This window comes from Anabaena sp. FACHB-83 (assembly GCF_014697485.1).
Taxonomy (GTDB): Bacteria; Cyanobacteriota; Cyanobacteriia; order Cyanobacteriales; family Nostocaceae; genus Nostoc_B.
The window spans coordinates 173,015-219,814 of sequence record NZ_JACJRY010000011.1 but is presented as its reverse complement, the minus strand read 5'-3'; the positions used below and the strand labels follow the sequence as shown (position 1 = coordinate 219,814).

The window sequence follows — 46,800 nt, the reverse complement described above, 5'->3', positions numbered from 1 at the left end:
ATCTTTTTTACGCAATTTTGCTCCAACTACAACAGAAATGGTTGATAAACTAATCTCAGTTGCACTCGACTTAATAAATCCTCAACATTTAAGAAACTGGTTTGCTAGTTGCTGCTACTGTACCTCATAACAGCCGTAGGTGCTGTAAGGAAATTCAACATCTAGATAGTCAAATGCCTACAGATAATTGTGATGCGGTGAAACGGATTTGTATTCCCCTCAAGGATGTTAAATCCTATGCAGAATTGTATAAATACTTTCCTTCTTTTGTGGAAATGCTCATGTAGGTACGACAGAATGTTTCTTTTGATCCTGACTACTCAATCGCTCACGGTAAAGAACAATCAGTTCGGTTAGGGCTTTTTTATAGCTTGCTTATCCTTCTGGGTCAGAGAACTCACATTGACTGAAATCAGCTTTCTGCCTATTCTCTTCATAAATTCAGACAGACTTAAATTTATACTGTCGGCGATAGCATCTAATCTATCAATCCCAGTAGGAGTTAGGGCTAGGTTAACTCGTTTCTTCACTTCATCGTACAGTTCTGGTACGTCTTTTTGAGCGATACTAGCAAGATCAGTATAACTGCGATCGCAGTTATTGTTTAATTTAATTCGCAGTTATGAATTACGATCGCTTTTACCAAAAACTCCCAAAGCGATCGCCTAAATCCCAATTCTCAATTAGGTGCAATTACCTTTGATATAAATACATTGTAAGCAAATGTAAAACTAACCCTTCCTACTATTAGCTTTTCCAGAAATTTTGGCGATTATTCTTTCCAACTCCTCCATCTGGTGCTGTAGGTGTAATTGGCGATCGCTCAAATCTTGACTATCATCAACTGTCTCTGCTGGGATGGCTGTTTCTCAAGCTTTGAGTACCGTACCTAATTAAATTACTGGTGAAATTAGTGAGAATTCTTTGAGTTGCATTCAACATCGGTACACTTGGGTGACAAACCTTAGTCTACCTGTATTGGGCCATAACTGACGACAAGCTGCAAGCGTCTACGCTCCAGAGTGAACACAAAGTTTTAAATCTTGATGATGTTGGGTTACGCTTTGCTGCACCCAACCTACGCGGGTAAATGCGATCGCTTGCTGTGATGATTATGATACATGAAGTGTGTAGGGCGATCGCACCCGAAATCAACACAAAATTCCGAGTTTTGGCTTTAGGGTAAATACTTTTGTACAACAGTCCAGCCAGTCCAGGATACCCAAGCAAAGGCGGCGCAAAGAATAATATTGACAGTGATGTGTAAAGTTCTTACCCAAGGTCTGCTGGGGTTAATTTGCGTGGCGCTGACGGCAGATATTAAAACTAAAAATACTACTATTAGCCCCGCAATTAGGTGTGATGAATGTCCTAGTGAACCAAAGTGACCTAATGTGCCGATAATGCCGATCGCCAATAACAATAACACTAAGCTCACCATACTAATGCCCATTGTATAGTGCAGCGATCGCACTCCTCCACGACTCGCAGGAAACCCAGGAAAACTAGGCATAGACTGGGAATTTCTCGCTTGCCACATCAGTATCCCGGTGACAGCTAACATGATATATGCTAACAGCGATAAGCCCATCGACCAAGCGGCGATTTTCCATAGCCAGAGAAAAGAAGGTAGGTGCATAAATTTGGGGGAGTGGGGAATTGGGAACAAATGACAAATAACAAAGGATTGATGACGACCCACCATCACAATAGAAAAGGTTGCTGATATCAGCAACCTTAAATTTTTTTTGATCAAATTTTTTATCTTAATCAAGCTAATGATTAACCAGCGATTGTTAAAGGTTTTGTTGTATCTCCGCTTTTGGTATTAATTGACTGAACTATGGGTTTTTTACTTATAGGGTCGAGGGTAGATGATTCGGTATTAAAATCACTACTGCTTGGTTCTTGAAGTGCAAGGCGATCGCACGGAATGGTATCCGATAAAATGGCACTTGCCATCATCCCCGTATGAATCTCCATGTGAGCTTCTATCGGGGCTTCAAACACGAGGCGCTGCCCAGGAAACACAACCCTTTCAAAGTACCAGTTAGCGATATTAGAGATGCGAGCCACCTGGATTTTGCTCGTAGCATTAATGTAGCAGCAGAGAATTTTTCCCGATTGCTCAGGTGGTAGAGAATCTAGTATTTGAGCCATAACTGCCGAGGAGCTTTACGCCAAACATTGTATATTACACCAGCCCAGACTAACACTGCTGATCCCCAGTTGCTGTAACTCCGACTACCAACTGAAAATTTCTACGTTATTTATATCTAAAGATATGTTCAAGTTATGAAAATTTTATAAAAAAAATCTCTTTTCAAAAAATTATACATTATTAAGGAAAATTTTTAATTGTTGGCTTTGGTAACAATTTTGTCTAAGTTATTAATTAACTTTCCCTAGAGGATACAACCTGGAGATTAAGCTTGTATCTTTCTTTTCATGAGTTTGACTGAACTTTTATCCCTAAAGAGATAGTGAGGGATCATCGCTTAATGATTAAACTCAATGTTATGGTAAAGATATATGAACAATTTATTCATAAACCAATCTCCCTTGTTTGATGCCAAGCTAATTTAGGCCTTTTCACCATTCCGCACCGGAAAAATGTAAAAGCATAAATTAACTCCCAAGTCAAACTAGATTGTCATAAATAGAACTAAGCAAGCTTCGTTTCCCTCGCTTTCCCAAAAGAATGGCAAGATAAAGGTTAAAACTCTGATGATCGAAAATCGTATTCTCTACGTTCGCCTTCCTTGTAACCCCATTTTTCCCATTGGGGTGGTTTATCTTTGTGATCATGTCCACAAGCTATTCTCGAACATCGAACAGCGCATTTTCGATTTGGGGACAGTTCCCCCTTTAGACTATGCTGCGGCGTTAGATCGCTGTATCGATGAGTTTAAACCGACACTGTTAGTATTTTCTTGGCGGGATATTCAAATTTATGCCCCCGTGGGTGGACGTGGTGGCAACCCGTTGCAAAACGCTTTTGAATTTTATTACGCGAAAAATCCCCTGATTAAATTACGTGGGGCTTTGGGTGGTTTACGCATCTTCATTGCCTACTATGTAGAGTTGTGGCGTAATTTGGGATTAATCAAACGCGGTTTAAAACGCGCCCAAAAATACCATACTGATGCGCGTGCAGTGGTTGGCGGCGGTGCAGTCAGCGTATTTTATGAACAGTTGGGTAAAAGCTTACCTTCCGGCACAATTATTTCTGTGGGCGAAGGAGAAACCTTACTGGAGAAATTCTTGAGTGGGCGAGAAATTAGTGATGAACGTTGTTATGTAGTGGGGGAAGGTCAACCACGCCAGCGCCTAATTCACGAACAACCCACCCCATTACAAAAAACCGCTTGTAACTACGACTACATTGAAAGCGTCTGGCCAGAGTTTAACTATTATCTGCAAGACCAAGACTTTTATATTGGTGTGCAAACCAAGCGCGGTTGCCCGCATAACTGCTGCTATTGTGTTTATACCGTGGTGGAAGGTAAACAAGTACGTATCAATCCTGCTGATGAAGTTGTGGCAGAAATCCGACAACTATATAATCGCGGTGTGCGGAACTTTTGGTTTACCGATGCCCAATTTATCCCAGCGCGGAAATATATCAATGATGCCATTGAATTATTACAGGCGATCGTGGATTCTGGGATGACAGATATTCATTGGGCAGCATACATTAGAGCCGATAATTTAACGCCGGAATTGTGCGACTTAATGGCCAAAACCGGGATGAACTATTTTGAAATTGGCATTACCAGTGGTTCTCAAGAACTGGTACGCAAAATGCGGATGGGTTACAACCTGCGGACTGTCTTACAAAACTGTCGTGATTTAAAAGCAGCCGGGTTTAACGATTTAGTTTCTGTCAATTATTCCTTTAATGTGATTGACGAACGTCCTGAAACTATTCGCCAAACCATCGCCTACCACCGCGAACTAGAACGCATCTTTGGTGCAGATAAAGTCGAACCCGCAATTTTCTTTATCGGACTACAACCCCACACCCATTTAGAAGAATACGCCTTTAAAGAAGGCATCCTCAAACCAGGGTACAATCCTATGAGCTTGATGCCGTGGACAGCGAAAAAACTGCTGTGGAACCCAGAACCCCTCGGTTCGTTCTTTGGTGAAGTCTGCTTACAAGCTTGGCGACAAAATCCCAATGACTTCGGAAGGGAAGTGATGAAGATTTTAGAAGCAAGGCTGGGTTGTGCGGAATTAGAAACAGCACTTTCCGCACCAATTGAGCCAAAAGAAAAACAATTAGCAGGCATATCATAGAAGACACGTCATATCATGTCCGGCTAATCAGTGGTGATTCGACAAATTTGTGCAGAAACGACAAAACCCTCTCCCTTGCATCCCTACCTCCTGCGGCCTTCATGATAAGTCTTTAACAGGAGACGATATTAATCAAGGGATGGGGTATAAAACAACCTTCCCTATTCCCTACTCCCCACTCCCTACTCCCCACCGCCTATGTTAGAAGGTTCGATTTTACAAAAGCTGGAAAACGCCCATCGCCATAGCACTAGACCAATTAGATTTGGGGTGTATTATAAAAACACTTTAGTTGCTTTGTGTCATGCTCTCGAAGACCACGTTTTAGCTGATCAGGGTCAACCCTTGGTAATTACCGCTTTCCAACGTGGTAAATGGTATTTGCAAGAAGCCGAAAGATATGCAGACATAGCTAAATGTAGTCGGGAAATAGTGATTATGGCATCCCCCGATGCTGGCTTTGCGGAACATCCTACCAGCAAATTACCGAATGTAGACTTGGTAGCATTAGATTCATCTGATCCGGTGGCGCAGGAATGGCATTTAATTATTCTGTCGCCTGAATACACGGCAATGGTACTTTGTCAAGAGTTATCTGAGGCTGATTATGGTGCAGGTGGGCTACCAGATTCTGATTTAGAACGGAAATTCTACGGGTTGTGGACTTTTGAACCGGAGTTAGTGAAGGAAACCGCAGAATTAGCGATCGCGCATATTCAACAATACAACCCAGAACTAGCCGCCAAACTTATTACCCATAAAGAAACAATCCAGCCTCGTTTAGCTGCACCAGAAGACTTAAGTACAGTTGTCTCTCGCGTAGTTGATTACCTGCAAACTGGGCAAGAAAGCTTATCTATTCCGACAGCACCGCGTCAACAAGCGTTAGATCGCAACTTAGTTTCTAACGAAATTCAAGCATTTTTGCGGATGGCGCAGTTAATAGATATTGCCGATATCAACAACCCAATGGCAGCAGCAGAAGTTGTCGCCCTGTCCGAAGCAATGGGACAATTGTTAGAACTACCAGCTTGGCAAATCAAAAGATTGCGCTTGGCAGGTTTGTTACATCGCATAGATCCGCTACAAAAAGCTGAAAGCGTACTGACTCCCGGAACATCCAACCGTTACCCAGAAGAACAAGCCCCCAGTTGTCCTTTAACCTGTCCTTTAGTACCAGGCGTACAGGTATTGCGAACCATGTCTAGACTGAGGGCTGTGGCTCAAATTATCACCCACCAAACCGAGTGGTGGAATGGTACAGGCGAACCCGCAGGTTTAGCTGGCGATGAAATTCCCCTAGAATCGAGAATTTTGGCATTAGTCGCCGAGTTTCAATGGCGAGTCAATCAAATTAAATCCTCTCATCAAAGTCGGGAAGAAATATTTGCTCAAGCTTTAGACCAATGCCGACAGCAACAATCAACCCGCTTTGACCCTAAACTAATAGATGCCCTAACTTTGTTAGTCATGGGTTTGCAACAAGGACTTGACTTACCCGTGATGACAACCAAAGCCAGCAACGGTATGTGGTTACTAGATACTCGCTGGGATAGTCATAGCAAGAGTAATGAGGAGATTGGTAGTTACCCCAAATGAACATTGAAGCTATTAAGTCAGGAACCCTCAAACAACTGTCAGGGGTAAATTTAGAAGATGAAGAGCTTGATCAACTTGATTTAAGCCGGATTAATTTTGCAGGCGCTACCCTGGTTGGTACTAATTTTCGGGGTTCCAAGCTGGAAGGTGGACATTTAGAAGGAGCCAATTTAATGGGGGCGAACCTGCAAGAAACTGACTTGCGGGCGAACTTGATGGGCGCAAACTTGATGCAAGCCGACTTAACCAGTGCTGACTTGCGTGGTAGCAATTTACGCGGCGCGAACTTGATGGGCGCAACCTTGAGTGATGTATCATTAGCGGGTGCTTTTTTGAGTGGCGCGAATCTAATGAACGTCAACCTACAAGGCGTTGACTTACGCAGTGCTGACTTGCGTGGTGCTAACTTGAGTGGCGCAAATCTCAAAGGCGCAGACTTAAGCCGTGCTGACTTGCAAGGAACATTGTTAAGTGAGGCAAATCTGGAAGAAGCTGATTTGCGGGGGGCAAATTTAGCGGGGGCAAATCTTACAGGTGCTAACTTGTTATGTGCAGAGCTAGAGGGGGCAAATTTAAGCGGAATTAAGTTAGATAAAGCTTGTTTGGTGGGGACAATTGCTGAATATGGGTTGTAAGGATTTATAGAAGAATTTCAGTCTCACGCATAGACGCAAACTGTTGTTTCTAGCTAATGGATTGCGTCATTGCTTCCATCCAAATCATCAAGAGCGATCGCTATATCATCAAATACAATTCCACAGAGATTTGACATACTTTTATCACAACATCGGCGAGGAAAGAGACTTTTTTACTCATAACTTGAGCTATTGATTGGGGGATATTTGCTGTACTACTTGTTGGACTTGTGTAATATCTAAGTCTAACGCCTGTGCTATTTGTTCCACAGTCAAACCCAATGCCAAAAACTTAGGTACAGCTTCTAGTTTACCTTCTAGTCTGCCTTCTAGTTTGCCTTCTTCTCTAGCTTCCTGATAAACCCGCGTTTGTTTCAACTCACTTAAACCAAACATTGCTTCTATCTCCTTTTGACTCATTGTCGGAAATTTATAAACTAAAATTGTCTCTATTAATTCTAGTAATTGTTTTTGTGGTAGTTGTAAATTAACGGCTTGCTGGGTGCGGTTAATTAATTCCCTGGCGCTACTAATGGCTATATCTTCCGTTTCAACGATTAATTTTATCGTAGCAATGCCTATGGGTAATGATGTCGTTTCCCCTAGTTCATCTAGGTAAATTATCCTGAGACGTTGACTCTGGAAGAATTCTAAGGAATTTTCTCTGTCTGCTGTATCTATATCTCTACTCGGATAAATCACTACTCCCCGCCAAGGATTTGGACATTTGTTTTGGCGTAAGTATAAGTAGATTTCTGACACTAGGCGGGAGTAAATCTCTACATCTGATTGAAATTGGACTTCTACAAAATAAATTGGACTTTTTTTATCTTCGGTGGGAAGAAATACGCCGTCAATTCTAAATGCTGTTTGTTTGATTTCTACGGAAGCAAATTGATATGAATTGGCAATTTCGGGAGGGTTGCCTATTAGTTCAAAGAAGATACTAGGAAATTCTTGAAAGAGGCGATAAAATATACTGTCTGTTTTCACACCAAGGTTTGAGCAGATTTTTGACTACTGTGATTTTACTATTATGATGTTTGGTTCATAACGGCAAATTTCATTTCTGGGTGATGTTTTGCATCTCAGCTATTGATTAAGAGATGTTTGCTGTGCGACTTGTTGGACTTGTGTTACATCTAAGTCTAACGCCTGTGCTATTTGTTCCACAGTTAAACCCAGTGCTAAAAACTTAGGTACAACTTCTATTTTGCCTTCTTCTCTCGCTTCCTGATAAACCCGCGTTTGCTTCAATTTTAAATACAAATATTATTTCTGAATTACTGATTATCTGCGCGATCGCTCTAGTACCTATCCATTGCTAAGTAATAATCAGATTTAACCGCTATAATTTTAGTGAGTTTTAGGGAAACCAGCCATGTTAGAGTACAGTCTGCCGAGGTACTTGCCAAGCGCCGAAGAACTACCCGACTCTGATGAAACGCCTGTGGATAATGAACTGCAAGAATTAATACCAGGCTTGCTGAAAGCAATATTGCTGATACTTTGGGCGGAACGCATGGACTGGTTCTTTGGTATAGATATGGGTATTTATTATCACCCCGATGAACCACCGATTGTACCAGATGGATTTTTAAGCTTAGGGGTAGAACGTTTCTATGATGAGGAATTGCGTCCTAGTTATGCGTTGTGGGAAGAAAAAGTTGTACCGAGTTTAGTGCTAGAAGTGGTATCTCAAACTTACCGGAAAGAATATACAACTAAATTAGATGAATATGCAAATTTAGGCGTACTTTATTACGTAATTTATTCTTCTCGCCGTCGCCGCAAACCGCGTTTAGAAGTGCATAAATTAGTGAAGGGCAAGTATGAATTGCAAGCAGGAAATCCGGTTTGGCTACCAGAAATTGGCTTAGGAATAGGATGCGATCGCGGGAATTATTCTGGTGTCACTAGAGAATGGCTTTATTGGTATGATCAGTCAGGAAAACGCTATCCTACACCGTACGAGAAGATTCAACAAACTGAACAACGCGCTCAACAGATGGCAGACAGGTTGCGATTGCTTGGCATAGACCCAGATAATCTTGATTAATCGCTTGCTAGTGCATTTCCATCGCTCAAAGAGTCCAGTAAGAAAAGAATCATCAGGATTCATAGTGCTGTGTTGTTGGTAGATATTACTTATTTTTTGGGTTTTCAGCTAAATACTCAAAACAAGGTTTATCTTATCAAAGGTGCGATCGCTTCCCTCTCCTGCTCATCCATACCGCCAAAACACTCATCAAAAATAACCCCATCAACCCCATCAAAGGATTTTGATATACTCCCGTAACCCAATCAGGTACTACACCCGTATATTTAATTAATCCACCAACATTAATAATGTAGTAACCGCCAACTAAACCACCATGCAAACCAATTGGTAAACCTAAACGCCCTCTACGCCAACGCTTTGCCCATACCTGCGTTAATCCCAAAACTACTAAAGCTGGGAACTGTGGCAGAGTTTGAATAATTGCCTCTAATGGTTTAATAAAATGCAAGGTAGCAAAGACAACAGCATCCGTCCATAATGCTACACGCTGGTTGTAGTCGCGTTCTAATTCATCCAGTAACCAGCCGCGAAATAATAACTCCTCGGCAAAACCCACAGCCAAGCCGACAATTACACCTTCTATAACTATTTTTAATAAGAAAACTTTCGGTTGTTGCCATACCAGCCAACCTAAAAGACTTTCTATGCCAAAAAGTAGCCAAATATTAGTAAAACCTATAGCCAAACCACGCAGCAAATCTATTCTGTTGGGTGGCGTGGTGTCCAAGCCATAATGCTGCAATATCTGAGGTTGCTGGTAAACGTATTTACCCCATAGTTTCAACAGCACAATAAATTCTACATACAGTAAAACCATTGTTAAAATACTTACTAAGTTAGCATCACGCACTAGTAAGTAAATTGGGGCAGCAAAAGGCAACCATAGCAGCAACAGCATTAAAATAAAACAACCCAGCCGAATAGGGGCAGGGCGTTGAGCTAAACGGGTAAGGTTGTTTTTCATACCAAGTAGTTAAAGTACCAAGCGATTACAAATCGCAGCTATACAAACAAAGTCCGCCTGCGCGGACTAATAAAAAAATTTAGAGTTTTTAACCCACGCAGGCAGTCACTGAGCGACTGGTGAGCGAAGTCGAACCATGTCGAAGTGTGGGTTTTGTCTGTGTAGCCGCGACTTCCAGTCGCCAAGGCTACTCAAACTACTCATCCGGTTCAATACTGCTGGATAAACCGTGATTTTTCAATGTTTCACAGTAAAATTCAGCATGTTCTAGGGCGCAGGTAATGACTAAAGCTAACCCATTTGTATGTGCTTCCATCATGATGCTCACAGCTTGGGGCTGAGTGAGACCCGGTATTGTTGTTAATAATACCTGCACCACGTACTCCATCGAGTTGTAGTCGTCGTTATGGAGCAGAACGCGATACCGAGGGGCGAGCTTGCGGGATGTGGAACTCTTCTCAATGGTTTCGACTGACACGGTTCTTTGCTCTTGTTTCGATGATTTACTACAACGGAATGCCTATTGGCGATCGCTTAACAGCTTAACAGTTATTCACTTATTTTATAACATTAAATTCCAAACTCTCGCTGATCCAAGGGTTTGTTTTTGAGATAGTCTCCACACCGTTAGCCTCTGTGTCGCTGAGATGATGTTACCTTTGGGGCGACTAGGTGAGTAGTATTTGGTAATTTAGACATCGCGCTCACTAAATCCTCATGAAAAGTGCGATCGCTCATAGCAGGGTGCGCTACTATCGATTTAGTCAGTTGTTGGATCAGAAGTAATTGTGGCTACACTGCTCAACATCAACGAAGCCTTACTACAAGAGGCGTTGGCACTTGACGACCAAGTGAGCATTGATTCTCTGGTGGAAACAGCACTGCGCGAATATATTCAACGTCGCAAGCGGCTCAAAGTGTTAGAACTCTTTGGTACTATTGATTATGATGCAGGCTACGGCTATAAACACCAACGTCAGCAAACATGAGTGTAATTGTTGATACCTCTGTTTGGTCACTGGCTCTGCATCGAAGAACGCCACCTGATTCTTCAAGAGCGATGGCGCAGAGCGCCCGCCTTCGGCGATCGCAATATTGCAGAATTTAATCACTGATGACCAAGTTGCAATGCTGGGCGCAATTCGGCAAGAAATTCTTTCTGGAATCCGCAATTTTGAACAGTTTACCTGTCTGCAAGATTACCTGCAAGCTTTAAGAGATTTAGAACTCATAGCTGAAGACTACGAACTCGCCGCAGAGTTTTTCAATACTTGTCGCAGCAATGGTATCCAGGGTTCAAATACTGATTTTTTGATTTGTGCAGTTGCTCACCGTCGAAGCTACAGCATCCTGACTTTGGTGCAAATCGCAAGTAGCCAATATGCTCTACAGTAAGAAAAATTGCTACTATAGAGCAAAAAGAACGTATTATTATGCCTAACGTCGAAAAAATCAGTGTAGCTCTGACCCCAGAAATGGCAGCTTTGGTTCGTAATGCTGTAGAGTCAGGCGAATATGCTAGTAGCAGTGAGGTAATTCGTGAAGCACTGCGCGAGTGGAAGCAAAAACGTTTACATCAATTGCAAAATGTTGAAAAGCCGATAGCTCAACCACAATTAGATTTAACAGCAGAAGAGAAATTAGCTAAATTAAATAAACTATTTGGGGCTTGGAAAAATCAACCAGACTTAACAGAAATATTTGCAGAAATTGACCAGCAACGTCATGCCTATCAAGGTAGAAGCCTAGACTCAATTGATCATCAGGATAACGGCTAATGTATCTGTTAGACACTAACATTTGCATTGCATTGCTCAAAGCAGATACCCAAGCCGTGAGTAAATTTAATCTCTACTTTAGTCAATGTTATCTATCCACAATTATAGTTGCAGAACTTTATAAAGGTGTTTATTATTCTCAAAAATTAACCAAAAATCAAGAAACTTTGCAGCAGTTTCTGGAATTATTAATAATAGAACCGTTCGACATAGACGCAGCTTGTGAATTTGGTAAAATTCAAAGCGAACTCAAAACAATGGGGAAGCCTACAGGCGAATTAGATGCTTTGATTGCGGCTGTTGCTCGTTCTCGTGATGATATTCTTGTAACTAATAACATCAAAGATTTTATTAATATTCCTAATTTACAGTTAGAAAACTGGTTAGAAAATTAGAAATAAATTAATAATAACTTTATTTATATTGATGTTGTTTAGGATTTATTTTCTTGCTCTTTTACCCTTTGTAGCAAAAAATAATTATAACAACATACAAATATAAACTATGAGTCATCAAATATATACAACAGATATCTTAGTTGTAGGCGGGGGAACTGGTGGAACGGCGGCGGCGATTCAAGCGGCGAGAAGGGGTATTAGAACTATTTTGGTTAGTGAGTTTGCTTGGTTGGGGGGAATGCTGACTTCAGCCGGAGTTTCGGCACCAGATGGGAATGAATTAGTTGCTTGGCAAACTGGGTTGTGGGGGGCGTTTTTACAAGAGTTAGGCGATCGCCAACCAGGAGGATTAGATAATAGTTGGGTGAGTTTTTTTAGTTATGATCCTGCTGTGGGGGCGGCGATTTTTGCTGATTGGGTAAAGGATTTGGCGAATCTGCAATGGATGGCTGGACAAGTCCCACTAGAGGTTTTACAAGAGGGAAATTGTGTTACTGGGGTGCGGTTTGCGGATTTTACGGTTCACGCCAAGGTAATTCTTGATGGTACAGAATTGGGTGATTTATTGGCGTTGGCGGAAATTCCTTACCGTTGGGGTTGGGAGTTGCAAGGTGAATGGGGAGAACCCAGCGCCCCAGCTAGTTATCATGCCCTAACAGAGAAATATCCAGTGCAATCACCAACTTGGGTAGTAGTGATGCAAGATTTTGGTGATGCTGTTGCACCAGAAATTCCGGCTGCGCCTCATTATAATCCGGGGTTGTTTGCGGGAGCTTGGGAAAACTATGGTGCGGAGAAGTTTTTGAATTATGGACGCTTGCCGGGCGATCGCTTTATGATTAACTGGCCCATCAAAGGTAATGATTACGCTGAAGGTGTCGGGCGTTTGGTAGAGTCAGAAGCATCTAAAGCTGAGTTTCTCCAGGAATGTCGCTGGTATAGTCAAAATTTTGCTCATTTTATCCAAAATCAGTTAGGTCGCCGCTACGGTTTGGCTGAAAAAATTTTCCCTGGGAATGGCACAGCTTTTGCGCTACATCCCTATTACCGTGAAAGTCGCCGTTTAGTAGGACTCACAACCATTCGAGAACAAGATATTTTACCTGTGGCTGGAGGTCAAGTTGCATCTTTATTTACAGATGCAGTTGCGGTTGGTAACTACGCCAACGACCATCATTATCCAGGGTTTGATTTACCACTACAACCAAAATCAATTCGTTGGGGCGGACGCTGGACGGGAACGCCGTTTACTATCCCTTACCGTTGTTTAGTTCCGGCGACTACAGACGGTTTATTAGTGTGTGAAAAAAATATTTCTGTATCGCATATAGCTAATGGTGCAACAAGATTGCAACCTGTGGTGATGGGTATCGGTCAAGCTGCTGGTATGGCGGCTGCTATGTGCGTTGAGTTGGGTGTACAGCCGCGAGATTTACCAGTTAGGGCTTTACAAGAAGCATTATTACAGGATAAACAAGCACCTGCGGCGATCGCACCTTTATTTAATCTAGATTTTTCCCCCAATCATTCACAATGGTTATCGACGCAACTAAATTATTTAGATCATCCCGAAGATTATCCTGTAAGTGGTAATTGCCCTCAAATATCATTGCTTGAGGAAGTATCAACCCAAAATTGTGACTGTTTGACAGGGATTTTCCAACGTATAGATCAGCAGAATTACCAAATCCTAGTGACTGAACCATCTGCATATCAGGGTCAGACTTGGAAACTAGTAACGTTGCGATCGCACATAGATGAACAGCTACAAATTGCTGTACATGGACAATTGATCACTGTGTGGGGAAAGCTCAATTTCTCTGGTAATTGGTTATTAGTTGATCAATTAAAAAGGTAAGAACTGAAGCAGAACTGAGCCAACACTACCAACAAAATCAAAGAAACTGGGTTTACCTGTAGTCACATTTTCTTTATAAGGCGTTTGCAGTTCTTTGATAAACGCTTGGGCTGTTTGGGTTCCATCACCATTTTGTTGGGTATTAAATAGCTTTTCGGCAATTTGGGCATCTGCGAAAGCACCTTGGCGATCAAATAATTGGTATTTAGCAATACCCCGTGCTAAGTAAGCACCTGCGTATTCTGGTTTAGCGGCGATCGCTTGACTAAAGTAACTAATTGCTTGTTGGTGATTGCCTCTCTGCCCTTCTGCTATGCCCCAAGCATAAAACTCTTCTGGGGTAGCGATTTGTAATGGGATACCAATAGCACCTTGAAAATTAGCTCCTTGGAGGTAAGCCTTGGTAAATTCCGCATTTCCTAAATAAGTGTTTCTTAAATCTGCACCGTTAAGATTCGCCCCATTGAATTTCGCCTCTGTTAAGTTCGCACCAAACAAGCCTGCACCCGCTAAGTTTGCACCGCGTAAATCAGCACCAACTAAATTAGCGCGACTAAGATTCGCACCAGTGAGATTTGCACCACTTAAATTTGCCCCAGATAAATCAGCTAAAACTAAACCTGCACCAGTCAAATCACAGTTTTGGCATTGTTTTGTGGCTAATAACTGTGTCAAATGTTCGGGATTGGCTGCTTGGGCATTTGAAGCGCCACTGATGGCGGCAACAAATATAATTGTGGCTAAAATTGGGCTTTTCATACTTGGGTGTGGCAATATTTACTGCTCAAAACTCACAATTAGGCTATAAATTTATACTTCAGCCTATGATATGAAGAGTTTGACCAATTTGCCCTCAGTAAGATGCCTAGATGAGTTAATGAATTTGCATAACAGCAAAATCTCCAGGCTGGTAAAAATCTATTTTTTGACTTGTATTGCTGGGTGCTGACCAACCTATCTCTGCAATTAAGCGCAAAACTAAAGTTAAAAGAGTTGCAAGTAAGAGTTTTTCTAGCATAACCCCCTCCCCCACATCCACCACACAATAATTGAAACTTATACTTACAGTAAGTATAAGTTATGATTACCCCAAAGGCTATGTTAGACTTACTTAATATTCAATGATTTATATCTGGTTTTTGTGTGATCAAGGTCACTGCTGAAGATAGGAGAGCAGGTAACAGGGGATAGAATTGGTTAGGACTTACGCAAAAAACCTCTTAAACTCTTATTTCTCCGCGAACTCTGCGTCTCTGTGGTTCGATTTTCCTTGGACTGTGCGTAAGTCCTATTGGTATAAGGATGAAGGGAGACTGGGAAGGTTTTTATAGACTACGTATTGATAAAATCAGAATTATTTTTACAGTTACTGTTGATTCGGGTGAAATTGAAATTTATACCATTGGTATGAGAGGAGATGTATATAAATAATGATTTTTAGGGCAGATTAAATATATATAGCAATCTTAAATCATTCGTAAACTAAAAGATCCCCGACTTCTTGAAGAAGTCGGGGATCTGAGTCTCACGATTTTCACAAATCAAATAGGATTGCTATATTATTTAAGCTTCTTACGCCAGTAAAACAATAAAGATATGCTATTAATTTTCATACAAAGTTCCATCTTTTCTTGTAAAAATTCGCTCACCATTTACACCTGCTTTGGCAATTAAATCATCGTCTGGATAGTAACCTTCATCATCCGGTGTTCTATCGCCAACTTCTAAATAAATTACTATTGTCTCAGAGCGATTTACTAGGTGATGTCCGTTTTCTTCGCCAGCAGGAAAACCTGCCATCATTCCTGGTGTGAGAATTTGTTCTCCTTCATTGGTGACTAAGGTTGCTTCACCTTCAATAATATAAATAAATTCATCTTGCCGAGTATGCCAATGCCTTAAGGCAGAACGACTTCCTGGTGCTAAGGTGACTAAATTTACCCCATAATTTTTTAATCCGGCGGCATTTCCTAATGCTTTTTTAACTCTCCCAGCAACGATATGTTGGAATTTTTCTGGGTAAATTGAAGTTGTGCGGCTAGGAACATTATCTGGATTGATAATCATGTTATTTATCCTGATGGGAGTGGTGATATCGATACATTAAGTTGAGATTACCAACTTCTGTTGTGAAACCCCAACGCTGATAAAATGGCATCATTTCTGGCAAGCAGTAAAGTGCAATTTGTTCGACTTGATGTAATTGGGGATGATGGACAATTGCATCCATTAACTTAGCACCAAGCCCTTGGTTTCTGTAGGTTGACTTAATGATGACATCGTAAATAGTGGCTCGATAAACAAAGTCAGTGAGAATCCGTGTAAAGCCAATGAGTTCTGCATTATTATCTATCAATCCTAAAACAATATCTGAATGTTTGAGCATTTTGACAACATCTAGATATTCCCGTCTCTGACTCCAAAATTCTTTTTGATATAACTCTACTAATTGATGAATTTGCTTTTCTGTGAGGGTGTCAACAAATTTATAAGTCATGGGAAAATTATCTTTAATCAGGAAAGGGTTTACGGGCGATAAATGCCACATTTCCTTTTGGTAAATAGAAATTACCATAATTGCGCGTTGTTTGGACGCGAAAGCCAATTTTACGTAAGTCTGTGGCTATTTGTGTGGCTCGGTATAACTGCACATGATGAATTTCTTCATCGCGTCTATAGTATTGTCCGACTTGGCGAAAAGTGATGATGCGGCGGGTTAATATATTTTGCGATCGCAATTCTTCTTTCTCAACTAATACAACCCAGTCTTTTCCTTCGGTAAAATTTTTCGCTTTATTACCAACGGCGATTTGTCCCGCTTCTACAATATCAAAAATCAAGACACCACCAGGAACTAAAGCTTGATATATGCGCTGAAAAAGCTGAATCAGGTTTTGGCGGTTGTTGTCAGCATCAAACAAGTAACTCAAGCATTCACTGATGGAAGTAACAGCGTGACATGGGGGAATGGCAATTTTAAAGACAGAACCAACATAAAATTTTGCCTGGGGTACTCTTTTTTGGGCGATCGCAATCATTGATTCTGAAATATCAACTCCCAATACCCGATAATTAGACTTGACCAGTTCATTTGCCCATAACCCACTCCCGCAGCCCAAGTCTACGACTAAACCTGAGTTAATGTTGTTTTGCCGGAAAATTTCTAAAATACCGGGGGCTGATTTGAGCGCATAATCCCGAAAACCCTCATCATGGATAAAGGCGAGGTCTTCTTTATACCATTCACTCATATAGCGACCTGAGTTTCAGCAATTTATTTTATGTGAACTACCTACACTGACCTTGCGGAGAGCGTGTAGGCTTCCTGCCCAACAGAAAACGCAGTAGTGGATTTCTTTCGTCCTCCCTTACTTCGACTTACATCTGGGCGACAGGCTTCTTGATGAAGTTGTTCATAGGGGAAACCCCCAAGACCACACTTCATCGCTTTATCCCCCGTTCCAGAGGAGCCAGTGCCGTGGGCGGGTTTCCCGACTTGAGGCAACTGGCATGTCAAAATTCGTAGTCCTTCATCTCGAAGGTTAATACTTGCATTGATATCCCTATCATGTTTTGTGTTGCAGTGTTCACAAGTCCAGAATCTTACATCTAGCGGCAAACTACCAACTTGATTAAGGCAGACATGACAGGTTTTTGAACTAGGGAAAAATCTATCAACTTCTAGATAAATCTTCCCATCCATTTCTGCCTTGTATTTCAGCATTGTGCAAAACATTCCCCATCCAACTTGATGGATAGACTTCGCCAAACAATGATTTTGCATCATGCCCTTAACATTAAGATTTTCCACAACAATAACTTGGTTTTCGTTAACTATCCTACGAGATAGCTTGTGCAGGAAATCCTCACGACAGTTAGTTATTTTTCTGTGAACTCTAGCAACTTTTTTTCTAGCCTTGATTCGATTTTGAGAACCTTTCTGTTTTCTAGATAGCTGTTGCTGTTTAAGTTTTAGATTCTTCTCATGCTTGCTCAGTATTCTAGGATTATCAAACTTTGACCCATCGCTAGTAATAGCAAAGTGGGTTAATCCCAAGTCAATACCTATTGCTTTACCTTCTGTGTTTAATTCTGGTTTTTCTTTACCATCATCAAACAGAATAGCTGCAAAATATTGATTAGAACAGTTTTTAGATATAGTTACAGTCTTAACTTTCCCCTCAATAGGTCTATGGATAATTGCTGTTACATCTCCTATTTTTGGGAGGGTTACACAATTATCAGCAACTTTAACATTTTGAGGATATTGTATTGACTGTTTACCATGCTTAGATTTGAATCTAGGGTATTTAGCTCTTTTCTCAAAGAAGTTGTTAAATGCTACACCCAAGTTCAAACAAACTTGCTGCAAACATTGTGAGTAAGTTAGTGACAACCAATCATACTCTTTCTTTAATTGGGGAATTATCTTTTTAACTTCATATCCAGATAACCCCTTACCAGTCTCCTTGTATGTTTGGTTCATCAAGTTCAGACAATAATTCCAAAGCCAACGACAACTGCCAAAAGCTTGTGCTAGTGACTGCTGTTGTTGGACATCTGGATATAACCTGACTTTGACGACTCTTAACATATTAGAGTGAACTACGTTTGCTATAAAAGAGTATAACATAAGATTTGTTCGTTTCCTCCATGTTCTGCTCCCTGTTCTTCCTGCGGAAGAATTTGGTCGCAGAACTGTCGTCAACTCACGCGCAATTCATCTCAACACTTCCGCTATCGCGGTAAGTGTGAGGCTTCTTGCTGCTCAAGCTAAAATGTTGATTAGAGTAATGCCTTGATGGCATTGACTAATATTTGATTTTGCTCATCTGTACCAATGGTGATGCGGAGTTTATCTAAGAGTCCTGGGTGGGGAAAGTAGCGGATGAGAATTTGTTGTTCTTTGAGTTTTTGATAGAGATATGCGGCGTTTTGTTGGGGTGGCTGGACGAGTAAAAAATTGGTGTGCGACTCCCAAACCTGGAAGCCTAATTGTTGAAATTCTTTGGTAAGTTGGGTACGAGATGCTTTAATTTTGGCTACGCAAGCATTTTTATAAGCTTGGTCGGTGATGGCGGCTGTGGCAACTGTACAGGCGATCGCATCAATGTTATAACTATCCTTAACTTTAAATAATCCCTGCAATAACTTGGGTTGAGCAATCCCAAAACCCAAGCGCAAACCCGCCAAGGAGTAACCTTTAGATAAGGTGCGGATAATTATCACATTCTCATACTTCTTGACCAAATCTAAAGCATCAGCTTCGGCAAAATCGACGTAAGCTTCATCAATGACTAACACCCCAGATAACTGACTGGCGAGTTTTTCTAAGTCTGCGCTAGAGACAACATGACCAGAAGGACTGTTTGGTGAAGCAATAAATGTTACAGCCCCATCCACGGCGATTAATTCCGCAACAGGTAATTGATAGCCTTCATTGTAAGGAATTTCCACCACATCTGCCGCCTGCATCTCTGTGAGTGTACGATACAAAACATAAGTCGGTGTCGGATAAACTACCTTCCGTCCCGGTTCCGTACAGGCTCGCATCACGACATTTAAAATCTCATCACTGCCATTACCAACAATAATCCAATCACTCGGCACTCCTAAAACTTGACTAGCAGCGTGGCGAAACTGGTCGCCAAAAGGTTCTGGGTAACGCCGCAACCACTCACCATCAATATTTTGTAGTGCAGCTAAAGCAGTTGGTGAGGGGGGGTAGGGATTTTCGTTACTGTTGAGTTTAATTACTTGGCTACCACGTTTCGGCTGTTCACCAGGAATGTAACTAGCCATTGCATCAACATTGGCGCGGAAAAAATTGGTCATAGTTGCGAGGAAGGTGACAGAGCAGAAATTGGTAGATAAGTATTTTATAGCAGTCCTAGTTGATATGTGAACAACAAAGACAAGGGAGACAAGGTAGACAAGGGAGAGAGATATTTATAAACCATTTAGGATTGCTATAGCTTGTGAATGAGTGTCGAAACTAGAGAAATGAGGATTTTCTCTCGATTAATGAGTCTTTCTGCTCTAAACAACAAGATCCCCGACTTTTTTAAAAAGTCGGGGATCTGAAACCCCATAACTTACTATCCTTTAATCTGCGTTAAGAAACTCCAAATATCCATTACTCAGTTCTTTCACCGCCAAGTCATAAAATTGCTTACCATGTTCTGGTGTGGCTAAGGCGGGATTTGAACCCATACGTCCATCTGGGTAACGGTTGCGAAAGTCGGCGGCGCTATAAATGTTATGTCCCCGCGCTACTTCTGGAGAAAGGGGTGCTTGCTTAATGGCTTCGGGATAAACATATTGAGTCACGGCTACTTCACTGGGGGTAGCATGAGAACCTTCTTGATCGGCGTATAATTGTTTAGCTAACTCAAATACAGATTTACACATAAACCAGTTAGCTACTTGGCATTGCACTTGATGAGCGTGGGAAATTTGTAAATCTTCTAGGTAAGCATAAGTTTCTGAAAAAGCCGCTTTGAGGGTAGCAATATTACCACCGTGACCATTAATAAAGTAGAACTTTTTAAAACCAACTTTGACTAAACTGGTTACATAGTCTCGCACGACTTGAATTAACGTGCTAGGACGGAGACTAATTGTACCGGGAAAGGCGGTGTGGTGTAATGCCATCCCCACATTGATTGTAGGGCCGACGATCGCCCCAGTCACATCACCCACACCACGAGCGATCGCTTCTGCACAAATCGCATCAGTCCCAATTAACCCCGTCGGCCCATGTTGTTCTGTAGAACCAATGGGGAAAATTATCCCCTGAGATTGCTGTAAATACGCTTCAACTTCTTGCCAAGTACTTAAATGCAGTAACATTCTTAATCTACGTCCTCGTGATAATTGCTGTGGCTGTCTAATTTCTCGACTGGATAATTTAGGACTTACGCAAAAACTCTCTGAAACTCTGATTCCTCCGTGTCCTCTGTAGTTCGATATTGAGTAACAGTTAAAAACCACCTACATATTAGGTGGTTCAGTCATTATTTGCTAATTACAGCTTGGCATAAAAATAGCGACTGTCACCAGCGAAAATCTAGTTAACAAGCTTGTTTAGTAAGCTTCCAGGCGACAAATTTTTAAAGTATTAGCTCTACCAATTTTGCCTAGAAAAAGTTATTTACAGATACTCTTGTCTTTTCAGATGATTCTGCGATCGCAGTCTTGCTTTTCAATCTCTAAGAGAGATTAGTTGAAGTTTAGACCATTATCGACTTTTAACTAGCTTTGTAGCAACCGATGATGATTCTTAAGCAGAGATATTTATTCACAAAGATATATTGACAAAACTATTTACTTTTAATATGAAGTAGGAGGAATTTTGCCAGAAGCGCGTATCGAATTAATTTCTGGCTCAAGGTGTGCTTTAGTTTTGGCTATAGGATTTGTTAAATAATCTAATAAAGAAAGCTTTTGCATATCTGGCACATAACACACTTCGATTCAGTTCGCGGACATTGCACGCAAATTATTTTTTAATTGAATTAGGTAGTGTTTATCATTTGGAAAGCATTATTTAAGATTTTTTTCGTGCATACTTACTTAAATTAGGCAATGTTCAAAAGTTACGAGAAAGCTTGATAGTCATAGATAAAAATAAATTAACATCATTGGTAATCTCAATTTTTTCTCTCAGTAAACGCATGTTAAGCTAACATGAAGAAAACAAAAAAGATTTTCTAAATATAAAACAAAAATAGCTGTAAATAATGCAGGGAGGACATTGCAGAATAAAATTCTAATACAAAAAATGAGGAAAATTTAAAACAAAATTATCTTTTTAATAAAGATGTCTTAGTATCTTTATTAAAAAAACTCATAGTTGTTTTGAACAACTTGAACAGATTGATAGATTTGCATACTGCTCATACGCTTCACGTAAACAATATGGTTCTTTAGTACATAATTTAGTGCGCTTTAGCATACTATTTACTTAAGAACCAACACTATCTATTGCTTGGGAAAACAACAGAAAAAATCACCTGTCTTCCCAGATTAAATATCTACCACTGCAATATCTATAGCCCCATACATAAAAAATGTTTGCGATGATTATCGCATTATTTTTTATGCAGAATAAAGCTTGCCCATTGGTTATTTTTGTCTCACAATAGGAGGAAGATATGTTTCTAACAAGACGATTATTCTCAGGCGCTTTGGCATTATCTTTAATGAGTTGGACTATTTATCCATACAAAAGTTTAGCTTATTCCCAATTATCTACAGAGTCTTCAAAACAATCGTCCACTCAAAGTATTAGCCTACTAGATTCTCTTCTAAACCCTTATAAATGCCCTACGAAATTAAGAGTTATTAACGCTGCGGTGGGTACTGCTTCACCAGTTGATGTCATTGTCAACGGTAAAAAAGTTTTAGAGGATGTAGATTTTCGTCAAGCTAGTAAATATGTCAATGTAACACCAGGAAATCTTCACGTACTTTTTGTGCGATCTGATAATTTCAGTACAATTGCTTCTAGAACATTTACAGGAGCGCCTAATAGTGCTTACACAGTAGCGATAACAGGAACACTACCAGGCCCCTCCGGTCAACCATTATTTAATCAATCACCCTTTGTGATTCCAGAGGATTTAACACAGCCTAATCCTGGTAAATTTAAAGGACGTTGGTATCGCTTTTCCGAAACTAGTGCTGTGATAGATTTCCGTATTAGCAAATCCTCTAGCCCAACTGTGGATGAAACTCGTATCACAGACCTGATACCCAAAACTGCTATTGCTTACCCAGAACTTACTGCTGGTACATATAACTTCAATCCAGTTCTACCTGATCAATTTGCCCCATTGATCAATAATGCCTTCAACCCACCAATCGCAGTAGAAGTTGCGAATCAAGCAGTCCCGGCCGGAGTCATTTTTGATGTAATTGCTACAGGTAATGCTTTAGGTCAAACACCTAACTCTCTGACACTCACAACTGCTTCAACACAAGTAGCGCCTCCTGATGCTAATGGGTGTACTCAGATTGTGCCGTAAGCAATATCAACAGTGCTTAACTGAAAGTTATTGCTTCAGAAATCATTGAGGATTACTATAATAATCCTCGATGATTTCTGAATCTATTTGTGTTTCAGTTAAGAGAATAGTAGGTTGGGTGTAGCGATAGCGTAACCCAACATTCACGCATACTCTGTTGGGTTTCGTTCCTCCACCCAACCTACACCAGAATTGCTTTTTAGTCTTAACTGAACTGTATTGCTATAGGAATCATATTTGATTTGGGAAAAAAATCAGTACACTCAGATCAGGCTTCTTTCCTACTCCCGACTCCCCATTCCCTATTCCCTAACTACACAAATAAATTCAGAAATCAAACCGGATTCCTATATATATTCAGGACTTATGTAAGTGTCACAATTTGGTGGTTGGTGCGTGACGCTATAAATATTATGGCTACGTTCAAATCTTCTCGCTGCGTCACACACCCTACAGAACTCAACCGAAAAACGCTGTACCTATTAATCAAGCGGGGTTATTTTTATTTTCAACTATTTCCCTGACTCGATAAATAGGTCTTCCTTGGGATTCATGGTAAGTACGCATTAACAATTCTGCTAACAGACCAAAGCAAAACAGTTGTACACCAGTTACTAATAATAAAACTGCCAAAATTAACAACGGGCGATTACCAATCATTTCACCCAATGCAAACTTGACAAAGGTCAAATAAATTCCTATTCCCACACCCAAAACCATCGAAATCAAACCCAACAACCCAAAAACGTGCATTGGGCGGGTGAGGAATTTTTTCATAAACAAAATAGTTAACAAATCCATCAACACGCGAAAAGTCCGGGAAATGCCGTACTTACTCCGACCAAATCGCCTCGCGTGGTGACGTACAGGCATTTCGGTGATTCTTGCCCCTTCAATATATGCCAATGCTGGTAAAAATCGGTGCAGTTCTCCATAGAGATTCATATCTGCTACCAATTCTGCACGATAGGCTTTAAGAGAACAGCCATAGTCATGAATATAAACGCTAGTAGTGCGACGAATCAGCCAGTTAGCAATTTTAGAAGGAAGTAAACGATTAACTGCGCCATCTTGCCGTTTTTGCCGCCAACCACTGACTAAATCGTAGCCTTCATCCAACTTAGCCAATAACATCGGGATATCAGCCGGATCATTTTGCAAGTCAGCATCTAAAGTGACAATTGCTTGACCCACTGCATAGTTAAATCCAGCAGACATGGCGGCGGTTTGTCCGTAATTGCGCCGCAGAATTACCGCTTTTAAATCACTGCGAATTTGCGCTTGTTGTTTGAGAAATTCCGCCGAACCATCTGTAGAACCATCATCAACACAGATTATTTCATAACTAATTTGACGATCAGATAAACTAGATGCGATCGCCTCTAATAAATGTGGTAAACTCTCTACCTCATCACGCACCGGGACTACCACCGACACCGCAGGTACATTGGCAGAAATCACCCCATTTTCCTCACGCATTCTCTCTGGAATCAACCCACTCCTCATAAACTTTCTGCGTCCTCAACGTCTCTGTGGTTCGTAACTTTGCACAACTCGGCCAGCACCGCGTAGTTGCTGATAATATGACCGACTCACCGCATCTCCCTGTTCCGAGAGAACATCAATCCCTATACCATTGCGTCCTTGTGCTTTGCCTGAACTATGAATATAAGCACCATCACCTAAATACAGTCCGACATGGGTGGCTTTTTCTGGTGTGCCGAAAAATACCAAATCTCCTGGTTCTAATTCCGTTAACTTGACTACTTGGACAAAAGCTTCTTGCTGATAAGCGTCTCTTGGTAGCCAAATTCCCACCGAGACAAACGCCGCCTGCATCAAGCCAGAACAGTCATAATTTGGCCCCACTGTCCCACCCCAAAGATACTCATTAGATTGCTCCATAGCTTTTTGGGTGAAAGCAATCACCTGGGGAAGTAATTTTTTAATTTCAGTTTCCGCCCATGTTGTAGCTTCATACTGTACAGTAGCAGGTTGTAATAAACCCAAATCTGCCAACGACATCCAGCCTGGATAATCATCCTCACATAAATACACCTCTACTGCTTGCCCTTGATGATTTGATGTTACCTGTAAATGTCGCCCAACAGCAGCTTGAGTTGCCAGACGTTGACACTCAGGAGAATCATATAAGTTGAGGTTAGCGAGACATTGATATTCAGAGGCGGTCAAATTGAGGATTTGGGATTCTGAATTAGAGAGCATTATTCGATGGTTTTCTTTAGAAAAGACGAGCAACTAGAAAATTTGGGTAATGGCATTTTAGAAGCAACTTGGGCAACATTTCCGACATTAGCCCAAAATCAAATTGCTTTGACTTGGATTGTCTATGATCCACCAGCACCTGTAAATACTGGTGGTGCTTTAACTCCCAATGCCTTTTGGAATCACCCAGTCCGTGGTTTTACTTATCGCGGTGTAGAACGGATTTATCCCGCGAGTGTGGTTAAGTTATTTTACTTGGTAGCTGTAAATGAATGGTTAGAAAAAGGCATGATCCAAACCTCGAAGGAATTGGAGCGAGCCTTGGGCGATATGATAATTGATTCTAGTAATGATGCCACAAGTTTAGTTGTAGATATTTTGACTGGTACTACTTCCGGGCCAGAGTTACCACCAGGGCCGTTTGAAACTTGGAAGCAACAACGCCATATTGTTAACCGCTACTACCAATCTTTGGGTTGGGAAGAAATGGAGACGATAAATGTTTGTCAAAAAACTTGGGGTGATGGCCCTTATGGCCGGGAACGCGCTTTTTATGGGGAGATGTTTGATAATCGCAATATGTTGACGACTCATGCGATCGCCCGTTTACTACATAGTATCGTTGGTGGGGTCGCAGTTGCGAGTGGGCGATCGCAAGCCATGATGAATCTACTCAAACGCAGTACCAACCCCGAAGATTTACCTAAAGATGTTGAAGAAGACCAAATCACAGGCTTTATTGGTGGTGGTTTACCGCAAAATGCTCAAATTTGGTCAAAAGCTGGTTGGACAAGTCAGGTTCGTCACGATGCAGCGTATATCGAAATACCTGATCAACGTCCTTATTTACTAGTAGTGTTTACTGAAGGTAAAGCCAACGCCAAAAGCGGCGAAATTCTCCCCTTTGTCTCAAAACTCATTGCCCAAGCCATAAGCAATCTTTAAAGTTTTTAGCAGCCTTGACAACCATCCATTCCCTACTCCCTCAAAATTGATTTTTTCATATTTCCCATTCACCACCTACGTCCTTCTCAGGATGTAGAAAATGAATTTGTGAGTTAAAGTCTAGCCACTACCAAATTTTGCGGAGTATAACCGTAAAATTCAGGATTTTGACAGCAATATTCTGCTAGGAGTGAATGTGAAAACGATGTTTCTGCGTAAAAGTTTTGTTTTGTTACCGGGGTTAGTGACTTTTGCTGTCTTGAGTTGGGGTTTTTCTGCTAACGCCCAGATAGTAGACAAGGCAAATACTCAGCAGTTGACGGATGCTTCTATTACTGCTACGCCCGTCCTCACACCGATTCCGGGAACAGTAGCCACCTCATCCACCGCTTTGATTCCTCAGCCTGTTGAACCTACTACTCAACCTTCAAATGTTCCAGAAATTGCTCAATCAGATGTTGTGAATGTCGGTAGACGGACTCGCGGCGGCAGAAGTTACATTGGTGTTGGTGCTAATATTGGCTTAAGTGGGGGCGAGACATCTTTAGGTGATGGTAATTTTGCCGTGCTGAGTAAGGTGGGATTTACAAACGCTTTTTCTATCAGGCCTTCAGCCATATTTGGTGACAACACCACAATTTTGATTCCCGTCACCTACGACTTTTCCTTGCAACAAGACGAATTTACTGAGCCTTTACCTATCGCTCCCTATGTGGGAGTTGGTGCAGCTATTAACACTGGTGATAATTCACAAGTTGCTTTCTTAGTATCTGGCGGTATCGACGTACCCCTCAACGCCCAATTTACCGCCACAGCATCTGTAAACGCCGGATTTTTTGATCAAACTGATGTGGGTTTGTTGGTAGGCGTTGGTTACAATTTCAACGGTTTTTAGAAAATAGGGGCTAGTCCGTTGAATTTGATGAGATTTACCCATTTTTTATTCCTACAGTTTTGGAATGAGTAATGAGTAAAAGGTTGGGCTGAAGGAAGTGAAACACTCAACCCAGCCTTGTATCTTAAATTCTCGACCAAACTAGCCCCTAACCTCTTCTTACTTAGGTGTAACTTTGTCAATTACGGTGATTTTACCGTCATCTCCTACAGCCCAAACATCATACACACCAAGGACATCGCCATTTTCGTCCACATCTACGTTACCGCTTGCACCTTGGTAGTTGATCGTTTTACCTTCTTTGAGTAACTTTAACCCTTCACAAACATCAGTAACTTCTGTACCAGAGCCAGCCGCAACTTCCCGAATTTTACTGGAAATGCCCACACCTGTGTTTTCTTTGGCGGCTTGTGCTGCTAAGACTAGCAATGCAGCTGCATCCCAGGCTTGGGGTGCGTACTCTCCTGGTGAACCACCTTTTTTCTCTTTCCACAACTTGTTAAAGGCTTCTAAGGCTTTACCATCAGAACCCGGTACTGTCCCTAATGCCCCGGTTAAGATAAATTTGCCATCGCTACCTTTACCCACTTGTTCAGGGAAAGTAGGGGATTTCACGCCATCGGTGAGCAGAACTTGTACTCCTTTGGTCAAACCTTGTTGATAGGCAGCTTTTAACAGCAGACTACCTGTTTCGGCGTAAAGTACAGCGACTACTGCATCTGGCTTACCAGCAAACGCCGCCGCCGCTTCAGTATCAAAGGTTTGGGCTTTGGGGTCGTAACGAACTGGGTTATTTTTGTTAATTACTGTACCGCCTAATTTTTCAAAAGTTTCGACAAAAGCTTTTTCAAAACCCACACCGTAATCGTTGTTAATTACAACTGTGGAAACACGTTTAAAACCTTTTTTGTTAGCTAACTGGGCTAATGCTAATGCTTGGTAAGTATCTGGGGGTGCAGTCCGCGCCCAAAAGCCTTTAAATTCGCCTTTTTTCGCTTTCTCCGTAAATACGGGACTGGTGCTACCAGGAGAGATCAACATGACGTTATTCGGTACAGCAACGGAAACTGCTGCTGTGGAAACACTACTCGCAAAGGAACCAACTACACCAGCTACTTTATCTAGTGTTGCTAGTTTGGTCATCCCAGCCGCACCGGCTTTGGGGTCTGTTTGGTCGTCGACTTGTACGAGGGTGACGTTTTTACCATTGACTCCGCCACAGGCGTTAACGGTATCAACTAGCAATGGTACAGAGCCTACCATCTGCTGTCCAATGGAAGCTAAGTCACCTGTTGTTGGTAATAGAGTGCCAATTTTTAACCCGTCATTACTGCTGGTGGTAGTTGAGTTAGCAGTTGGGCTGGCAGTACTAGTGCTATTGTTGGTGTTGGCATTGTCGCAAGCTGCCATCAAAAAGCCTGTGGCTATGGTAGCTACACTCAAGGCTAGGGCTGTAGTAATTCTTGGCATAATTTACTTTCACTCCTCTGAAATGCGGGAGCCTGAAAGTCAGATTCAAACTATGTTTCAGATAGCTCAATCTCAACAGACTCCAAATGTTAAATAATAACATCCACCGTGAGGAGTATCTGTATTAATGCCGACATTAATATTAATATTTGTTTAATATTTAGCAGTACTGAGTGCAATTTACTGCCGAAAAACGGAGAGGGAGGGATTCGAACCCTCGGTACGGAGTTGCCTGCCGTACAACAGATTAGCAATCTGCCGCTTTCGACCACTCAGCCACCTCTCCAGGGTCACGAATATTTATGATAGCAGATTTTTTGGGAAAGTCAAACAATTTTTAGAAGGCAGTGTTTCGACTACCTTCTGCCTTACCTTAACGATAAATACTCACGCCAATTACTTACAGCACTTGCGATCGCATCCAAGCCAAGGGTAAGGTGCGGAATTTTTTCAATTGCGACACAAAAGCCCGTTGGCTGAACACATCATAATCATTGCGTTCAATGGCATCCAAAATCTGTCCGTAGAGCATGGAAGCTGCCCACACTGGCCAACGAGCATCGGGTGACAGATGACTAATACCTTGTTCGGCTTTGGTATAGAATTGCCTCGCCCGGTCAATTTGAAATTGCATTAAGGCTCGCCAACGGTCATCGACTACACCTTGAAAGAATTCTGGCTCGCTGTAGTTGAATCGCGCTAAGTCTTCTAGGGGTATGTATATGCGTCCGCGTCGGGTATCTTCCCCCACATCCCGCAGAATGTTGGTGAGTTGATTGGCAATGCCGAGGGCGATCGCTTCTTCTGTGGGAATATACTGTGGTTTTTTCTGATTCCAAGGTGCCGTATTAGCTTCAGTATCTACACCCATAATGGCTGTTGACATTAACCCCACAGTCCCAGCCACACGATAACAGTAGAGGTATAATTCCTCAAATGTTTCGTAGCGGCTGCGGTATAAGTCCATACGCTGGCCAGCAATCATATCCCGAAAGGGCTGAATGTCGAGGGGAAAGTTTTGCAAACTATCCACCAAAGCGACATCGTAATTTTCCTGTGGGTGTCCTGCAAAAATCGATTCTAGTTGCTGCTCCCATAGGTCTAGGGTTTCTGGGGTGGTGATGGCAGATGCAGGCCCATCTACTAATTCGTCTGTACGGCGACACCAAGCGTAAATTGCCCAAACGGCTTGACGCTTTGCCGGACTCATCAGCAAAGTACCAAGGTAAAAGGTTTTGGCATACTTGGCTGTAAGTTGCCGACAAAGTTTATATGACTCGTCTACAGAGACCAGCGTTTTCATGCGCGGGGGGGAATCAGGCAGTTGCAGCATTCGTTGCAGGCGGTCGGGTTAGCGTTTGTAAGTTTGAGGCACTGGCCTCTGGCAGCGATTCACAAATCGCCTGCGCTGTTAGCTTACCAGAAAGTACGGCCCCTTCCATACTGCCTAGATAGCGTTGCATGGTGTAACTCCCACTCAAAAAGAAATTGGCGATGGGCGTTTTTTGGGGCGGACGGTACTGTTGACGACCAGGAGTCGCTTTGTAAACTGAACGCGGCGTTTTCACTACATGAGATTTCAACAGTTTTGCTGGATTTTCTTTCCCAAAGTGGTCGGGGAAAAGTTTTTCCAACTCAGTCATAGTTGCAGCCACAATTTCCTCGTCAGATTTGCTCACCCAATCTTTCGCTGGAGCTAGAACTAATTCCAGCATTGAGCGATCAGGGTTAGCATATTCTCGACAAGTGTTGCTCATATCAGCATAAACGCTGAGGAGGGGCGATCGCGAGAAAAGTAGGTGATCAATGTCTGTTAATTTCCGATCAAACCATAAATGAAGGTTAACTACTGGTACGCCTTCTAAGCCTTCTAGCTTTTGAAAGAATTCCATTTGCTGCCAAGGTTCAGGCAACATCACTTTTAACGGATCAACTGACATCGCTGATACGTAAAAGTCTGCCGTCACCACTTCATCGGGTTCGCCATTTAACCCACGCAGCAAAAATTCTTTAACTGTGCCATCAGGGTGAAGCACAATTTCTTTGAGGGGGGCATTGAGCCGCACTTGGCCACCACGTTCGGTAATGTAATCAACGATGGGTTGACACAATCTTTCGGTGGGCGAACCATCCAAAAAGGCGATTTTGGAGCCGTATCGCTCTTGCAAGAAACGATTGAGGGCTGTTAATAAAATTGTTGAAGAAACTTCATCAGGGTTAATAAAAGTGAGGGCTTTAGAAGCAGCAATAAACACGTCACTTGCTACTCGTTCACCAACGCCTTGTCTTTTCAGCCATTCAGAAAAGCTGTACTTGTCCATCTCCTCAACATACTTTTGACCCCGGACAATGGCTGGCAGCAGGCCAATAGCAAACCTAATCTTCTGCTCCCAAGTCAACATATCGTTGTTACGCAGAATCGAGGCAATGATGTTAAACGGAGATGGAATGTCAGGAACATCAAACCGTGAGAGTGTTCCGGGCTTTTCTGGTTGATTAAAAATTAGTGTATGTTCTTTCCATTGGAGGCGGTCTTCAATGCCTAATTCCTTGAGCAATTGCAGCATATTGGGGTATGCCCCAAAGAAGGCGTGTAACCCGGTTTCGTACCAGTCGCCGTCAGAGTCTTTCCATGCCGCTACTAGGCCACCCAATACGTCCCGACGCTCTAAGACAATGGGAGTGTGACCTGCGTCTACAAGATATTTCGCGCAGGAAAGTCCTGCTAGACCAGCACCCGCGATCGCTACTCGCATTTCAACCTACTGTTGTTCAATATTTCTTAATGGTTTTGTCGTTCTCATTATACGTTGCAATCCGTTACATTTGGCAGTAATTGTGCGTTTGCTTGGGGAAAAAGTTCTATTAAGAGGTGACAGGTTATAGGTTAGAGGTTACAGATTACAGGAAAAATTTGTATAACACTTTATTGCGAAGGCAAATTTTTATACAAAACTTTTTTAGAAAAATAGGTAAAAAATTATGTCAATTTCACGAGAGCTAGAATTATTCGGAAATCATGTGATTTTGGGGGTTTCCGGCACAACATTGAGTGATGATGATAAGCGGGCGCTGGGTGAATTAAAACCAGTGGGGGTAATATTTTTTGGGAAAAACTTTATAGATGGCGTTGCTTATGAGGTTTGGTTAGAAAGTTTTCAAGAACTCATCGACCAAATTCGAGAATATGCGGAACGTGATTCGATGTTCATGACTTTAGATCATGAAGGCGGGCGTGTGGTTCGCACACCTTTACCTATTACGCGATTTCCTTATGCTTCACTGTTGCGATCGCAAGCCAGGGAAGTAGCAAAAGCCACAGCCAGAGAGTTGAAATCACTGGGAATTAATGTCTCTTGGTCGCCTGTGGCGGATGTTTATTCTAATCCTCTCAACCCGGTAATTGGGGCGCGTGCTTTTGGCAACACACCAGAAACCGCAGCTCAGTATGCGTTGGAATATTATCTAGGGTTGCAAGAGTCTGGTATTTTAGGATGTGCCAAGCATTTTCCGGGACATGGAGACACAAGCACCGATTCTCATGTTGAGTTACCAGTGCTGAATTTAACTGTACAAGATTTGCGCGATCGGGAACTGATACCTTTTAAAGCTTTGATTGCAGCGCAAATTCCTTTAATTATGACAACTCATATCTTATTTCCTCAAATTGACCCAGATGTGCCAGGAACTATCTCACAACCAATTCTGAAAAATATTTTACGAGAAGAACTAGGGTTTGAGGGTGTTGTCGTATCCGATGATTTGGATATGAAAGCAATTTCCGATATGTTTACCCAAAGCGGTACTGTTGCACGCGCCTTTAACGCTGGGTGTGACTTGTTTATTTTGTCGCGGAATATCAATTCATCGTCTTTGGAACGTACTTATTATATGGCGAAAGATTTTGCTGATGCTCTCAGTCAAGGTAGCTTGCAGCAAGAGGTAGTGAAAGCCGCTAGACAGAGAATTGAAAATTTGTTAGCCCAAACACCACAATACATTGTTCATGCTTTGGATAAAGCTACATTACTACGACACGCAGAATTAGCGATCGCTTGCACTTTTTAATAGAACAAGCCATAAGCAAGGATATGGTGTGCATCAACACTTTAAACTAGGTTGCATTGCCAAATTTTCATTACATGACCAGATTCATTCATGACCAATTCGCTAAAGACTACCTTGAAGAATTACTCACCCCTTATGGCGAAGTTCAAGCAGCACGACGAGTTGCAGGCGAAGTCAGAGAAATAGACGTTTATTTCATTCCCACCCAACCAAGCAACATCTCAGAAACCCTTGGTTTATTGGGACAATTTGCCACGACTCCGGCGTTGTTTGAACCGTTTCGGAATCCTGCGGCGGCTACAGAAATCTGTGATTGTCTTTTAAAATTATTAGAGGTACGTGGCGATTTACAACGGCAAGCAAATCGAAACAACACCCGCATTCAAGAATCTGATTTACCAAAATTATGGATTCTGACACCAACAGCATCAGCATCACTCCTCTCAGGATTTGGTGCTAACCCGAAAGCTGATTTTCTGCCCGGTGTTTACTTTATGGCAGACTACCTACGTACAGCCATAGTCGCAATTCATCAGTTACCTATTATCCCCGAAACCTTATGGCTGAGAATCATTGGTAGAGGAAACGTTCAGAAACAAGCCATTGATGAGCTAGAAGCACTATCTCCTAATAACCCATTCCGAAAAGCAGCATTAGAATTACTATACAACTTGCAACAAAATTTACAATTTACGCAAAATCCAGACGAAGAAGATAGGGAGTTAGTTATGCGATTAGCACCACTTTATCAACAAGATAGAGAACAAGCGATACAAGAAGGTGAAAGGTTAGTTGTGGAAAATTTGCTGAGGGTTCGCTTTGGTGAATTAGATAATCAACTACAAGCAATTATTGAACCTTTATTAGCTTTATCACCGGAAGAATTTACTCCTTTGCTGTTGCAATTATCGCGCGAAGAATTAATCGCTAGGTTTATCTAAGTCAAAGTCTCAATAGTAGTAAATTAATTTTCAAATCTTAAACAAACAGATTTATTTAGATGGAAATACTTTACTACGACACGTAGAAGTAGCGATCGCTTCTATGGGCAGGGCGGCCGCATCATGTCAATAAGGCTAAACTATTCTCAATAGTCTCAAAAATAATCGCATTAAGCCATGTTTATTGACAAAGATTTTAGCGATCGCTTTGAGGTTTGGACAGTGGTTCAAATGATAAATGCTGATTTTTCCGTTGATTCTCAATTTCAGTAGTCACTAAGTATACTTTAGATGCGTTCGCCCTGCTTCTATAGGACTCATATTTGATTTATGAAAAATATCAGTACATCCAAATAATGTTTCGTTCCTACACCCCACTTCCTATTCCCTGTCTATACAAATAGGTTCAGAAATCAAACCTGATTACTATATTCACATCTTGTACCTAGCGTGTGCAGAAATACGCCCCTTGAGATATACACACATGACTTTCAATCGTCACAGTCGCTAGATTATCAATCCAAGCATCTTCCCCAATCCACACATGGATCACCCACAACCAGCCGCCAGGGGTTAATTCGGGAAACCTTGAAGTAGCAAGGGTTGTACATTTTGATTGCTGGAACAGGATTACCTGTATAAATCATCATTGTTTCTCAGCATCTCAATAATTAATTTTATAGGTACCCTTTTTTGTCAGATATGCTGCGCGAATAGGAGAATTTCACCTACATTACGTAATAGACATCTCCAATAACTATCAAACCCTTTATCTGGCTAGTTTTTAGGGTGCAAAGGCAAGCATTGTGAATCAACTAGTCTATATGAGCCAATAAGGGTTTGAGATATTTATTGTAGAGAACAAGACCAAAATATCTGGTGATGTGCATTAATTTTAGCTTAGGCGATCGCGTGGATTTCTGGTGGTAATATAAGTGCGCCAATTCGCAATCTTACTAGTCCACAAATTGTCAAAATTACTTGTTCATACTTTGTTTTCTCTTGCGTATACTGAGCTATTGCTATTTTTTACTATACATATCACTATGGTATTATTTCAGTGATTAGTTTCAAGCATATAATGCAGTCTGCGTATTTACACTTAAATTAGGTTGATTATATGTGAATTTATCGTAAATTTACTCTAGGCAGAAGGTGAAATATTCTGATTTAGTGGAGAGGTACCTTTTTTACTGATGTAATATCCACGTAAGTAGTACAGAAGGAAGCAATTGCATGAAAAATTTAAACCCCAAAGAACTAATGCTTGGAATTATTGTGCTTGTTTGTTTATTTGGCCTAATCGGATTTTCGATTGTCGATAAAGACACTAGACCAGCTTTTCTTGATGTAGCGAAGGTCAGTATAGGCGCGTTCATGGGGTATCTCATCCCCAACAATAAATAATCCCCATGAGTCATATCACAGGGATTAAATCGTTTTTATAGTCTTAAGCCCTTACGTGTTGGTAGCATGTAAGGGCTATTTTATTTTATGGCCAGTTGTAGAAATAGTCACTATTTATGTGTAAGATCCAGTTCTCTAAGCTTCTTGAGATACAAAGGTGTCTTAGATCTAAGCTTGAAACCCACCTTAAATTTTTAGCGGTGCGTTGTGTTTCGCAACAACACACCCTACATTTCTAACGCACAACCCAGATGAAGAAGATAGGGAGTTAGTTATGCGATTAGCACCACTTTACCAACAAGATAGAGAACAGGCTACACAACGAGGAATTCAGCAAGGTCAACGGTTAGTTGTGGAAAATTTGCTGAAGGTTCGCTTTGGGGAATTAGATAATCAACTACAAGCAATTATTGAACCTTTATTAGCTTTACCACCGGAAGAATTTACTCCTTTGCTATTGCAATTATCGCGGGAAGAATTAATTGCTAGGTTTTGTTAAGTTATAATTAGAAATGTGGAAAGACTTTTAAACGCAGAGGCTCGCGGAGGTAAACGCAAAGGTACGCAGAGTCTTTTTTTCGTTTTTTTAATATAAAAATTGGAATATAAAATCTAAAATTGCATGACATCATCTCTATTTGCTGCTGAACGACTTTTATTCACTCCTACTACTCCTGACACTAATGCGATACCCTTAATTTTTGCCTTTCCTAATGAGTACAGTGTGGGTATTACTAGCCTTGGTTATCAGATAGTTTGGGCAACTTTGGCAATGCGCGATGATGTGCAGGTGAGTCGTCTATTTACTGATATACATGAACAACTTCCGAGACAACCAGAAATTGTGGGATTTTCGATTTCGTGGGAATTAGATTATGTAAACATTTTAAATTTACTTGAATCTCTAGATATTCCAATTCGGGCAAAGTTACGAAATGATGCTCATCCGCTAATTTTTGGTGGTGGCCCAGTTCTCACGGCTAATCCTGAACCTTTTGCCGCTTTTTTTGATATCATCTTGTTAGGAGATGGGGAAAATCTGCTGGGTAATTTTATTGAAGCTTACAAAGAAGTTAGACAAGCTCCTAGACAAATTCAGCTTCAAAGATTGGCTCAAGTACCAGGAATTTATATTCCGAGTTTGTATGAAGTGGAATATTACACACCAGATGGTGAGGTAAAGTCAATTCAGCCAATTGATGCGGATGTGCCGACAATTGTGCAGAAGCAGACTTATCGCGGAAATATTCTCTCAGCTTCTACAGTAGTTACTGAAAAAGCTGCTTGGGAAAATATTTACATGGTGGAGGTGGTGAGAAGTTGTCCGGAAATGTGTCGTTTTTGTTTGGCAAGTTATCTAACACTACCATTTAGAACTGCTAGTTTGGAAGGTTCATTAATTCCCGCAATTGAGAGAGGTTTAGCAGTTACAAATCGCTTGGGATTATTGGGTGCTTCTGTAACACAACATCCAGAGTTTGAGGAGTTATTAAATTATATTAGTCAGCCAAAATATGATGATGTGCGGTTGAGTATTGCTTCGGTGAGAACTAATACGGTAACGGTACAGTTGGCGGAAACTTTGGCAAAACGAGACACGCGATCGCTTACCATAGCTGTAGAAAGTGGTTCTGATCAACTGCGGCAAATCATCAATAAAAAGCTGCAAAATGATGAAATCATTCAAGCGGCGATAAACGCGAAAGCTGGCGGACTCTCAGGCTTAAAACTCTATGGGATGGTGGGTATCCCTGGGGAAGAGGCGGACGATTTAGACGCAACTGTGGCGATGATGCGGAGTATGAAAAAAGCTGCACCAGGACTACGGTTAAGCTTTGGCTGTAGTACCTTTGTCCCGAAATCTCATACACCATTTCAATGGTTTGGGGTAAACCGTCAAGCAGAGAAGCGGTTGCAGCTTCTACAAAAACAACTCAAACCCCAAGGAATCGATTTTCGTCCAGAAAGTTATAACTGGTCTATCATACAGGCTTTGTTGTCGCGGGGCGATCGCAGATTATCCCAACTTCTCGAACTCACCCGTGATTTTGGCGACTCCTTGGGTAGTTATAAACGCGCCTTCAAGCAACTTAAAGGACAAATCCCCGATTTAGATTTCTACGTCCATAGTACTTGGTCAACATCCCAAGTCTTGCCTTGGAGCCACTTGCAAGGGCCGCTACCGCAGTCTACACTACTAAAGCACTTGGATGAGGCGACAAGTCATTTCCGTTCAGCCTCTAAAGAACTACAACCGTTAAATTCGTAGTCAAAATTTGAATGCAAACCACTGCTGAGTATTACTGCGCCTTTTGCGGCGAACCAAACTTAACCTTTATTGACTTGAGTGCGGGGGGACAACAATCTTATGTTGAAGATTGTCAAGTTTGCTGTAACCCCAATATTTTGTATATCCGGGTTGATGAAGACACCTTAGATATCGAAATCGACACTGAATACGACGAAGGCTGATATATTTTGGATTTTAGATTTAGAATCGCTGTGTATCCCTTGGGTGTATCAATACCATCTGTCACCATCATTTTTTCTTGGTATGAGTTTTAGGTTTTGCTGTTCATGCTGCACTTCAACCATTCATCTGTAATTAATGCGCCAATAGAAGTAGTTTGGCAATTTCACGAAAGACCAGATATCCTGCAAATGCTAACTCCACCTTGGCAACCAGTCCAAGTAGTCCGGCGGGAGGGAGGACTGCAAATAGGTGCTATTACAGAGTTTCGTTTGTTTTTGGGTTTAGTACCTTTAACTTGGTTAGCGCGTCACACCCAATGCGAACCATATCACCTATTTGTCGATGAACAAATATCTGGCCCCTTTGAAACTTGGATACATCGCCATGAATTTCAGTCAGAAGATGGCAAAACCAAGCTAACAGATGCAATTTCCTACTCTATGCCAGGGGGAGATACAGTTGAATTTATCAGTGGTTGGCTAGTCCAAAGTCAACTAGAAGCGATGTTTCGCTACCGCCATTATGTAACGAAGCGTGAATGTGAAGGTAAAGGCGGCAACTGGTGGTAAAAATAGGGATTAGAGGCTAGAGTTAGTTTTCTCGTAATTTACGAAGTTTCTGCCAAAATCAGTCAACTGGTAGAAGCACAATCTATCTTATAAGAGAGGTTGAATCTTTCTAGATTGTTAATGATAGTAGCAAGACATTCAAACAAACTATCACTGACTTTTTAGGTAAAACAATGTTGGGAACATTTCTTATCACTCTAGCTACAGCACTCAGCTTACTAATTGTTGATTTAGTTGTACCTGGTGTTAATATTGCTAACTTTCCTTCGGCGTTAATTGCTGCTGTTGTCATTGGCTTACTCAATAGTTCTGTCAAGCCAGTTCTTTCTACCCTATCTTTACCATTAAACCTGTTAACCTTTGGCGCATTTTCCCTGGTTGTGAACGGTATTTGTTTCACATTAGCCGCATTTTTAGTGCCTGGGTTTAGCGCACATGGAATCCTCGCGTTTATTCTCGGCCCAGTTGTTTTATCTTTAGCTAACACCTTCATTGGTAATTACTTTGCTGAAAGAAACTTATCTTTAACAGGCAACACTTCAAAAACAGGTGAATTACCTCAAGGTAATCCTCAGCAATAGTAGAAATTCGGCTGCAACAATCATCCAGAATTAACATAATTCCTGAGACAGAGTTTGTCATCAAGTTAATTCTGCACAATATGAGTTAATCAATTTGAAACAGTAACAATAAAACCCATGAAAATATTACGCTTTTTACTTGCTATTTTCTTGCCTCCTTTAGGCGTTTTTCTGACAGTTGGCGTTGGCCCAACTTTGGTAATTAATATTCTGCTGACTTTGCTTGGTTGGCTTCCTGGTAGTATTCATGCACTGTGGATAGTGGCTAAGAGAGAAGAAGCATTAAATAGCGGCACTTACTAATTAGGCAAGAAAATCTACATCTTTCCATCGAACAAACCTCTCTAAATAAGGACAATCAATTAAGGGTAGACTATAAAAATCTACCCTTTTTATTATGTTTTTCTGAATATGTAGAGAGCTACAGCGACTTAAGTTTAGTATGGTATTGATTGCATATCCGATTATGAAATATAGCGTTTCTTATTCTAGTGAAGTACAAGCAAGAATAATTAACCGCAGATGAACGCAGATGGACGCAGATAAATTTGTACATCAGCAAACTAGGAAAGGCTATATAATTAGATGCTATGCAAGCAAGCATAGTAAAGTTTTATGCAGAATATATGCCCCAGTCAAGTACTAAGATTTCGCTTGCAGAGTTTCTTGCTCAACCTCAAATAGAAGCTTCTCCTGCATTGGAACTAATTGATGGGTGAGTTGTCCAAAAAATAATGCCAACCTTATTTCATTCCAGGCTACAACGTAACCTAGTAAATTATATTAACGATCGCACCGATAAATTTGAAGCTGTGCAGAAGCTACGTTGTATTGTACCGCCTTACTCACCAGTACCAGATATTGTGATTATTGCAGGCGATCGCCTGAGTGATGCAGATGGCCCATTTAATGGAGCGCCAGATTGGTTAATTGAAATTCGCTCACCAGACCAAAGCACTTTAGACTTACAAAATAAGATTCTCCACTGTCTTAGTAATGGAACCCAACTGGCTTGGTTAATCGACTTGGCTCGTCAGCAAATATGGGTTTGGCAAGGAGATGACTTACCGATAATTTTTGCAAGCGGAGATTTTCTCCCCAGTTTGGGTATTCTCCCGGAAATTACAGTTGATGCTGTTATGGCGATGACTAGGGGAAGATAGCTTTTGTATGAAGTACTTTGTTAACTAAATTGTACTTGCTCAGAACCCCGACTTCTTGAAGAAGTCGGGGTTATTATGATATGAGTATCTAGTACAGATCAGCGTAAATAAACAGACCATCGGGAATTGCTAAAAGGCTTGTGATATCGTTATTATTTCTTTTTCCTTTTGCCTTGTTGTACTAGTTTTTATCTGCTGGTTCCTTGTCTTTAAACAAATCAGCAGTTGCGAGAAGTAACTCGCGTAAGGTTTGTTTGATTTGAAATTCTTTTTTGGCGATGGCTGTACCAGCTTCACCTAGTTTATCTTCTAACTGCGATCGCTTCTGTGATACCTGGGTCGCTAAAACTTCCGCTTGGGGACGAGCTTGGTCATACCAATTTTTGGCATCATTGAGATGATTTTGAATTTCTTCCGAACGGCCGCCATAACGTGCTGCTAAATTCGCGCGGACAATGGCTAATTGTGCTTGTAATTGAGCGTAACGTTTTCTTAGTAACGACACTTCATCACTATTTTTGATAGCATTCACAGCCGAGTCAATTACATTTTTAGTATCAGCAGTATTTTGTTTACCTGTTTCCTCAATCTCAGCTAATATCACATCTACATCTTGCTGAAGTTTTTCTTCTTCACTATCTAACTGAGCCTGTAATCTTTGCAGTTCTGACTGAGTGTGAATAATAGTTTCGTGTCTTTTGTGGTTCGCACCTTCCAAAGCACCTTCAATAGAAGCTGTCACTTCTTCTTTAATTTCAGTTCCTCTTTCTTGCAGAGTTTCAATCACAGCCGCAACCGCATCTTTAACCAGTCCCCGCAATTCGGTTGAACCTTCTTTCAACTCAGCCGCAACTTGCGAAACTGCTGATTTGACAATTTCTCTAACTCTTTCAGTCCGTAACTGACCAGTTTCTTTAACTTGTATCAAGTCAGTTTGAATTTGTTCTTTGACATTTTTAACCATTTTCAACTCGTGTATTTAGCTAATTTGGATAAATTTATTTAGTTTAGTCATCTCCAACATCTTAATTTTGACGTATTCTATTGGGAATAGACACTTCCTTTAGATAGAAAATGACAAATTATCAGTTTGTATCTGTGGTTTTATTGACACAGCAAATATTGGGTATCGCTATGCACATAATTATGAGAAGATAAAATTTGAGATTACAGTCACTCTCAAGCAATGATGACCACCAAAGCACAAATTAAGATAATGAGAATTAATCTGCTCAAAATGATGCAGCTATTAAGTTTAATTATCTTGTTATTGACAACTACTTTTACTTTGCCTGCAAATGCCAGTGACACAGCAAACGGCGCACAAATATTTAGCCTGCATTGTGCTGGTTGCCATATTAACGGCAGTAACATTATCAGACGCGGAAAAAATTTAAAAAAGCAAGCCCTCAAGAAATATAATATGGATTCCATAGAGGCAATTACATCTATTGTCACCAATGGCAAAAGTAATATGTCTGCTTATAAAGACCGCCTGAGTGAGCAAGAAATTCACGATGTTGCGGTTTATGTTCTAGAACAAGCAGCCAAAGATTGGCGTTAGATAATTATCAATTCAATTATATGAATCATATTTGTCCTACTCCCTACTCCCTACTTCCGACTCCCAGCCTTTACAGATAATTCAAAAATCAAATCGGATTACTATATATGGTGCTACTACCTACAGAAAGTCGTCTGCAACTCACTCCTGATTTAAATATTTGTCGGATATTAAATGGAATGTGGCAAGTATCTGGCGCACATGGACATATTCAACCACAAGCAGCTATACAAGCTATGTTTCAATATCTGGATGCAGGTTTTACTACCTGGGATTTAGCTGATCATTATGGCCCGGCTGAAGATTTTATTGGGGAATTTCGCCATCAACTAATTGCAACTAGAGGGAAAGAAGCTTTAGCTAACTTACAGGCTTTCACAAAATGGGTTCCTCGTCCGCGAAAAATTACGAAAAAAGTCGTTGAAGAAAATATTAATATTTCCTTGCGGAGAATGAGAGTTGAATCTTTAGATTTAATGCAATTTCACTGGTGGGAATATAATGATAAAAATTATCTAGATGCCCTGATATTTATGGCAGAATTGCAAACTGAGGGCAAAATAAAGCACTTGGCTTTGACAAATTTTGATACAAAACACCTGCAAATTATTGTCAATGCAGGAATTAAAATTGTTTCTAATCAAGTGCAGTTTTCTTTAGTTGACCGCCGTCCAGAAGTGGCAATGGTGGAATTTTGTCAGGAACATAACATTAAACTGTTAACTTACGGGACAGTTTGTGGCGGTTTCTTATCAGAGAAATATTTAGGTCAGCCGGAACCACGAAACTTTGATTTAGGTACAGCCAGCTTACGTAAATACAAAAATATGATTGATGCTTGGGGTGGTTGGCAATTATTTCAAGAATTGCTGGTGACGCTGAAAGAAATTGCTGATAAGTATGGTGTCAGTATTGCGAATGTTGCTGTACGTTACATTTTAGATAAACCAGCAGTGGGAGGTGTCATTGTTGGCGCAAGGCTGGGTGTATCGGAACATATCGAAAATAATGCCAAAGTATTTAGTTTTAGTTTAAATCAGGAAGATTGCGATCGCATCGAGCAAGTCTCGCAAAAATCCCGCGATTTATATAAAATAATTGGCGATTGTGGCGATGAATATCGAAGATAATTCGTAGTTATTTACTGTAGCTAGTACGTCAAAGCGATATCTGAAAATCTGATGTATGAAAAGTATCCTTACTCCTGGAAATTTGCGGAAAGTGCATCACATTGCTCTCAATGTCAAAGATATGCAAGCTTCGCGTCACTTTTACGGTAAGATTTTAGGCTTACATGAATTGACGGGTAAGCAAGTCCCCGCAACACTGGTAGAACTTGTCGCGGAAGGGAAAGTTGCCAACTTTGTGACCCCCGATGGTGTAATTTTAGATTTATTTTGGACACCGGATCTCAATCCACCCCATCCAGACCCAGAACAGAGTTTTACAAGAGCTTATCATCTGGCGTTTGATATTGATCCGCGATTATTTGAGACGGCACTAGCGGTTTTAGAGGAGAATAAAGTAGCGATCGCACATGGGCCAGTTACTCGTCCTACAGGTAAAGGTGTGTACTTTTATGACCCTGACGGATTTATGATTGAAATTCGTTGCGATCCTCAACCTGAACTAAAAGTACCGAGTGCTAATTACTAATTCAGTATTTCAATAATTCCTTTTCACATAACAATGCAGATATTTCAAGTCATCGAAGCCGCACTCACAAAACCACCAATTCCCCACGAACCATACAAGCAATCACTCAAAGCTTGGGCAATGTATTGCTTGCGTGATAGAGGTTTCAAAGTTGTTTATGCTCAAAATGCTGATTTTGCCATTGAACCGAAAGGCGGAGATAAAATCTATTTCAAAGTTACCAATAATGCCGATGATGTAGATAAGTCCTGCGCTTGGATAGTTTGGGATAGTGTCGCTAAAACCGCCAGCTTGATTCCACCATCATCTTGATGAGGTTGACAAGGGAACAGGGAACAGGGAAGTATTTTTCCACACCACTTGAAACCCATGATTCTCAAAGGGTTTAGTAAGGGTTTTTGTTCATTTAGGGATTTGCGGGTTAATAGGGTTGCAACCAGACGGGTTTCGACACTTCTCCTACCGGAGACGCTACGCGAACGACAAGCTCAGTGCATCGCTTCGCTCAACCCTCGACCCTTGAGAGTTGAGCGAAGTCGAAACTCGGTTTACTGGTACTTTATTTTTATGCAAGTCCCTTACACCCTTACACCCTCACCGTAACCCAAAGCTAAAAGTTCTAAAATCACGCCATTAGTCCAACCGAAACCTATTTCATTGGAACTGTAACCAAAGCAAATTTCGTCGGAAACTTGAGCAGAGCATCGCTCAACGTCATATTTTTCGACGAAGAAACCAAATCTGGTAAATTCTTTCATCGCCATAGTGAGGAATTTATCAGCAATCTCCTTGGCTTCGGTATGATATCCATAGCGGCGCAGTCCCAGGACAGTAATTAGTGTGAGGGGAGACCAGCCAAAAGGCGCGTCCCATTGATTTCCGGTGACATGAGAACTGGTAAAAATTCCCCCTGGCGCGGCGAATGTTGGTAGATTTTGGACAATTCTTGCAGCTTGTGTGGGTGAAGCAAGTCCTGTCCAGAGAGGATAAAAGGTGGTAGCAAATTCATAATGACGACGATCGCCACTATGGAAATTATAGTCTAGATAAAGTCCTGTGTCTTCATCCCACAAGTATTGATTGATACGCTCACGGCGGAGACTGGCGCGATCGCTCCATTGTTGTCCAAGTTCGGGATTACCTAAAATCTCGTGAATCTGCGCCAAGTCTTGCTCTATTTGATACAGCAAACTATTTAAACAAACAGGCGCATAGTGGATGATATCAACACTGAAAGGGCCAAAGCGGTTGGAAATATCAAACCCAGACTCACGCATAGAGCGATCGCCTTTGTAAAATAAGTCTGTGAGTTCGTCTTTTTCGCGGTCATAATACAAACTCACATCATAATCATCAATCTCAAATTTTTGATAATATTCCTTGACACGTTCGTAGTGGCTGCGTCCGGCTTCGTCCAGTTCCGAAAACACAACTTCAGGTGCTGGCCCTTCTCCTAAAGCAAAATATCGAGATAAGCCTGTGGTCAGATTCAAATGTGGCGGTACTACCCAGTAATAATAAAACTGTTCTAATAAGGGCAAGGTTGATTTTAACCATGCTATGTCTTGGGTATGTTGAAACAACGCCAGCACCATCAAACTGAGGACAGGGGGTTGCGATCGCGTCAGCATATAGGTACGGTTGGCATTGAGGATAGTGCCGTAATGCTGGACTTGATAAAGTAATTGATCAACTTGACTTTGAGCTAATTCCCATTCTTCATCCCGCAGTAAGCCCAGCAAAATAAAATAGCTGTCCCAGCCATACATCTCGTTAAAACGTCCACCAGGAACGACATAAGCGCCGGGAAGATATAACAAGCCGTGTTCTTGAATATCTGCGACTTCGTTGGGTAAGGTGCGAATTTCGATTTGCTGCATTTCGGTTGCAGATAGCGATCGCTCTAACACAGCCTTGACTGTATTACAGTCTTCTTGGGGAGATATGTAAACTAGCCACGGGGTATTAGGTGGGTGTTCTAGTTTGGTGTCTTGGACTGATTCTAGTAGGTGTTGATGGGAACGGGTGAGGGTTTTCCAGGTTTGTTTGATGTAGGTGCGGACGGCTTGTATTGGTGGGCTGGTGAGTTGTTTGGTCATATTTATTTCACGCAGAGACGCATACTTCGACTTCGCTCAGTAACCAGAGGCGCGGAGAGGAATTAAGAGGGATTTTATTTGTATATTTAGAGATTGCTTTAACCTCTTGTGGGGTGGGCATCTTGCCCGCCACTGTTGTATTAATCACTCCGCAATTAGTAAGGCTACTGGGAAGTGGGAGAGGGTTTGGGAGATAGGGAGAGTATCTCCAGGTTGTAGGGTTTGGTGGGTGAGGAGGTTTTGCCAAGTTTTGGCGGGGAGTTTTAGGTGTGTATCTTGCCATACTGACTCGCCTAGTGGGGGTTGTCCGAGTTGGGTGAGGCTGGTGAGGAAACGGGGGACAATGGCGAGCGCGGTTTGCTTGCTATGTTGTCGGGCAAAGGCGATGATATGGTTGGCGTGGGTTCCGTGGACTTCTAGTGGTTGATATTCGCCGTTTTGGAATAAGGAAAGATATTTTGTTCTGGCTTTGAGTGCTTGCAGGGTTAAAAACAGTTTGATTCTACCGTCGGTTTTCTGAGTTAGTAGTTCGGGAATGCAGCCGAGAATATCTGTTTTGATTTGTGCTTGGATGGTACTCAAATAACTACGTCGCAATTCAAAATCTACGGGACGGCGGTTATCGGGGTCAACTAAGCTTAAATCCCAAAGTTCTGTTCCTTGGTAGAAGTCGGGAACACCAGGCGCAGTAATCTTCAAGAGGGTTTGGGAAAGAGAATTAAATATGCCATATTCGGCAATTTTTTGTTGAAAGGGACGGAAGTTATCTAGAAATTCCCGTGATAAGTTGGGGTCAAGTATTTTCTGTACAAAGGTGGTACAAGCTGCTTCATACTCATTATCAGGGCGTAACCATGCGGTGTGAACTTTTGCTTCCCGGATGGCTTTAATCATGTATTCTTGCACTCGTTCCACAAAGGAGGCTTGTTCATGTTCTGCAAAGGGAAACGCGCCAACTAGGGTTTGATAGAGGAAGTATTCATCGTTGCGATCGACTAAGCTACGATGTGATTGATTGATTTCACTCCAGTTATTTACCTGTTGTTCCCACTCTTGAGGAATTTCGGACAACACATTTAACCTCGCTCTCACATCTTCGCCGCGCTTGGTATCATGGGTGGCGGTGGCGTTCATGGTATGCGGCCAGTTTTTTTGGTGCTGTTGGTTAAAGTTATGAAATTGCTCAATAGTAATACCAAAATGACTGGGGTTTCCGCCGACTTCATTCAGGGAAATTAGACGGTTGTAAACATATAAAGTAGTATCTTCCACGCCTTTAGCCATGAGTGGCCCAGTGTATTGCTGCATCCGCAAGACAAAATAAATCCACTGTTCTTTTTCTGTTTGGCTGAGAGATTCATCGAACTGCAACAGCAAGACTTTTTCTAAAAAGTTCATTTCATGTTGCAACAGAGGTACTTGTTTTCTCGCTGTGTTAATTACTTGTTGAATACAAGCTTTATCAGTCTCGGAAATTGCATCGGGGGTGATATAAGTGCGGTAGATAGGGAATAATGTGAGCAGTTCTGCGATCGCTCGTTTCAAACCATTCAATGTAAAATCATTGCCATAGCGATATTTGCTGGCAATATTCTTCAGCAAACTAGCTAAATTATCCACATCACCCGCTAGATTTTTCTCTAATATCAGATGCTTTTTCTCTTTAACCAGTGATGGATAATTGACCCTTGCACCGATAAATGAATGGTAAATTTTATTAAAAGCTGCTTGATTTTGTGCTTGACAAAATACACCATTGACATAATTCAAAAAATCATATCCTGAAGTACCTTGAATCTGCCAATTGTTGGGTAAATCTTCCGTGAGTTCTAAAATCTTCTCGACAGTGATATAAACATCACCCATTTTTTCGCGCAGTCTTTCTAAATACTGCGTTGGGTTGTATAGTCCATCAATGTGGTCAATTCTTAAGCCAGTGAATACGCCTTCTTCTACTAGCTTAGAAATTAAACTATGAGTGTTGTTAAACACTCGCATTTCTTCAACTTTCACCGAGATAAGTTCGTTAACAGTAAAGAAACGGCGATAGTTCATTTCTTCCGCGCCAACTTTCCAGAAGGCGAGACGATAAAACTGGTCGTTGAGTAAGTCATCGAG

Annotated in this window: 49 protein-coding genes, 1 tRNA gene and 1 pseudogene (1 of these 51 running past the window's edge); 27 read left to right on the top strand and 24 right to left on the bottom strand. The window is 41.4% G+C overall.

Translation table 11 applies throughout. The annotated features are described in order from the left end of the window. The first annotated feature begins 101 nt into the window (after positions 1 to 101). The gene (locus H6G79_RS15930) at positions 102 to 287 is read left to right on the top strand and encodes an O-methyltransferase (protein WP_190592508.1); all 186 of its coding nucleotides are present in this window, start codon (positions 102 to 104) and stop codon (positions 285 to 287) included. A gap of 890 nt (positions 288 to 1,177) precedes the next feature. On the opposite strand, the gene H6G79_RS15925 is transcribed toward H6G79_RS15930, so the two are convergent. Continuing rightward, positions 1,178 to 1,639, bottom strand: a complete 462-nt coding sequence (locus tag H6G79_RS15925; RefSeq protein ID WP_190592430.1) for a DUF4079 domain-containing protein — start codon at positions 1,637 to 1,639, stop codon at positions 1,178 to 1,180. Between the two features lie 143 nt (positions 1,640 to 1,782). Beyond that, on the bottom strand, positions 1,783 to 2,160 hold the full coding sequence (locus H6G79_RS15920; RefSeq protein ID WP_190592431.1) for a DUF1830 domain-containing protein: 378 nt from the start codon (positions 2,158 to 2,160) through the stop codon (positions 1,783 to 1,785). A gap of 567 nt (positions 2,161 to 2,727) precedes the next feature. On the opposite strand from H6G79_RS15920, the gene H6G79_RS15915 reads away from it, so the two are divergent. The 3 genes from H6G79_RS15915 to H6G79_RS15905 all read left to right on the top strand — a co-directional run bounded on the left by H6G79_RS15915 (position 2,728) and on the right by H6G79_RS15905 (position 6,536). Then, positions 2,728 to 4,302, top strand: coding sequence for a photosystem II high light acclimation radical SAM protein (locus H6G79_RS15915; RefSeq protein WP_190592432.1), 1,575 nt, complete (start codon positions 2,728 to 2,730; stop codon positions 4,300 to 4,302). A 198-nt stretch (positions 4,303 to 4,500) separates the two neighbouring features. Further along, positions 4,501 to 5,901, top strand: coding sequence for a DICT sensory domain-containing protein (locus H6G79_RS15910; protein ID WP_190592433.1), 1,401 nt, complete (start codon positions 4,501 to 4,503; stop codon positions 5,899 to 5,901). After that, complete coding sequence (locus H6G79_RS15905) at positions 5,898 to 6,536, top strand: pentapeptide repeat-containing protein (RefSeq protein WP_190592434.1); 639 nt, start codon at positions 5,898 to 5,900, stop codon at positions 6,534 to 6,536. Before H6G79_RS15910 ends, H6G79_RS15905 begins: the two co-directional genes overlap by 4 nt. A gap of 189 nt (positions 6,537 to 6,725) precedes the next feature. Here H6G79_RS15905 and H6G79_RS15900 read toward each other — a convergent pair whose 3' ends face one another. Continuing rightward, positions 6,726 to 7,529, bottom strand: coding sequence for an Rpn family recombination-promoting nuclease/putative transposase (locus H6G79_RS15900; RefSeq protein ID WP_190592435.1), 804 nt, complete (start codon positions 7,527 to 7,529; stop codon positions 6,726 to 6,728). A gap of 99 nt (positions 7,530 to 7,628) precedes the next feature. Continuing rightward, complete coding sequence (locus H6G79_RS15895) at positions 7,629 to 7,793, bottom strand: hypothetical protein (protein WP_190592509.1); 165 nt, start codon at positions 7,791 to 7,793, stop codon at positions 7,629 to 7,631. Between the two features lie 124 nt (positions 7,794 to 7,917). On the opposite strand from H6G79_RS15895, the gene H6G79_RS15890 reads away from it, so the two are divergent. Further along, the gene (locus tag H6G79_RS15890; RefSeq protein ID WP_190592436.1) at positions 7,918 to 8,595 is read left to right on the top strand and encodes a Uma2 family endonuclease; all 678 of its coding nucleotides are present in this window, start codon (positions 7,918 to 7,920) and stop codon (positions 8,593 to 8,595) included. Between the two features lie 136 nt (positions 8,596 to 8,731). On the opposite strand, the gene H6G79_RS15885 is transcribed toward H6G79_RS15890, so the two are convergent. Next, on the bottom strand, positions 8,732 to 9,562 hold the full coding sequence (locus tag H6G79_RS15885) for a CPBP family intramembrane glutamic endopeptidase (RefSeq protein ID WP_190592437.1): 831 nt from the start codon (positions 9,560 to 9,562) through the stop codon (positions 8,732 to 8,734). 196 nt (positions 9,563 to 9,758) lie between these two features. Then, positions 9,759 to 10,040: an ATP-dependent Clp protease adapter ClpS gene (gene clpS / locus H6G79_RS15880; protein WP_190592438.1), complete on the bottom strand. Its 282-nt coding sequence runs from the start codon at positions 10,038 to 10,040 to the stop codon at positions 9,759 to 9,761. 310 nt (positions 10,041 to 10,350) lie between these two features. Between clpS and H6G79_RS15875 the strand changes: the two genes are divergently transcribed. The 6 genes from H6G79_RS15875 to H6G79_RS15855 all read left to right on the top strand — a co-directional run bounded on the left by H6G79_RS15875 (position 10,351) and on the right by H6G79_RS15855 (position 13,596). After that, positions 10,351 to 10,551, top strand: coding sequence for a type II toxin-antitoxin system VapB family antitoxin (locus H6G79_RS15875; RefSeq protein WP_190592439.1), 201 nt, complete (start codon positions 10,351 to 10,353; stop codon positions 10,549 to 10,551). Further along, positions 10,548 to 10,670: a hypothetical protein gene (locus H6G79_RS37335; RefSeq protein WP_277877252.1), complete on the top strand. Its 123-nt coding sequence runs from the start codon at positions 10,548 to 10,550 to the stop codon at positions 10,668 to 10,670. The genes H6G79_RS15875 and H6G79_RS37335 overlap by 4 nt, the downstream gene beginning before the upstream one ends. Next, on the top strand, positions 10,658 to 10,957 hold the full coding sequence (locus H6G79_RS15870; RefSeq protein ID WP_242048394.1) for a hypothetical protein: 300 nt from the start codon (positions 10,658 to 10,660) through the stop codon (positions 10,955 to 10,957). The genes H6G79_RS37335 and H6G79_RS15870 overlap by 13 nt, the downstream gene beginning before the upstream one ends. Before the next feature lie 38 nt (positions 10,958 to 10,995). Next, a complete protein-coding gene (locus H6G79_RS36780; RefSeq protein WP_190592440.1) occupies positions 10,996 to 11,340 on the top strand; it encodes a type II toxin-antitoxin system ParD family antitoxin in 345 nt (114 codons plus the stop codon). Then, complete coding sequence (locus tag H6G79_RS15860; protein WP_190592441.1) at positions 11,340 to 11,735, top strand: type II toxin-antitoxin system VapC family toxin; 396 nt, start codon at positions 11,340 to 11,342, stop codon at positions 11,733 to 11,735. Before H6G79_RS36780 ends, H6G79_RS15860 begins: the two co-directional genes overlap by 1 nt. A gap of 109 nt (positions 11,736 to 11,844) precedes the next feature. Further along, positions 11,845 to 13,596: an FAD-dependent oxidoreductase gene (locus H6G79_RS15855; RefSeq protein WP_190592442.1), complete on the top strand. Its 1,752-nt coding sequence runs from the start codon at positions 11,845 to 11,847 to the stop codon at positions 13,594 to 13,596. Here the strand turns inward: H6G79_RS15855 and H6G79_RS15850 are convergent. The 8 genes from H6G79_RS15850 to H6G79_RS15815 all read right to left on the bottom strand — a co-directional run bounded on the left by H6G79_RS15850 (position 13,585) and on the right by H6G79_RS15815 (position 20,448). After that, positions 13,585 to 14,355, bottom strand: coding sequence for a pentapeptide repeat-containing protein (locus H6G79_RS15850; protein WP_190592443.1), 771 nt, complete (start codon positions 14,353 to 14,355; stop codon positions 13,585 to 13,587). The two genes, H6G79_RS15855 and H6G79_RS15850, sit on opposite strands and share 12 nt — an antisense overlap. Before the next feature lie 115 nt (positions 14,356 to 14,470). Beyond that, a complete protein-coding gene (locus H6G79_RS15845; RefSeq protein WP_190592444.1) occupies positions 14,471 to 14,614 on the bottom strand; it encodes a hypothetical protein in 144 nt (47 codons plus the stop codon). Between the two features lie 584 nt (positions 14,615 to 15,198). Further along, on the bottom strand, positions 15,199 to 15,663 hold the full coding sequence (locus tag H6G79_RS15840; protein WP_190592445.1) for a cupin domain-containing protein: 465 nt from the start codon (positions 15,661 to 15,663) through the stop codon (positions 15,199 to 15,201). Position 15,664: 1 nt separating this feature from the next. Further along, complete coding sequence (locus tag H6G79_RS15835; protein ID WP_190592446.1) at positions 15,665 to 16,093, bottom strand: GNAT family N-acetyltransferase; 429 nt, start codon at positions 16,091 to 16,093, stop codon at positions 15,665 to 15,667. A 13-nt stretch (positions 16,094 to 16,106) separates the two neighbouring features. Further along, entirely contained in the window at positions 16,107 to 16,847 is a 741-nt protein-coding gene (locus H6G79_RS15830; RefSeq protein WP_190592447.1) for a trans-aconitate 2-methyltransferase, read from the bottom strand. A gap of 41 nt (positions 16,848 to 16,888) precedes the next feature. Continuing rightward, positions 16,889 to 18,190, bottom strand: a complete 1,302-nt coding sequence (locus H6G79_RS15825; RefSeq protein WP_190592501.1) for an RNA-guided endonuclease TnpB family protein — start codon at positions 18,188 to 18,190, stop codon at positions 16,889 to 16,891. 191 nt (positions 18,191 to 18,381) lie between these two features. Then, positions 18,382 to 19,431, bottom strand: coding sequence for a histidinol-phosphate transaminase (hisC, locus tag H6G79_RS15820; protein ID WP_190592448.1), 1,050 nt, complete (start codon positions 19,429 to 19,431; stop codon positions 18,382 to 18,384). A 270-nt stretch (positions 19,432 to 19,701) separates the two neighbouring features. Then, complete coding sequence (locus tag H6G79_RS15815; RefSeq protein ID WP_190592449.1) at positions 19,702 to 20,448, bottom strand: creatininase family protein; 747 nt, start codon at positions 20,446 to 20,448, stop codon at positions 19,702 to 19,704. Between the two features lie 1,304 nt (positions 20,449 to 21,752). Between H6G79_RS15815 and H6G79_RS15810 the strand changes: the two genes are divergently transcribed. After that, positions 21,753 to 22,625 carry a DUF4397 domain-containing protein gene (locus H6G79_RS15810; protein WP_190592450.1) on the top strand — a complete coding sequence of 291 codons (873 nt, stop codon included), beginning with the start codon at positions 21,753 to 21,755 and terminating at the stop codon, positions 22,623 to 22,625. Between the two features lie 486 nt (positions 22,626 to 23,111). Here H6G79_RS15810 and H6G79_RS15805 read toward each other — a convergent pair whose 3' ends face one another. Both H6G79_RS15805 and H6G79_RS15800 read right to left on the bottom strand, forming a co-directional pair. Continuing rightward, positions 23,112 to 24,131 (bottom strand): glycosyltransferase family 2 protein, encoded by a 1,020-nt coding sequence (locus H6G79_RS15805; protein WP_190592451.1) that lies wholly within the window; start codon positions 24,129 to 24,131, stop codon positions 23,112 to 23,114. A gap of 15 nt (positions 24,132 to 24,146) precedes the next feature. Beyond that, complete coding sequence (locus H6G79_RS15800; RefSeq protein WP_190592452.1) at positions 24,147 to 24,851, bottom strand: C40 family peptidase; 705 nt, start codon at positions 24,849 to 24,851, stop codon at positions 24,147 to 24,149. A 6-nt stretch (positions 24,852 to 24,857) separates the two neighbouring features. Here H6G79_RS15800 and H6G79_RS15795 point away from each other — a divergent pair, with 6 nt between their 5' ends. Continuing rightward, entirely contained in the window at positions 24,858 to 25,796 is a 939-nt protein-coding gene (locus H6G79_RS15795; RefSeq protein WP_190592453.1) for a serine hydrolase, read from the top strand. Positions 25,797 to 25,992: 196 nt separating this feature from the next. Continuing rightward, positions 25,993 to 26,691 (top strand): hypothetical protein, encoded by a 699-nt coding sequence (locus tag H6G79_RS15790; RefSeq protein ID WP_396019803.1) that lies wholly within the window; start codon positions 25,993 to 25,995, stop codon positions 26,689 to 26,691. A 159-nt stretch (positions 26,692 to 26,850) separates the two neighbouring features. On the opposite strand, the gene H6G79_RS15785 is transcribed toward H6G79_RS15790, so the two are convergent. From H6G79_RS15785 to pds, 4 genes are all read right to left on the bottom strand, one after another. Next, on the bottom strand, positions 26,851 to 28,161 hold the full coding sequence (locus H6G79_RS15785) for an ABC transporter substrate-binding protein (RefSeq protein WP_190592454.1): 1,311 nt from the start codon (positions 28,159 to 28,161) through the stop codon (positions 26,851 to 26,853). A gap of 194 nt (positions 28,162 to 28,355) precedes the next feature. Further along, positions 28,356 to 28,447 (bottom strand) — tRNA-Ser (locus H6G79_RS15780). A 114-nt stretch (positions 28,448 to 28,561) separates the two neighbouring features. Beyond that, positions 28,562 to 29,494 (bottom strand): 15-cis-phytoene synthase CrtB, encoded by a 933-nt coding sequence (gene crtB, locus H6G79_RS15775; RefSeq protein ID WP_190592455.1) that lies wholly within the window; start codon positions 29,492 to 29,494, stop codon positions 28,562 to 28,564. Next, positions 29,478 to 30,917: a 15-cis-phytoene desaturase gene (gene pds, locus H6G79_RS15770; protein ID WP_190592456.1), complete on the bottom strand. Its 1,440-nt coding sequence runs from the start codon at positions 30,915 to 30,917 to the stop codon at positions 29,478 to 29,480. Before pds ends, crtB begins: the two co-directional genes overlap by 17 nt. Before the next feature lie 226 nt (positions 30,918 to 31,143). Here pds and nagZ point away from each other — a divergent pair, with 226 nt between their 5' ends. Both nagZ and H6G79_RS15760 read left to right on the top strand, forming a co-directional pair. Next, positions 31,144 to 32,229, top strand: a complete 1,086-nt coding sequence (nagZ, locus tag H6G79_RS15765; protein WP_190592457.1) for a beta-N-acetylhexosaminidase — start codon at positions 31,144 to 31,146, stop codon at positions 32,227 to 32,229. Positions 32,230 to 32,303: 74 nt separating this feature from the next. Further along, the gene (locus H6G79_RS15760) at positions 32,304 to 33,170 is read left to right on the top strand and encodes a hypothetical protein (protein ID WP_190592458.1); all 867 of its coding nucleotides are present in this window, start codon (positions 32,304 to 32,306) and stop codon (positions 33,168 to 33,170) included. Positions 33,171 to 33,621: 451 nt separating this feature from the next. Here H6G79_RS15760 and H6G79_RS36775 read toward each other — a convergent pair. Further along, positions 33,622 to 33,742, bottom strand: a pseudogene (locus H6G79_RS36775) (colanic acid biosynthesis acetyltransferase WcaF); the annotation flags it as partial. Between the two features lie 1,109 nt (positions 33,743 to 34,851). Here H6G79_RS36775 and H6G79_RS15755 point away from each other — a divergent pair. The 7 genes from H6G79_RS15755 (at position 34,852) to H6G79_RS15725 (ending at position 39,363) form a co-directional block, all read left to right on the top strand. Beyond that, positions 34,852 to 35,076 carry a hypothetical protein gene (locus tag H6G79_RS15755; protein WP_199332822.1) on the top strand — a complete coding sequence of 75 codons (225 nt, stop codon included), beginning with the start codon at positions 34,852 to 34,854 and terminating at the stop codon, positions 35,074 to 35,076. A 123-nt stretch (positions 35,077 to 35,199) separates the two neighbouring features. After that, on the top strand, positions 35,200 to 36,846 hold the full coding sequence (locus tag H6G79_RS15750; RefSeq protein ID WP_190592460.1) for a radical SAM protein: 1,647 nt from the start codon (positions 35,200 to 35,202) through the stop codon (positions 36,844 to 36,846). 11 nt (positions 36,847 to 36,857) lie between these two features. Next, on the top strand, positions 36,858 to 37,049 hold the full coding sequence (locus H6G79_RS15745) for a CPXCG motif-containing cysteine-rich protein (RefSeq protein WP_062287893.1): 192 nt from the start codon (positions 36,858 to 36,860) through the stop codon (positions 37,047 to 37,049). 105 nt (positions 37,050 to 37,154) lie between these two features. Beyond that, entirely contained in the window at positions 37,155 to 37,619 is a 465-nt protein-coding gene (locus H6G79_RS15740; RefSeq protein ID WP_190592461.1) for an SRPBCC family protein, read from the top strand. A gap of 173 nt (positions 37,620 to 37,792) precedes the next feature. Further along, positions 37,793 to 38,200 carry a phage holin family protein gene (locus H6G79_RS15735; protein ID WP_062287899.1) on the top strand — a complete coding sequence of 136 codons (408 nt, stop codon included), beginning with the start codon at positions 37,793 to 37,795 and terminating at the stop codon, positions 38,198 to 38,200. 117 nt (positions 38,201 to 38,317) lie between these two features. Continuing rightward, positions 38,318 to 38,503 carry a YqaE/Pmp3 family membrane protein gene (locus H6G79_RS15730; protein ID WP_190592462.1) on the top strand — a complete coding sequence of 62 codons (186 nt, stop codon included), beginning with the start codon at positions 38,318 to 38,320 and terminating at the stop codon, positions 38,501 to 38,503. Between the two features lie 431 nt (positions 38,504 to 38,934). Beyond that, positions 38,935 to 39,363 carry a Uma2 family endonuclease gene (locus tag H6G79_RS15725; RefSeq protein WP_242048391.1) on the top strand — a complete coding sequence of 143 codons (429 nt, stop codon included), beginning with the start codon at positions 38,935 to 38,937 and terminating at the stop codon, positions 39,361 to 39,363. Positions 39,364 to 39,544: 181 nt separating this feature from the next. Here H6G79_RS15725 and H6G79_RS15720 read toward each other — a convergent pair whose 3' ends face one another. Next, positions 39,545 to 40,327: a histidine kinase gene (locus H6G79_RS15720; protein ID WP_190592463.1), complete on the bottom strand. Its 783-nt coding sequence runs from the start codon at positions 40,325 to 40,327 to the stop codon at positions 39,545 to 39,547. 273 nt (positions 40,328 to 40,600) lie between these two features. Here H6G79_RS15720 and petJ point away from each other — a divergent pair, with 273 nt between their 5' ends. From petJ to H6G79_RS15700, 4 genes are all read left to right on the top strand, one after another. Beyond that, entirely contained in the window at positions 40,601 to 40,927 is a 327-nt protein-coding gene (gene petJ, locus H6G79_RS15715; RefSeq protein WP_190592503.1) for a cytochrome c6 PetJ, read from the top strand. Between the two features lie 110 nt (positions 40,928 to 41,037). After that, entirely contained in the window at positions 41,038 to 42,057 is a 1,020-nt protein-coding gene (locus tag H6G79_RS15710) for an aldo/keto reductase (RefSeq protein ID WP_190592504.1), read from the top strand. Between the two features lie 55 nt (positions 42,058 to 42,112). Then, positions 42,113 to 42,583: a VOC family protein gene (locus H6G79_RS15705; RefSeq protein WP_190592464.1), complete on the top strand. Its 471-nt coding sequence runs from the start codon at positions 42,113 to 42,115 to the stop codon at positions 42,581 to 42,583. 33 nt (positions 42,584 to 42,616) lie between these two features. Further along, the gene (locus H6G79_RS15700; protein ID WP_190592465.1) at positions 42,617 to 42,895 is read left to right on the top strand and encodes a hypothetical protein; all 279 of its coding nucleotides are present in this window, start codon (positions 42,617 to 42,619) and stop codon (positions 42,893 to 42,895) included. Between the two features lie 266 nt (positions 42,896 to 43,161). On the opposite strand, the gene H6G79_RS15695 is transcribed toward H6G79_RS15700, so the two are convergent. Together H6G79_RS15695 and treY are read right to left on the bottom strand one after the other, a co-directional pair. Further along, positions 43,162 to 44,682: a trehalase family glycosidase gene (locus tag H6G79_RS15695; RefSeq protein WP_190592466.1), complete on the bottom strand. Its 1,521-nt coding sequence runs from the start codon at positions 44,680 to 44,682 to the stop codon at positions 43,162 to 43,164. Positions 44,683 to 44,826: 144 nt separating this feature from the next. After that, positions 44,827 to 46,800, bottom strand: partial view of a malto-oligosyltrehalose synthase gene (gene treY, locus H6G79_RS15690; protein WP_190592467.1) — the 3' portion only. It continues 792 nt past the right edge of the window; 1,974 of the gene's 2,766 nt are visible here — the last part of the coding sequence; its start codon lies beyond the right edge, outside the window; the stop codon is at positions 44,827 to 44,829.

Excerpts from the sequence above, each read along its gene's own strand:
- pds (WP_190592456.1), bottom strand. The coding sequence starts at position 30,917 with ATGCGAGTAGCGATCGCGGGTGCTGGTCTAGCAGGACTTTCCTGCGCG.
- hisC (WP_190592448.1), bottom strand. The coding sequence starts at position 19,431 with ATGACCAATTTTTTCCGCGCCAATGTTGATGCAATGGCTAGTTACATT.
- H6G79_RS15785 (WP_190592454.1), bottom strand. The coding sequence starts at position 28,161 with ATGCCAAGAATTACTACAGCCCTAGCCTTGAGTGTAGCTACCATAGCC.
- H6G79_RS15920 (WP_190592431.1), bottom strand. The coding sequence starts at position 2,160 with ATGGCTCAAATACTAGATTCTCTACCACCTGAGCAATCGGGAAAAATT.
- H6G79_RS15695 (WP_190592466.1), bottom strand. The coding sequence starts at position 44,682 with ATGACCAAACAACTCACCAGCCCACCAATACAAGCCGTCCGCACCTAC.
- H6G79_RS15810 (WP_190592450.1), top strand. The coding sequence starts at position 21,753 with ATGTTTCTAACAAGACGATTATTCTCAGGCGCTTTGGCATTATCTTTA.
- H6G79_RS15885 (WP_190592437.1), bottom strand. The coding sequence starts at position 9,562 with ATGAAAAACAACCTTACCCGTTTAGCTCAACGCCCTGCCCCTATTCGG.
- H6G79_RS15915 (WP_190592432.1), top strand. The coding sequence starts at position 2,728 with ATGATCGAAAATCGTATTCTCTACGTTCGCCTTCCTTGTAACCCCATT.
- H6G79_RS15705 (WP_190592464.1), top strand. The coding sequence starts at position 42,113 with ATGAAAAGTATCCTTACTCCTGGAAATTTGCGGAAAGTGCATCACATT.
- H6G79_RS15835 (WP_190592446.1), bottom strand. The coding sequence starts at position 16,093 with ATGACTTATAAATTTGTTGACACCCTCACAGAAAAGCAAATTCATCAA.
- H6G79_RS15805 (WP_190592451.1), bottom strand. The coding sequence starts at position 24,131 with ATGAGGAGTGGGTTGATTCCAGAGAGAATGCGTGAGGAAAATGGGGTG.
- H6G79_RS15860 (WP_190592441.1), top strand. The coding sequence starts at position 11,340 with ATGTATCTGTTAGACACTAACATTTGCATTGCATTGCTCAAAGCAGAT.
- H6G79_RS15725 (WP_242048391.1), top strand. The coding sequence starts at position 38,935 with ATGCCAACCTTATTTCATTCCAGGCTACAACGTAACCTAGTAAATTAT.
- H6G79_RS15750 (WP_190592460.1), top strand. The coding sequence starts at position 35,200 with ATGACATCATCTCTATTTGCTGCTGAACGACTTTTATTCACTCCTACT.
- H6G79_RS15760 (WP_190592458.1), top strand. The coding sequence starts at position 32,304 with ATGACCAGATTCATTCATGACCAATTCGCTAAAGACTACCTTGAAGAA.
- H6G79_RS15925 (WP_190592430.1), bottom strand. The coding sequence starts at position 1,639 with ATGCACCTACCTTCTTTTCTCTGGCTATGGAAAATCGCCGCTTGGTCG.
- H6G79_RS15755 (WP_199332822.1), top strand. The coding sequence starts at position 34,852 with ATGCGATTAGCACCACTTTACCAACAAGATAGAGAACAGGCTACACAA.
- nagZ (WP_190592457.1), top strand. The coding sequence starts at position 31,144 with ATGTCAATTTCACGAGAGCTAGAATTATTCGGAAATCATGTGATTTTG.
- H6G79_RS15850 (WP_190592443.1), bottom strand. The coding sequence starts at position 14,355 with ATGAAAAGCCCAATTTTAGCCACAATTATATTTGTTGCCGCCATCAGT.
- H6G79_RS15910 (WP_190592433.1), top strand. The coding sequence starts at position 4,501 with ATGTTAGAAGGTTCGATTTTACAAAAGCTGGAAAACGCCCATCGCCAT.
- H6G79_RS15700 (WP_190592465.1), top strand. The coding sequence starts at position 42,617 with ATGCAGATATTTCAAGTCATCGAAGCCGCACTCACAAAACCACCAATT.
- H6G79_RS15830 (WP_190592447.1), bottom strand. The coding sequence starts at position 16,847 with ATGAGTGAATGGTATAAAGAAGACCTCGCCTTTATCCATGATGAGGGT.
- H6G79_RS15800 (WP_190592452.1), bottom strand. The coding sequence starts at position 24,851 with ATGCTCTCTAATTCAGAATCCCAAATCCTCAATTTGACCGCCTCTGAA.
- H6G79_RS15890 (WP_190592436.1), top strand. The coding sequence starts at position 7,918 with ATGTTAGAGTACAGTCTGCCGAGGTACTTGCCAAGCGCCGAAGAACTA.
- H6G79_RS15740 (WP_190592461.1), top strand. The coding sequence starts at position 37,155 with ATGCTGCACTTCAACCATTCATCTGTAATTAATGCGCCAATAGAAGTA.
- H6G79_RS15815 (WP_190592449.1), bottom strand. The coding sequence starts at position 20,448 with ATGTTACTGCATTTAAGTACTTGGCAAGAAGTTGAAGCGTATTTACAG.
- H6G79_RS15845 (WP_190592444.1), bottom strand. The coding sequence starts at position 14,614 with ATGCTAGAAAAACTCTTACTTGCAACTCTTTTAACTTTAGTTTTGCGC.
- H6G79_RS15795 (WP_190592453.1), top strand. The coding sequence starts at position 24,858 with ATGGTTTTCTTTAGAAAAGACGAGCAACTAGAAAATTTGGGTAATGGC.
- H6G79_RS37335 (WP_277877252.1), top strand. The coding sequence starts at position 10,548 with ATGAGTGTAATTGTTGATACCTCTGTTTGGTCACTGGCTCTGCATCGA.
- H6G79_RS36780 (WP_190592440.1), top strand. The coding sequence starts at position 10,996 with ATGCCTAACGTCGAAAAAATCAGTGTAGCTCTGACCCCAGAAATGGCA.
- H6G79_RS15735 (WP_062287899.1), top strand. The coding sequence starts at position 37,793 with ATGTTGGGAACATTTCTTATCACTCTAGCTACAGCACTCAGCTTACTA.
- H6G79_RS15745 (WP_062287893.1), top strand. The coding sequence starts at position 36,858 with ATGCAAACCACTGCTGAGTATTACTGCGCCTTTTGCGGCGAACCAAAC.
- H6G79_RS15825 (WP_190592501.1), bottom strand. The coding sequence starts at position 18,190 with ATGTTAAGAGTCGTCAAAGTCAGGTTATATCCAGATGTCCAACAACAG.
- H6G79_RS15720 (WP_190592463.1), bottom strand. The coding sequence starts at position 40,327 with ATGGTTAAAAATGTCAAAGAACAAATTCAAACTGACTTGATACAAGTT.
- H6G79_RS15905 (WP_190592434.1), top strand. The coding sequence starts at position 5,898 with ATGAACATTGAAGCTATTAAGTCAGGAACCCTCAAACAACTGTCAGGG.
- H6G79_RS15855 (WP_190592442.1), top strand. The coding sequence starts at position 11,845 with ATGAGTCATCAAATATATACAACAGATATCTTAGTTGTAGGCGGGGGA.
- crtB (WP_190592455.1), bottom strand. The coding sequence starts at position 29,494 with ATGCTGCAACTGCCTGATTCCCCCCCGCGCATGAAAACGCTGGTCTCT.
- H6G79_RS15840 (WP_190592445.1), bottom strand. The coding sequence starts at position 15,663 with ATGATTATCAATCCAGATAATGTTCCTAGCCGCACAACTTCAATTTAC.
- petJ (WP_190592503.1), top strand. The coding sequence starts at position 40,601 with ATGATGCAGCTATTAAGTTTAATTATCTTGTTATTGACAACTACTTTT.
- H6G79_RS15730 (WP_190592462.1), top strand. The coding sequence starts at position 38,318 with ATGAAAATATTACGCTTTTTACTTGCTATTTTCTTGCCTCCTTTAGGC.